The 57,291-nt window shown below is 41.9% G+C and carries 58 protein-coding genes (1 of these 58 cut by a window edge); 33 read left to right on the forward strand and 25 right to left on the reverse strand.

The genetic code is table 11. The features are described from left to right. Positions 1-150: 150 nt before the first annotated feature. The 3 genes from EES38_RS14090 to EES38_RS14100 all read left to right on the forward strand — a co-directional run bounded on the left by EES38_RS14090 (position 151) and on the right by EES38_RS14100 (position 2,747). On the forward strand, positions 151-1,098 hold the full coding sequence (locus tag EES38_RS14090) for an O-methyltransferase (protein WP_124937853.1): 948 nt from the start codon (positions 151-153) through the stop codon (positions 1,096-1,098). A gap of 296 nt (positions 1,099-1,394) precedes the next feature. After that, entirely contained in the window at positions 1,395-1,985 is a 591-nt protein-coding gene (locus EES38_RS14095) for an acetate uptake transporter (RefSeq protein WP_124937854.1), read from the forward strand. A gap of 171 nt (positions 1,986-2,156) precedes the next feature. Then, entirely contained in the window at positions 2,157-2,747 is a 591-nt protein-coding gene (locus EES38_RS14100) for an acetate uptake transporter (protein WP_124937855.1), read from the forward strand. Between the two features lie 56 nt (positions 2,748-2,803). On the opposite strand, the gene EES38_RS14105 is transcribed toward EES38_RS14100, so the two are convergent. Together EES38_RS14105 and EES38_RS14110 are read right to left on the reverse strand one after the other, a co-directional pair. Beyond that, positions 2,804-4,309 (reverse strand): alanine/glycine:cation symporter family protein, encoded by a 1,506-nt coding sequence (locus EES38_RS14105; RefSeq protein WP_124937856.1) that lies wholly within the window; start codon positions 4,307-4,309, stop codon positions 2,804-2,806. A gap of 315 nt (positions 4,310-4,624) precedes the next feature. After that, entirely contained in the window at positions 4,625-5,878 is a 1,254-nt protein-coding gene (locus EES38_RS14110) for a D-amino acid dehydrogenase (protein ID WP_124937857.1), read from the reverse strand. 130 nt (positions 5,879-6,008) lie between these two features. On the opposite strand from EES38_RS14110, the gene EES38_RS14115 reads away from it, so the two are divergent. Then, a complete protein-coding gene (locus EES38_RS14115) occupies positions 6,009-6,902 on the forward strand; it encodes a LysR substrate-binding domain-containing protein (protein WP_124937858.1) in 894 nt (297 codons plus the stop codon). Between the two features lie 9 nt (positions 6,903-6,911). Here the strand turns inward: EES38_RS14115 and EES38_RS14120 are convergent, their stop codons facing one another. Next, the gene (locus EES38_RS14120) at positions 6,912-7,823 is read right to left on the reverse strand and encodes a LysR family transcriptional regulator (protein ID WP_124937859.1); all 912 of its coding nucleotides are present in this window, start codon (positions 7,821-7,823) and stop codon (positions 6,912-6,914) included. A gap of 95 nt (positions 7,824-7,918) precedes the next feature. On the opposite strand from EES38_RS14120, the gene EES38_RS14125 reads away from it, so the two are divergent. Continuing rightward, on the forward strand, positions 7,919-8,866 hold the full coding sequence (locus EES38_RS14125) for a DMT family transporter (protein ID WP_124937860.1): 948 nt from the start codon (positions 7,919-7,921) through the stop codon (positions 8,864-8,866). 12 nt (positions 8,867-8,878) lie between these two features. Next, positions 8,879-9,661 (forward strand): class II glutamine amidotransferase, encoded by a 783-nt coding sequence (locus EES38_RS14130; protein WP_124937861.1) that lies wholly within the window; start codon positions 8,879-8,881, stop codon positions 9,659-9,661. A gap of 245 nt (positions 9,662-9,906) precedes the next feature. On the opposite strand, the gene EES38_RS14135 is transcribed toward EES38_RS14130, so the two are convergent. Both EES38_RS14135 and EES38_RS14140 read right to left on the reverse strand, forming a co-directional pair. Beyond that, positions 9,907-10,659 (reverse strand): 5'-nucleotidase, lipoprotein e(P4) family, encoded by a 753-nt coding sequence (locus tag EES38_RS14135; protein WP_124937862.1) that lies wholly within the window; start codon positions 10,657-10,659, stop codon positions 9,907-9,909. Positions 10,660-11,045: 386 nt separating this feature from the next. Further along, positions 11,046-11,525 (reverse strand): YbaK/EbsC family protein, encoded by a 480-nt coding sequence (locus EES38_RS14140; protein ID WP_124937863.1) that lies wholly within the window; start codon positions 11,523-11,525, stop codon positions 11,046-11,048. A 291-nt stretch (positions 11,526-11,816) separates the two neighbouring features. Here EES38_RS14140 and EES38_RS14145 point away from each other — a divergent pair, with 291 nt between their 5' ends. Continuing rightward, complete coding sequence (locus EES38_RS14145) at positions 11,817-12,410, forward strand: class I SAM-dependent methyltransferase (RefSeq protein WP_124937864.1); 594 nt, start codon at positions 11,817-11,819, stop codon at positions 12,408-12,410. 263 nt (positions 12,411-12,673) lie between these two features. Continuing rightward, positions 12,674-13,171: a hypothetical protein gene (locus EES38_RS14150; RefSeq protein WP_124937865.1), complete on the forward strand. Its 498-nt coding sequence runs from the start codon at positions 12,674-12,676 to the stop codon at positions 13,169-13,171. Between the two features lie 62 nt (positions 13,172-13,233). Here the strand turns inward: EES38_RS14150 and EES38_RS14155 are convergent, their stop codons facing one another. Beyond that, positions 13,234-14,406: a 5-methyltetrahydropteroyltriglutamate--homocysteine S-methyltransferase gene (locus EES38_RS14155; RefSeq protein ID WP_124937866.1), complete on the reverse strand. Its 1,173-nt coding sequence runs from the start codon at positions 14,404-14,406 to the stop codon at positions 13,234-13,236. Positions 14,407-15,118: 712 nt separating this feature from the next. After that, complete coding sequence (locus tag EES38_RS14160) at positions 15,119-15,487, reverse strand: CoA-binding protein (RefSeq protein WP_124937867.1); 369 nt, start codon at positions 15,485-15,487, stop codon at positions 15,119-15,121. 188 nt (positions 15,488-15,675) lie between these two features. On the opposite strand from EES38_RS14160, the gene EES38_RS14165 reads away from it, so the two are divergent. Continuing rightward, positions 15,676-16,875: a DEAD/DEAH box helicase gene (locus EES38_RS14165; protein WP_124937868.1), complete on the forward strand. Its 1,200-nt coding sequence runs from the start codon at positions 15,676-15,678 to the stop codon at positions 16,873-16,875. 4 nt (positions 16,876-16,879) lie between these two features. Here EES38_RS14165 and EES38_RS14170 read toward each other — a convergent pair whose 3' ends face one another. Further along, positions 16,880-17,986, reverse strand: coding sequence for an aminopeptidase P family N-terminal domain-containing protein (locus EES38_RS14170; protein WP_124937869.1), 1,107 nt, complete (start codon positions 17,984-17,986; stop codon positions 16,880-16,882). 89 nt (positions 17,987-18,075) lie between these two features. Continuing rightward, a complete protein-coding gene (gene gcvA / locus EES38_RS14175) occupies positions 18,076-19,032 on the reverse strand; it encodes a transcriptional regulator GcvA (RefSeq protein WP_124937870.1) in 957 nt (318 codons plus the stop codon). A gap of 258 nt (positions 19,033-19,290) precedes the next feature. On the opposite strand from gcvA, the gene EES38_RS14180 reads away from it, so the two are divergent. From EES38_RS14180 to EES38_RS14230, 11 genes are all read left to right on the forward strand, one after another. Then, complete coding sequence (locus EES38_RS14180; protein WP_124937871.1) at positions 19,291-20,136, forward strand: transporter substrate-binding domain-containing protein; 846 nt, start codon at positions 19,291-19,293, stop codon at positions 20,134-20,136. A gap of 100 nt (positions 20,137-20,236) precedes the next feature. Further along, entirely contained in the window at positions 20,237-21,202 is a 966-nt protein-coding gene (speB, locus tag EES38_RS14185; protein ID WP_124937872.1) for an agmatinase, read from the forward strand. Then, positions 21,199-22,140: an agmatinase gene (gene speB / locus EES38_RS14190; RefSeq protein ID WP_124937873.1), complete on the forward strand. Its 942-nt coding sequence runs from the start codon at positions 21,199-21,201 to the stop codon at positions 22,138-22,140. The genes speB (EES38_RS14185) and speB (EES38_RS14190) overlap by 4 nt, the downstream gene beginning before the upstream one ends. A gap of 9 nt (positions 22,141-22,149) precedes the next feature. Then, the gene (locus EES38_RS14195; protein WP_124937874.1) at positions 22,150-22,797 is read left to right on the forward strand and encodes an amino acid ABC transporter permease; all 648 of its coding nucleotides are present in this window, start codon (positions 22,150-22,152) and stop codon (positions 22,795-22,797) included. A gap of 9 nt (positions 22,798-22,806) precedes the next feature. Beyond that, positions 22,807-23,463 carry an amino acid ABC transporter permease gene (locus EES38_RS14200; protein WP_124937875.1) on the forward strand — a complete coding sequence of 219 codons (657 nt, stop codon included), beginning with the start codon at positions 22,807-22,809 and terminating at the stop codon, positions 23,461-23,463. A 9-nt stretch (positions 23,464-23,472) separates the two neighbouring features. Next, entirely contained in the window at positions 23,473-24,285 is an 813-nt protein-coding gene (locus EES38_RS14205; RefSeq protein WP_124937876.1) for an amino acid ABC transporter ATP-binding protein, read from the forward strand. Positions 24,286-24,624: 339 nt separating this feature from the next. After that, a complete protein-coding gene (locus EES38_RS14210) occupies positions 24,625-25,311 on the forward strand; it encodes an ABC transporter permease (RefSeq protein WP_124937877.1) in 687 nt (228 codons plus the stop codon). After that, on the forward strand, positions 25,308-26,030 hold the full coding sequence (locus tag EES38_RS14215; protein WP_124937878.1) for an ABC transporter permease: 723 nt from the start codon (positions 25,308-25,310) through the stop codon (positions 26,028-26,030). The genes EES38_RS14210 and EES38_RS14215 overlap by 4 nt, the downstream gene beginning before the upstream one ends. Positions 26,031-26,038: 8 nt before the next feature. Further along, positions 26,039-26,812: a histidine ABC transporter ATP-binding protein HisP gene (gene hisP, locus EES38_RS14220; RefSeq protein ID WP_124937879.1), complete on the forward strand. Its 774-nt coding sequence runs from the start codon at positions 26,039-26,041 to the stop codon at positions 26,810-26,812. Between the two features lie 158 nt (positions 26,813-26,970). Continuing rightward, positions 26,971-27,906, forward strand: coding sequence for an L-lactate dehydrogenase (locus EES38_RS14225; protein ID WP_124937880.1), 936 nt, complete (start codon positions 26,971-26,973; stop codon positions 27,904-27,906). Positions 27,907-27,921: 15 nt separating this feature from the next. Continuing rightward, entirely contained in the window at positions 27,922-29,004 is a 1,083-nt protein-coding gene (locus EES38_RS14230) for an iron-containing alcohol dehydrogenase family protein (protein ID WP_124937881.1), read from the forward strand. On the opposite strand, the gene EES38_RS14235 is transcribed toward EES38_RS14230, so the two are convergent. Further along, positions 28,985-29,842, reverse strand: a complete 858-nt coding sequence (locus tag EES38_RS14235) for a LysR substrate-binding domain-containing protein (protein WP_124937882.1) — start codon at positions 29,840-29,842, stop codon at positions 28,985-28,987. The genes EES38_RS14230 and EES38_RS14235 overlap by 20 nt on opposite strands. Before the next feature lie 120 nt (positions 29,843-29,962). Here EES38_RS14235 and EES38_RS14240 point away from each other — a divergent pair, with 120 nt between their 5' ends. From EES38_RS14240 to EES38_RS14250, 3 genes are read left to right on the forward strand one after another with little or no spacing between them, the layout of a single operon-like run. Then, the gene (locus EES38_RS14240) at positions 29,963-31,123 is read left to right on the forward strand and encodes a methionine aminotransferase (RefSeq protein WP_124937883.1); all 1,161 of its coding nucleotides are present in this window, start codon (positions 29,963-29,965) and stop codon (positions 31,121-31,123) included. 15 nt (positions 31,124-31,138) lie between these two features. After that, positions 31,139-31,936, forward strand: coding sequence for a carbon-nitrogen hydrolase family protein (locus tag EES38_RS14245; RefSeq protein WP_124937884.1), 798 nt, complete (start codon positions 31,139-31,141; stop codon positions 31,934-31,936). Between the two features lie 43 nt (positions 31,937-31,979). After that, complete coding sequence (locus tag EES38_RS14250) at positions 31,980-32,756, forward strand: ABC transporter substrate-binding protein (RefSeq protein WP_124937885.1); 777 nt, start codon at positions 31,980-31,982, stop codon at positions 32,754-32,756. 39 nt (positions 32,757-32,795) lie between these two features. On the opposite strand, the gene EES38_RS14255 is transcribed toward EES38_RS14250, so the two are convergent. From EES38_RS14255 to EES38_RS14280, 6 genes are all read right to left on the reverse strand, one after another. Next, a complete protein-coding gene (locus tag EES38_RS14255; RefSeq protein WP_124937886.1) occupies positions 32,796-33,752 on the reverse strand; it encodes a glycoside hydrolase family 43 protein in 957 nt (318 codons plus the stop codon). A gap of 45 nt (positions 33,753-33,797) precedes the next feature. Then, complete coding sequence (locus EES38_RS14260; protein ID WP_124937887.1) at positions 33,798-34,808, reverse strand: LacI family DNA-binding transcriptional regulator; 1,011 nt, start codon at positions 34,806-34,808, stop codon at positions 33,798-33,800. Between the two features lie 84 nt (positions 34,809-34,892). Continuing rightward, the gene (locus EES38_RS14265) at positions 34,893-36,206 is read right to left on the reverse strand and encodes an extracellular solute-binding protein (protein ID WP_124937888.1); all 1,314 of its coding nucleotides are present in this window, start codon (positions 36,204-36,206) and stop codon (positions 34,893-34,895) included. Positions 36,207-36,255: 49 nt separating this feature from the next. Then, on the reverse strand, positions 36,256-37,152 hold the full coding sequence (locus tag EES38_RS14270; RefSeq protein ID WP_243694199.1) for a carbohydrate ABC transporter permease: 897 nt from the start codon (positions 37,150-37,152) through the stop codon (positions 36,256-36,258). A 4-nt stretch (positions 37,153-37,156) separates the two neighbouring features. Then, a complete protein-coding gene (locus tag EES38_RS14275; RefSeq protein WP_124937889.1) occupies positions 37,157-38,029 on the reverse strand; it encodes a carbohydrate ABC transporter permease in 873 nt (290 codons plus the stop codon). Next, entirely contained in the window at positions 38,022-39,125 is a 1,104-nt protein-coding gene (locus tag EES38_RS14280) for an ABC transporter ATP-binding protein (protein WP_124937890.1), read from the reverse strand. The genes EES38_RS14275 and EES38_RS14280 overlap by 8 nt, the downstream gene beginning before the upstream one ends. Before the next feature lie 320 nt (positions 39,126-39,445). On the opposite strand from EES38_RS14280, the gene EES38_RS14285 reads away from it, so the two are divergent. Further along, positions 39,446-39,817, forward strand: coding sequence for a PilZ domain-containing protein (locus tag EES38_RS14285; protein WP_124937891.1), 372 nt, complete (start codon positions 39,446-39,448; stop codon positions 39,815-39,817). A 35-nt stretch (positions 39,818-39,852) separates the two neighbouring features. Here the strand turns inward: EES38_RS14285 and rarD are convergent, their stop codons facing one another. Next, the gene (rarD, locus tag EES38_RS14290; RefSeq protein ID WP_124937892.1) at positions 39,853-40,815 is read right to left on the reverse strand and encodes an EamA family transporter RarD; all 963 of its coding nucleotides are present in this window, start codon (positions 40,813-40,815) and stop codon (positions 39,853-39,855) included. Positions 40,816-41,197: 382 nt separating this feature from the next. On the opposite strand from rarD, the gene EES38_RS22185 reads away from it, so the two are divergent. From EES38_RS22185 to EES38_RS14300, 6 genes are all read left to right on the forward strand, one after another. After that, complete coding sequence (locus EES38_RS22185; protein ID WP_166434277.1) at positions 41,198-41,350, forward strand: hypothetical protein; 153 nt, start codon at positions 41,198-41,200, stop codon at positions 41,348-41,350. 39 nt (positions 41,351-41,389) lie between these two features. After that, on the forward strand, positions 41,390-41,542 hold the full coding sequence (locus tag EES38_RS22190; protein ID WP_166434278.1) for a hypothetical protein: 153 nt from the start codon (positions 41,390-41,392) through the stop codon (positions 41,540-41,542). 39 nt (positions 41,543-41,581) lie between these two features. Then, the gene (locus tag EES38_RS22195) at positions 41,582-41,743 is read left to right on the forward strand and encodes a hypothetical protein (RefSeq protein WP_166434279.1); all 162 of its coding nucleotides are present in this window, start codon (positions 41,582-41,584) and stop codon (positions 41,741-41,743) included. An 841-nt stretch (positions 41,744-42,584) separates the two neighbouring features. Beyond that, on the forward strand, positions 42,585-42,743 hold the full coding sequence (locus EES38_RS22200) for a hypothetical protein (protein WP_166434280.1): 159 nt from the start codon (positions 42,585-42,587) through the stop codon (positions 42,741-42,743). Between the two features lie 405 nt (positions 42,744-43,148). Next, positions 43,149-44,255 (forward strand): hypothetical protein, encoded by a 1,107-nt coding sequence (locus tag EES38_RS14295; RefSeq protein WP_124937893.1) that lies wholly within the window; start codon positions 43,149-43,151, stop codon positions 44,253-44,255. 228 nt (positions 44,256-44,483) lie between these two features. Further along, positions 44,484-46,130, forward strand: a complete 1,647-nt coding sequence (locus tag EES38_RS14300; RefSeq protein WP_124937894.1) for a methyl-accepting chemotaxis protein — start codon at positions 44,484-44,486, stop codon at positions 46,128-46,130. A gap of 20 nt (positions 46,131-46,150) precedes the next feature. Here the strand turns inward: EES38_RS14300 and EES38_RS14305 are convergent, their stop codons facing one another. The 8 genes from EES38_RS14305 to EES38_RS14340 all read right to left on the reverse strand — a co-directional run bounded on the left by EES38_RS14305 (position 46,151) and on the right by EES38_RS14340 (position 54,824). Beyond that, positions 46,151-47,320 carry a pyridoxal phosphate-dependent aminotransferase gene (locus tag EES38_RS14305; protein WP_124937895.1) on the reverse strand — a complete coding sequence of 390 codons (1,170 nt, stop codon included), beginning with the start codon at positions 47,318-47,320 and terminating at the stop codon, positions 46,151-46,153. 91 nt (positions 47,321-47,411) lie between these two features. After that, positions 47,412-47,891: a MarR family winged helix-turn-helix transcriptional regulator gene (locus tag EES38_RS14310; protein WP_124937896.1), complete on the reverse strand. Its 480-nt coding sequence runs from the start codon at positions 47,889-47,891 to the stop codon at positions 47,412-47,414. A 152-nt stretch (positions 47,892-48,043) separates the two neighbouring features. Further along, positions 48,044-48,805 carry a class II aldolase/adducin family protein gene (locus tag EES38_RS14315; protein WP_124937897.1) on the reverse strand — a complete coding sequence of 254 codons (762 nt, stop codon included), beginning with the start codon at positions 48,803-48,805 and terminating at the stop codon, positions 48,044-48,046. Between the two features lie 24 nt (positions 48,806-48,829). Continuing rightward, complete coding sequence (locus EES38_RS14320) at positions 48,830-49,798, reverse strand: ketopantoate reductase family protein (RefSeq protein WP_124937898.1); 969 nt, start codon at positions 49,796-49,798, stop codon at positions 48,830-48,832. Positions 49,799-49,844: 46 nt separating this feature from the next. Then, positions 49,845-50,618: an ABC transporter ATP-binding protein gene (locus tag EES38_RS14325; protein WP_124937899.1), complete on the reverse strand. Its 774-nt coding sequence runs from the start codon at positions 50,616-50,618 to the stop codon at positions 49,845-49,847. After that, a complete protein-coding gene (locus tag EES38_RS14330) occupies positions 50,615-52,414 on the reverse strand; it encodes a branched-chain amino acid ABC transporter ATP-binding protein/permease (protein WP_124937900.1) in 1,800 nt (599 codons plus the stop codon). Before EES38_RS14330 ends, EES38_RS14325 begins: the two co-directional genes overlap by 4 nt. Further along, entirely contained in the window at positions 52,414-53,451 is a 1,038-nt protein-coding gene (locus EES38_RS14335; protein ID WP_124937901.1) for a branched-chain amino acid ABC transporter permease, read from the reverse strand. The genes EES38_RS14330 and EES38_RS14335 overlap by 1 nt, the downstream gene beginning before the upstream one ends. A 104-nt stretch (positions 53,452-53,555) precedes the next feature. Continuing rightward, complete coding sequence (locus EES38_RS14340) at positions 53,556-54,824, reverse strand: ABC transporter substrate-binding protein (protein WP_208020457.1); 1,269 nt, start codon at positions 54,822-54,824, stop codon at positions 53,556-53,558. Between the two features lie 535 nt (positions 54,825-55,359). Between EES38_RS14340 and EES38_RS14345 the strand changes: the two genes are divergently transcribed. The 3 genes in view from EES38_RS14345 to EES38_RS14355 are tightly spaced (at most 55 nt apart) and all read left to right on the forward strand, a layout consistent with a single transcriptional unit that may run on beyond the window. Further along, positions 55,360-56,553 (forward strand): acyl-CoA dehydrogenase family protein, encoded by a 1,194-nt coding sequence (locus EES38_RS14345; protein WP_124937902.1) that lies wholly within the window; start codon positions 55,360-55,362, stop codon positions 56,551-56,553. 55 nt (positions 56,554-56,608) lie between these two features. Further along, positions 56,609-56,971 (forward strand): IacB protein, encoded by a 363-nt coding sequence (locus EES38_RS14350; protein ID WP_124937903.1) that lies wholly within the window; start codon positions 56,609-56,611, stop codon positions 56,969-56,971. A gap of 10 nt (positions 56,972-56,981) precedes the next feature. Further along, a protein-coding gene (locus tag EES38_RS14355; protein ID WP_124937904.1) for a nuclear transport factor 2 family protein crosses the window boundary here: on the forward strand, positions 56,982-57,291 show its 5' portion. Its footprint extends 206 nt past the window's final position; only the first 310 of its 516 coding nucleotides appear in the window; it begins with the start codon at positions 56,982-56,984; its stop codon lies off the right edge, out of view.

Genomic DNA, 57,291 nt, shown 5'->3' on the forward strand with positions numbered 1-57,291 from the left:
TTGGGGAGAATGTTGTCAAATACAGAATGTCATTCTATCTTAAATACTTGAGGTTTGGTGTTTATTTTTTTAAGTGATAAGGTATTTATGTGATTTCGAAAGTTTTATTAATTTTACTTTAATGTCTTGTTGTAAAATGGATTTTAGACTATGGAAAAAAGCTATCGCTCGCTTAAGGGAAAATCAATTACAATTACTAAATACTGGTGGTTAAAGGATTTTTATTGTAGTAATGCATTGTTCAATATTAACTTTATCGCCAAGAAGATTATTAATGATAAATTTTTCAGTAGAGTTGGATTGAAAATAATAAAAAAGGGGGGAGATTGTAGACCTGAAGAGGTAAGTTATATTACAGATGAAAGTTTAATATCACTAAGAAACGAAAAAATAAGTAACTTTCTAGGTGATTATTTTTCTTCCTGTGGGATAGATATAGACTCTAAATTTTGTTTACCATTGATAGAGTATTACGACAGCATTTTTAGAAAAGGAGAAGTTAGTAATCTAAATGGAGGCATGGGATATAATAATGGCCTGATCTTTTTTATCCTTGTATCGTACTTTTCTCCCAAGTCTGTTATAGAAAGCGGTGTATGGCGGGGTTATACAACATTACTGTTAGATGGTTCCACTCCTAGTGATTGTCAGTTATATTGTTTTGATATTAATTTGAGAAATACTGAATACCGATCTACGAAGGCGAAGTATTTTGAATCCGATATTAATAATATCGATAATATTCTATTTGAAAATTTCGACTTTGCTTTTTTTGACGATCATGTTTCTCATTACGATAGACTTTGTTTTTGTTTAAAGAATAATATTAAAGTAGTTATCATGGATGATGATGTTTCAATAGAACAAGTGCATAGTGATGGTTGGCCTCCTATTCCTACCGCTGCAATGGTTTTCGACTATGAACGTATTCCTCATAGGTTTCAATGGCAAACCAATGGTAAATGCGCTGAAGCTGATATTAGAAACCTTGAAGTTAAGAAAATTAAAGATAACTATACCCACGTTCGTTTCCCAAGTTTGTATCAACTAACAGGATACAAAGATACATCATTTACTAGTGTTTTGGTTAAAAAATAAGTTATTGATTATATTAAAGTAATTTGAACGGGTATTGGACCCGAAAACAATCAGTAAAAGGACAGACTCTCGCGAGTGAAGCGAAATAGTTACCCTAAAGCAGATTGTACGGCCTCCTCATATTGGAGGCTTTTTTATTATTGGAACAATGAATATCCATAAATGAAACTTAAATTCCAAAATTATAAATTAATGAAAGATATATTCTATTTTTACTGATTTAAGTCAATTGGGAGCATTTGCATATTGTCTATCATACGCCCAGTTCCCCTAATTTGCTCAAAGGTATAAATGAAATGTCCAACAGCTTAGCTAATCCAGGACCATTAGGTCTTATGGGATTTGGTATGACTACCATCCTGATCAATATCAGTAATGCCGGCTTCTTCCCTATAGATTCAATGATATTGGCTATGGGTATTTTCTACGGAGGTATGGCTCAGCTTATTGCTGGTTTATTATGCTACAAACGCGATGATACATTCGGTATGACCGCTTTCTGCTCTTATGGATTATATTGGATTATCCTTGTTGCTCTGATTGTTATGCCTAATATGGGATTAGAGCCTAGTCCTGCACACTTTATGGCTTGGTTCTTCACTATGTGGGCGATTTTTACTGGTTTAATGTTTATCGGCACACTTCGTCATCCTTTCGCGCTGCAGGTTGTTTTTGGTTCCGCTGCGACATTGTTTGCTCTACTCGCGATTACTAACTTTACAGGTAGTGAAGCGTTTTTACGTATAGCTGGATGGGAAGGTATTTTCTGTGGTGCTAGCGCATTTTACTTTGCAGTGGCACAAGTTCTTAATGGTGAATATGGTCGAACAGTACTTCCTGTTGGCGACAAAACTGAAGCTCAAATTCGCCAAGGCGTTGTTGCTTAAGTTTACCAATCTCATTTACGCTACTTTATTTTGGTTCCTGTTAGAAATAGTTCTAGCAGGAACTATTCAATCTATTTATAATCCCGCCGTTTTTTAACCACAATTTTTGTTTTCTGTTAGTGGCTGTCGTTACTAACGGGCACTCTTTTAGTTAAATCAAAGGTAACGTAAATGTCGAATCAATTAGCCAATCCGGCTCCATTAGGTTTAATGGGGTTTGGTATGACTACTGTTCTGCTTAATATTCACAATGCAGGATTTTTCCCACTGGATTCTATGATTCTAGCAATGGGTATTTTTTATGGTGGTTTAGGCCAAGTCATCGTTGGAATTATGTGTTTCAAACGTGGCGATACTTTTGGTACAACCGCGTTTACTTCCTACGGATTATTCTGGTTAACATTGGTTGGACTGATCGTTCTGCCTAAAATGGGATTTGCTGCTAGCCCTGCATCATTTATGGGTTGGTATCTAGCTCTTTGGGGCATTTTTACTGGCTTTATGTTTATTGGTTCTCTTCGTTATCCTTTTGCAAAGCAGGTTGTCTTTGGTTCACTAACCATTCTATTTGCTTTGTTAGCGATTCGTGACTTTACTGGTAATGAACATATCGGCATGATTGCTGGTTTTGAAGGCATTTTCTGTGGTGCGAGCGCAATTTATTTTGCAATGGCTCAAGTATTAAACGCTGAGTATGGCCGTACAATATTGCCTGTTGGTGCAAAAAAAGTAGCATCTACTTCTGCAAACGCAGCAGCATAAGCGATACGAAACAACAAAAAAGAGGTCATTGAGACCTCTTTTTTTCGTTACTACTTTTATTTGGCTTTTTTAGCCATCTTACGTTCGTAACGTTTTTCCCAATAGGTAGCCCCTTTAATACCGAGCGCTGTTGGGTTGAAGATATAATGCTTAACACCTTTTGCTTGTTGCTCTTCATAATCTTTTAGAGCTGCCATAGCAGGACGATGCATAAAGAATATTAGTAGAATACCAACGATATTTAACCACGCCATTAGACCCACACCTACATCACCCATCGCCCATGCGAGGTTCGCCGTTTTAACTGTACCGTAAAACGTAGCGGACAGAAGGCCAATTTTCAGGATGAAATGTAAACCATCAATTTTCAATGTACGACGGATGTATGCGATGTTGGTTTCGGCAATGTAGTAGTACGCAAGGATCGTTGTGAAAGCGAAGAAGAATAACGCCACAGCAACAAACATCTTACCGACTCCAGGTAAAGCGCTTTCAATTGCCATCTGAGTAAACGCAGGACTACTTGCTGCAACATCAGCAGGAAGGTTTTGTACTATAAATACGCCTTCTGCAGCGCCATGTACGTTGTATGCGCCTGTAATTAGGATCATAAACGCGGTAGCAGAACAAACTAATAGTGTATCTATATAGATAGAGAAGGATTGTACAAGACCTTGTTGTGCTGGGTGTTCAACATGCGCTGCCGCTGCTGCATGAGGTCCAGTACCTTGTCCAGCCTCGTTTGAGTAAACACCACGTTTTACACCCCAACCAATTGCTGCACCAAAGCCTGCCATAGGTGTGAATGCATCACCCAGAATCATAGCAAATACGTGAGGAACTTGGCCGATATTAAGAAGGATGATGACAAAAGCCGTAATAATGTACGCTAACGCCATGAAAGGAACGATGATTTGAGTGAAGCTTGCGATACGTTTTACACCACCAAAGATGATAAAGGCTAAAAGAATCGAAACGACGGTACCAGTTAGAATTTTAGCAAAGCTAAATGTTCCAATGGCTGTTTCAACCATGTCACCCGTTCCAAACGCTTGTTCAATCGCATTACCAATACTATTTGATTGTACACCTGGAAGTAAGAGGCCACATGCTATGATAGTTGCGATAGCAAAAATCCATGCATACCATTTCTGACCCATTGCTTTCTCAATATAGTAGGCTGGACCACCGCGGAACTGACCATCATCTTCTTCTTTATAGATTTGTGCCAGAGTCGATTCTGCATAAGCAGTTGCGGCACCCAAGAATGCAACTACCCACATCCAGAACACGGCACCAGGACCACCAAAACCAATCGCAGCAGCAACACCCGCGATGTTACCTGTACCAACGCGGCCTGAAAGCGATACGGCTAATGCTTGAAATGAAGAAATACCTTTGTCTGAGTTTCGGTTTACAAACAGTAACCTCACCATTTCTTTAAAGTGTCTTACCTGAACAAAACGGGTAAGGATTGAGTAAAATAAACCCGCTCCCAAGCAAAGATAGATCAGTGCTGGGCTCCAGATGATTCCATTCAGAAAATCAACGATAGATTGCATTATAAATTCCTGTATTTAAAAGTAAGTCGAAGAGTGTTTCTTAGTTGTTTTTAATATATTCGTTTTTATGTAGCGCGAATGTTAATATGTTTAACTGATGAATTCTAGGAAATGTTTTTTTGAAGTTAAAGTTTATGATTTGATTTGTGTTTAGATTTTAAGTCCAATTTAAAGTAAAAAAGCAGATTAAATAACTTAATAACTTAATAACTTAATAACTTTAACATTATTAAATTATTAATCTGCTTAAATATTGGATTTTAAGTCGATTAAAGTTCTATAGAACGTTTTTTGAACAGTCTTTTATCCTGTTAATTATGCATATCTGGATACATCAAAGTGTTGATTATCGAAAGGACCGTGTCCTGCGGTAACAATCTCGGATAGGATCTGTGCCGAGCCGCAAGCCATTGTCCAGCCCAAGGTTCCGTGACCTGTATTCGTATATAAGTTGCTATATTTTGTTTTACCGATGATTGGCGTACCATCGGGAGTCATTGGTCGGAAGCCTGTCCAGTATTCTGCTTGTGATATATCTCCGCCTTGACCAAATAGATCGGTCACAACCATACGTATTGTATCTCTGCGTGCTTGTGGGATTGCTGGGTTGAACCCTGCAAGCTCTGCAGTTCCAGCAACACGAATACGATTATCGAAGCGAGTCAGCGCCACTTTATAAGTTTCGTCCATCACTGTTGATTGTGGCGCAAAAGCTTCGTCAACGATTGGCACGGTTAATGAGTAGCCTTTTACAGGATAAACAGGTACATCAATACCTAAAGGTTTTAACATTTGTCTTGAATAGCTGCCCAAGGCAACCACATAGCTATCACCTTTGATTAAACCTTTATCTGTCTGAATCCCTGAGATCACGTTGCCTTCTTTAATGATATCTTTTATTTGGGTATCAAACATGAAGTTAACACCAGCTTCTTTAGCCAGTTCAGTCAGTTGTTGGCAGAATAAATAGCAGTCGCCAGTTTCGTCGTCAGGAAGATAAAGTCCTCCGACTAACTTGTCTTTTACTGGGTCGAGTCCTGGCTCTTGCTTGATACAGCTTTCTACATCCATCAGCTCAAAGCGCGTACCGGCTTGTTCGAGTAACTTCATATCTTTTTCGATAGCGACTAGCTGCTTTGGATCGCGAAATACTTGTAATGTCCCTTTCTGTCTACCTTCATAGTTAATATTGTGATGTTGACGAAGATCGATCAGGCATTGACGGCTGTGGTTGGCTATTGCGAGCATACGCGCTTTGTTTACTTGGTAGCGATCAAGTTGACAGTTGTTCAACATTTTTAGCATCCAACCGATCATTTCTGGATCCATTGATGGTTGAACCTTAAGAGGAGCATGTTTTTCAAATAGCCATTTTACCGCTTTTGATGGAATACCCGGAGCGGCCCAAGGAGAAGAGTAACCATAAGAAATCTGGCCAGCGTTAGCAAAACTAGTCTCTTCAGCAGCTCTTGGCTGTCTATCAACGACTGTGACCTTGTGACCACTTTGCGATAAGTACCATGCAGAGGTCAGACCTACCACACCACTTCCTAATACGATTACTTCCATCTTTCTTTCTCCGAGCTGGCTGAATATAGTCGTTTTTAACGACTTTATCTTTTACATATAGTTTTATTGCTTTACCTTTTATTAACAATCGATAAAATTTATCAGTAGTGTATAGAAAAACTAAAAGCCAATGATTAAAAGCCATCTTGCATCCCAACTTGCCACGTTTGTTCATGTCGCACAGTACTCGAGCTTTAGCCAAGCATCACGAGCTATGCATCTGACAACAGGCGCTATCAGTCAACAGCTTCTTCAATTAGAAGAAACTCTAGGGTTTAGTTTGTTTGAACGCCACTCTAGAGGGGTAAACCTCACACCGCAGGGCCAAGTCCTTGTTAGTGTGGCTGAAAAGAGTTTTGAAGACCTAGAAAAGACGATCGACATGTTGTCTTCTCAAGGTATACGTAAGGAAGTGAAGCTCAAATTAACCCCTTCATTTGCGTTTAAATGGTTAGTTCCTCGGCTGGAGAGTTTTTATCGGGATTACCCTGACATACAGATACAAACGTTTGCTGAAGGGGCTCTGGTGGATAGTGATCGGCGAGATTACGATCTGGCGATCGATTACGGTCCGATTCCATATCGCAGGGCCTATGCTGAATTGCTGTTTGAGGAATATCTTGTACCCGTCATGAGTCCCGGCTATTTGGCTAAGCATACTTGGATGCTAGATTCGAGTCTCGGCTCTGAATGGGATAAAGTCGTATTTTTGCACGATGCAATGCCGTGGGCTAACGCGCCGAGAGATTTTGAATGGTTATATTGGTCTTCTGAAATGAGAATGGATATCCCCGCCCATCAAGGGCATTTCTTTAACCGAACGGATATGGCGATGTCAGCCGCTGAAGCGGGATTAGGAATAGCAATGGCACGAAAAGCGTTAATCGCAAATGAATTGGAGAGCCAACGTTTGGTCGCACCGTTTGGTGAGATAAAAGCGAATGCAGGGTATTATTTATTATCCCAAAACCCGAATGAGGCGACAGAGATTTTTGTACGTTGGCTCAAAAAACAAATTGAATAATAGTTTGAATTACACGGAAAACTTATCCGATATAAAATCGATAAAGGTCCGTAATTTTCTCGGTAAGTTTGTTGTTTGAATAAATTGGATGTACACGCAGCCTTGGTAAGGGCCGCGTATAGACCAGTCATTAAGCACTTCAACCAGAGATCCCGATAAAAGTGGCTCCCGGCAGGTAAAGTCGGGCAGTAATGCGATTCCCATTCCTTTTAATGCGGCATCAAGCCTGAGTTCTGAATGATTAATCGCTAAAGGGCCTGAAACGATAACATCCATTAACACACCATCTTTTGAAAAATACCAATGGTTATCATCGCGGTTTTCACCGAGATATAGACAATTATGCTGGACGAGCTCGTCGGGTGTTTTTGGTAAGCCGTAACGTTGTAAATAGTCAGGAGAGGCGCACAGGATAGAGCGAGCATGACTAATCTTCTTGGCAACTAAATGTTCTTGAGGCGTTGATGTTATCGAGAACACAATATCGACTTGGTCTGAAATGGGCTCACTCGGTTTGTCACGAACCATGACCTGCAATTTGATTTTTGGATACTGCTGAATAAATGCGAGCAGGTGTGGATAGAGTTCATTTTTACAGAATGCTTTTGGAGCAGCGATACGAATAGTACCTTCAAGTTGTTCTGCATCGCGTTGAGCTATGTTGGCGACTTCTCTGGCGCTGTTCAATATTGACAAGGCATGCTGATAAACTTCCATTCCTGATTCTGTCAAAGATTGTTTGCGGGTAGTTCGTTGCAATAGCGTTGTTGCAAGTTCTCTCTCTAAGCGGGTTATCTGTCGACTGATGCCTGAAGGGGTAATACCTAAATGTTCAGCCGCAAGGGTAAATGATCCATTTTCAACGACGGAGACAAATGTCGCTAAATCCGGTAAAAGCGCGATCAGTTTATTCGTGTCCATACGTCATAAGTCCTTTGCCATCGGGCTGATTACTCTCATTAGTAGAATTCATTACTCTTATTCCTCTGAAAAATATAGCAAGTTGGAGATAAGTAGTGAACAGACATCAGAAAATCCTTTCTCTTCTATTACTGACAGGCATTGCCGGTGTATGGGGAACCAGTTACGGAATCACGAAACCTATCGTTGCTATGATTCCTGTTTTTCTTTTTCTATGTGTTCGTTTCGGTCTTACCTGTCTCATTTTATATCCTGCAGTTTGGCGTTCGATGAATCGAGATAGTTGGAAGATCTTCTCTCCATCAGGCTTAATCCTTTTCGCTATCTTTATCTGTGAAACCATTGGTGTCATGTTAACGACTGCGTCTAAGGCCGCATTTCTCATCAGTCTCTTTATCGTTTTTACGCCACTTTCAGATAAGCTATTGAATCGATCAATTATTCCTACGAGCACTTGGTTTTCAGTTCTAATTGCCATCTTTGGTATGTATCTATTGTCACTAGACTCCTCTCAATACACCAACATTAATCTTGGTGATGTCCTAATGATATTGGCCGCAATTTTAAGAGGGATTATGGTCGCGTTTATGAAGCGTATAACTCATCAGCACCGTAGCAGTGCATTAGTGATAACGTTTGTGCAGTCATCGTGGGTATTTGGAGGATGTCTGGTTGTTTTATCATGGCAGATTTTTATGCAACAGAATATTCATTGGCTAAATTTGGCTTCTTTAGATCAAATGTTTTGGATTTATATGGGCTACCTAGTGATATTTTGTACACTTTTTGCATTTTTCGCGCAAAATTACAGCATTAAGCATATATCACCGAGTCTGGCTTCTGTTGTTCTTGGTTTAGAACCTATATTTGGTGCGTTATTTGCTTACCTTTGGTTACACGAAATTTTGACAGCAACCCAGTATCTAGGTGCGGTCTGCATTGTCATAGCCACATTTGTAATGATTATCGCATCGTCATTTGATGGTACTAAAAGAATATCGAGACAAACATTAAGGCAGAATCAACATACTGTTGAGCAGTAAGGAGTATGGAATATGTGTCGTTGGCTTGCCTATCAAGGCCAACCAATCTATTTAGATGAACTGGTTTATGAACCAGAGCATTCGCTCATCCACCAAAGTATGGAAGCTCGTAAATGTGTGACGCGAGTTAACGCGGATGGCTTTGGGCTTGGTTGGTATACCGAGAGGGAAACGCCGGGGCAGTTTCATGAAGTGTTGCCTGCATGGGGAGACGAAAATTTACGCTCTTTAACACATCATATCCGTTCTCATCGTTTTATGGCTCATGTTCGCTCTTCAACCGGAACACAGGTTTCGCGGTCCAATTGCCACCCGTTTATCGTCGATCAGTGGATGTTTATTCATAATGGTCAGATTGGGCAATTTGATAAAGTAAAGTACTCGCTCGAGCGTCGCTTACCTGAAGAACTTTACATTAAAAAACGTGGGACAACCGATAGTGAGTTGATTTTCCTGTTGATGATGAAAAATGAATTGTTCATGAATCCTGAATTAGCCATTTCACAGACTATTTTCGAAATTGAAAGTGTCTGCCGCGAAAAAGGTGTGATTGAGCCTTTTAAAGCATCCATGTGTATTTCTGATGGTCAATCCTTTTGGGCCGTGCGTTACAGTACTGATCGCAATCCACCAACCGTTTTTCTGCGTTGTGATAATGGAAACATGACTCTGGCATCTGAGCCATTGGATACCAAAACGAACTGGCAAACGTTAGAACCTCAAACGGTAACATGTTTAACTGGGTGTCATTATGAAGTGCATTATCTTGAAACAGACGCAGTACTTTGTGGCTAACCTCAAAAATTTAAGGATAAAAAATAGGATATGCCCAAAAAATTGAAGGTGAAGCATGCGCGTGAGTTTAAACGAACTACGATAAATGTATGGTTACTTCGTGACAGATAATGCCTTTAACAGCGGCTAATCTGTTACAGGTAATCTCCAGTGAAAGTACTACTTTGATAGGGTTATTTCCTTGTTCGCTCTCTTGAAGGCTGCACACCCTCAAGAGAGCTCTTTTATCCTATAAATTCAATTATTTATTTTTCTTCCCAAGCATTAAGTTCTGCTTTCTTCCACGCACCGTAGCTCGCATTGGGCAAAACAATCCAATCTTTACCAAAGTGACTTGCCTCTTTTTCAACTAATTCTCTGTTGTATTTCGTGTCTTTCTTATTTTTAAATTCAGCAGCAAAGTCTGGCAGGCTATCACCAAGTAGCATCACGATGTCATGATTGTCGGCTATAGATTGGCGTCGAGCCTCTTTGGGCGTGCCATACAGTAATACATGACTTTCTTCGGCTTGAGGTAGGTCGAGCTCCTCAAGTGTCTTAATGGTGTAAGGTTTATTTTCGCCGAAACGATCAGAAACGTAGTACACATTCAGACCTGATTTATCTGCAAAATCAATGAAGTCTTTTGCTCCTGGTATCAGAGTCGGATGTCCCTTTTTCTCCCAGTCAGACCATGTATCCCAAGTTGTGTAATCGACACAGTTTTCCATATCTCTTACCAAAAGGGGAGAGTTATCAAGTACGGTTTCGTCCAGATCAAGTACAACCGCAAGATCTTTAGGCGACTTTTTCGTTTCTTGGAGAATCTCTTTTAAACGGTATGTGGCAAGAGTATAAGCCTGAATCTGAATCGCTTTTATTTCAGCTGACTGTTGCTGATAGCGGAGTGCCATTTCGTAGGCTTTTGGCTGGCATAAACCTTGTTCTGAGTCGGCCAGAACCGGAGCGGATGCCATGAGTGATAGTAGGCTTAGTGAAAGTAAACTTGACGTTTTCATAATAACTCTTCCTTTGAGGTCTAATTAAATTATATTTTTACCAAGCCTACTTTTATGAAGGATTATTATTAAAAAATCAACCATAACTGTGATTTATAATATGTTTTATGTTAATAGCGACATTTAGAGAACTGTTAGCGTCATGGATAGGAAAGGCAAGCTTTTTAGTGAGTCTGTAGATATGGAACCATACATGTGAATAGTATTTATGGGCATTACCCCACATAAATGCACTCGACGGGAGAGGGGGATTTACACTTAAGTGATTACCGTTTGAAGGCGTAACCTTAGTTAGATGTCAAAATAACAAAACGGTTTGCATTGTTCAAAGGTCGTCAGACTTTTTTGGCTAGTAATCCGCTATGATGAAATCGTTTTTTCAATACTTATTCGACCAGATCGTAGAGCTTGGCGTCAACCAGATCGGTGAGATGAATAATATCTATTTTGACTCCACGTCCTAAGTGACCACTTGACACATAAATTCGTTTGGGTTCGATAGATTGTTGATCGATAAAGATAGGATATTGCTTGGTAAACCAGATACCCAGTGGATTATTTGTACCATGGATATAGCCTGTTGTTTCTTCAAGGCGATCTTCTGGTATTAGCCCGACAGTACGATTGCCTGACACTTTAGCCAGTTTCTTGTAGCTAAGGCGTGTATCTAGAGGAACGACAGCTATGAGAGGTCCGGTAGAGCTGCCTGTCAAAGCCAGCGTTTTGTACACCGTATGTGGATCTATCGATCCATCGTTTATGCGCAATAAACCATCGCCTCTTTCTACTTTAAAAGAGATGGCTTCGAACGGAATTCCGCTTTTTACTAAAAAGGTCTCAACATCAAACAAGACGCTCATACTCATGGTGATACAACCTCGTTGTTCGTTCTATTAGCACTGCGTACAAAATTTGTGATCTCGTTTTGTGCTTTTGTTCTAATTATCATACGCGATCATCGTGGTATTGTAACATTTACTAATATTTTCAAAAGCTGTATTGACCTGGTGGTTAATAAATATGCGTTTTGGATCATGTTTGAGAAAAGACGTAATTAAACTTTTTATTATTTTTTTCTTTTTTATCAACTGGATAATGTTGATGTTAAACAAGTCTGCAATTTGGATGCAACGCGACGCTTTGTCGAGGAGAGAAACATGGTTATGGAATATTACAACATCAATGCACATAAATTTTTTGATGGAACGTTCCAAATCAACATGGATAAGATATATCAGGCGTTCTTAAACCGCATACCTGAAGGTGGCCTCATTATGGACGCAGGATGTGGATCGGGTCGAGATGCCTTAGCGTTTACTGAGCAGGGATATCACGTTTTAGCATTTGATGAGGCTGAAAAATTAGTTGATTTAGCCAAAGAAAAAACAGGGCTCAATATCGAGTGCAGCAGTTTTTTAGATTTTTATACTGAGCCATCGAGTGTTGATGGCATTTGGGCGTGCGCTTCGCTTCTCCATACTCCGGTTGATGAACTTGGCCATACACTTACACATCTTATGCATTTCCTAAAACCGGAAGGGATTATCTACTGCTCATTTAAATATGGAGCGGAAGATACTGAGCTCGAAGATGGACGCTTCTTCACTAACATGAATGAATCTAAGATCGACCGTCTAGCGGCAGAAACCAATGTATCTATTCGCCATCTTTGGATAACAGAAGACCTCAGAGTAGAGCGCAAGGGAGAAAAATGGCTCAATGTATTGTTGATGAAGAAGGCCGAGTCATAGTTCGGTAATAGCAGAGTCATTTATCAATAAAAAGAAGCGTATCCGGGAGAGGATGCGCTTTTGTTTTATTTATGAGACAAAACTATGTGGTATGGTTTTTATAAATAAGAATTTATTGTTCACATCTGTTTTTGCTTCAATTCGTGACAGCAACGGCAGATATCTCAATATAGTCGGTATTCTTATCTGGAGCAGAAACGTATAATCTATGCGTTCCGAAATATATTAAAATGAAATAATTTTTTCAGATAAAGGAAAGTAAAGTGAAACGTGGACTCTATCGTTTAGCCAACCCAAGTGATTATGAATTTAATGAAGAGCTCGGTTTGTGGGAGCTTTCTTTTGATACTCGTCCTATCGCTGGTACTCGTTGTGAAGACCCTGTAGAAGGTGCGATCTTATACAATGAAAAAAGAAAGCGCTTTGTTGAAACATACATGCGAGTACAGAAAGAGCTTAAAAACCGACCAGTACAGGTGTTTGATTTTAATGAAGTGATGGCGTGGGCTTTGACTGATGATGCTGATGCAAAACAATGTTGGTATATTTGCAAGCTACTTGATGCCGATAATATGCAGACGTACTGTCAAACTGCGTTGGATTTTATGCGGGATGAAGAGTCGCCTCTCCCTCATCACATGGAGATTGCTGTCTATTTTAATGGCTTTAAGCAACGTTTATCCGTTGGGAGTGAACTGATTAAAGCGATTGAAAATAAAGCTGGAGTATCAGCTTCAACAGCCAAATCTGCTGCCAAGTAACTACTAATCTTGTTTTAACATGAATAAATCGAGCTGGTTAATTCAGCTCGATTTTTTATTTTCTATTCCCAAATACGTTTTGCTACTTCTTGTACCAGAGCGACTTTAGCCCACTGCTGCTCCTCGGTTAGATTATTGCCTTCTTCTGTTGAAGCAAAGCCGCACTGAGTGCTCAAGTATAATCGCTCAAGAGGGACGTATTGAGACGCTTCTTTGATTCGATTGATTATTTCTTCTGCATCTTCCAATTCAGGAACTTTTGAAGAAACAAGCCCTAATACGACTTTCTTATCGCCAGTTACTTCGGCAAGAGGAGAGAAATCACCTGCACGATCAGTATCAAACTCCAAATAGTAGGCATCGACATTTTCTCGACCAAAGAGAACTTTGGCGATAGGTGCATAACCGCCACTGGCCGCCCAGGTAGAACGATAGTTACCACGACAGACATGGGTATTAATATTCAGATCACTCGGCGCATTTTCAATCGCTTTATTATTGGCCGTCAGATAAGTTTCCGCAATGTCGGCAACATTTCTCTCATGGCTCACTACGTCATGATTACAACCACAGCTTGCGTCAGATAACGGAGTGTCGGCTGCTCCTTTGGCGGCAAATTTCGGGTCAACCAGCATTCCCCATGTACAGTCATCTATTTGTAAGTTACGGCATCCTGCGGCATAAAGTTCTTGGATGAATGCTTGATAGGCTGATGCGATATCCTCGATGAGCTGTTTTTCATCACTGTAAATGGCTTTAGTTGTCTCTTGGTTGTCTGAACGCTGGAGCTCTGCTAGGAATTGAGCTGGTGCAGGTATAGTAAGGCGAGGTAATACGGTATCGTCTCCTAACGATGCAAGAAAACGAAAATCTTCGATAAATGGATGGTTTTCGCCACTGATCTTCCCGGTGAGCCTCACGCTGTCAGCTCTGGTTACCATGTTCACAAACTGGTAGCCCTTTTTTAGTTCATGACGTTCAACACCGTTTAAACCCCACATAAAATCCAGGTGCCAGTATGAACGGCGAAACTCACCATCAGTAATGACTTTCAAGCCGATTGATTTTTGTTTTGCAACTAATTCGGTAATGGCTTTATCTTCGATTGATTTCAATTTATCCGCATCAATAGTTCCCGCTTCATATTGACGGCGTGCATCATGAAGATATTGAGGGCGGAGATAGCTTCCTACAACATCGGCACGAAATGGGGCGGTAAGTTTTTGTTGAGACATGTTTTTTCCTTATTCAGTAGAATCGGTAACTTGAAATTGATACTACTCCTAGCCGTTTAGATGGCCAAATGAAAAGACTTCATAATGTAATGTATGGAAATTTGAGGTAGTGGATAGCTGAAATTGATTGGATAGATTGAGAGAGTGAGTTATCGGGGAGAGGATTAATCTACAATTGACTGTTTGCAGAATGCAATTACGAGCTATAGTGGTTTTTAATTCGCACAGCATCTTGACTCATATACAAGTTTGTCAATTTAATTGGTTGATTTTTAGACAAACCAAAACTGGCACGTAAGTTGATATATAGATAATACTCCTTTAGTTAGGGGTAACCTAGCCAACTGACGTTGTTAGTGAATATTTCTTGTTCACACATTGATCCGCCGATGACTTTCTGTCATTGGCGTTTTTTTTTGTCTGCAGAATGTATCCGAGTCGAACTCAATGATTTATTCAATTTAATTTGATTGCATATTGCGAATAAAAAGCAGGTTTTTGCAAAATAATATGCAATTAGGTTTTTTGTGAATAGGTTGGGTTTTTTAAATTATTGATATTTATTGATTTAATAATTGGCATGAACCTTGATATAGATAATGTGACCCTTTTAAGCCGAGGGTCACCTAGCCAACTGACGTTGTTAGTGAATTGAATATTGTTCACACCTTATATCTGCCAGCCACACTTCTTGTGACTGGCTTTTTTTTACCTAATCATATTGTCCGGTGCGCAGTAAAACTAAAGTGCAAGCTTCTTCCACCTTTATCCCAGCTGAGATAAGTTGTTGTTTAGCAGATTCACTTTCTGTTCCTGGGTTCATTATGACCCTTGTTGGTTTTGCTTGAATGATTTCACTGACTAAGCCAGACAGAATATTGGGGCCTACATAAAGAGTAACGGTATCTAACTTACCTGAATATTCAGCTAATGATGTGAAGCAACTAACACCGTTAATTTCCTTTTCTTTGGGATTAATTGGCACGACAGTATGGCCATGCTCCTGAAGTAATGATTGAGCTAAAAAGGCATAACGATCTGGCTTATTGCTGGCGCCCAAAATAGCGACGGTTTCAGACATAAAAAACTCCATTTAATTGGCTTATGCAAAATAAAGTAACATAAAATACTGACGGACGAACAGTTATACTATCAGTTTGTAAATCGAAATCTTTGCCAAATATCCGCTATTGATAAAATAGCATCGTGCTATACTCCGCCCAAACGTGGATCTTTATCCAGTCATGACCATTTTTATTTGAGGCCGACATGCCATTTGCAAAACTAGGATTATCTCAACCGCTAACGGATGCATTAAAAGACCTGTCATATGACAAGCCAACAAATATTCAGATGAAGGCGATTCCTGTTGTGTTAGAAGGTCGTGATTTGATCGCGGCAGCACAGACAGGAACTGGGAAAACAGCCAGTTTTGTGCTGCCGATCTTGGAAAAACTGAGTAAAGGTAAGACACAAAAGAAAAAACGCATTAGAGCATTAGTGTTAGTACCTACTCGTGAGTTGGCTATTCAGGTGGCGGAAAAAGTCGCTCTTTACGCAAAAAATCTTTCGCTGGCTAATTTTGCTATGTATGGTGGTGTTGACGATAAGAAGCAGAAGGAAAAGCTAATCGAAGGTGTTGACGTGTTAATTTCGACTCCGGGGAGATTGCTTGATATGTATGGTCAGCGTGCAGTGTACTTTGAGGAGCTTGAAGTCATTGTTCTTGATGAAGCAGACCGTATGCTCGATATGGGGTTCATCGATGATATCAATAAGATCTTTGACCGCATTCCGGAAGATATCCAACACTTATTGTTTTCGGCAACCTTATCTCATCGTGTACGAGATTTGGCTAAAACAGTCATTCCCGATCCCTTTGAAATTAGCATTGCTGCGAACCAGGCGTCTAAGAAAAATATTGAGCAATGGCTTGTAACCGTTGACAAGGATAAGAAGTCTGCATTGTTGAGTCATATGATTAATGAAAATCAGTGGGATCAAACGCTTATCTTTATCGAAACGAAGCATGGCGCGGCAAAGCTGGTAGAACAGTTAGCCAAACGTGGTATTACCGCGGAAGCATTTCATAGTGGAAGAAGTCAGGCCATCAGAGCGCAGTTACTGGAAGATTTTAAAAGTGGTAAAGTGCGTTACCTCGTATCAACTGGCGTAGCGGCTCGTGGAATCGATATTGAAAACTTACCACGTGTTGTCAATTATGACCTTCCGTTTCCTGCGGATGAGTATGTTCACCGCATTGGTCGTACTGGCCGTGCTGGAGCAGTCGGTGAGGCAATATCTTTCGTTTCAAAAGATAACTTTAAGAATCTTTGCATGATAGAAAGCCGTCTTGGTCACCTTCTTGAAAGACGTGTAATTGAAGGTTTTGAGCCAAGGAAAGAGGTACCAATTTCTATCCTCAATTATGTGCCCAAAAATAAAAGACCGAAGAACGAATCTAATTAAGTTATTAGGCAATCAGAATCGGTTGGGATAACCGATAAGTATTTAAGTACTGATCGTGTGCCTGTTTTGATATCTCGATCGTAACGTGAACAATCTTATCCTGATCTAATGTCTGTTTGGTCATGGTACTTCTTTCTCGACAGGCGTCCAGACTGCTTATCTGGACGCTGATGTTTTCCTTACAGCCAATACATCGAGTTAACTCATCCGTCATATGTGTTATCAAAATATCCTTATCACACTCTCTGTTTAGACTATTTTTTGCCTTTTCAAAAGCACGCTGAAGACAGGCTGCATATTCTGGCTGCTTGGGACTTCCCAAGAGCACACTGCGAGTTATTGGATAGCGATAATGACCTAATACTGGACACACTGTGATGTTAATTAAATCACCTTGAACCAGAGGACGAGTTGACGCTGGTGCAATAGAGCTGTCTGTATTCAAGCTGGATTGAACCAAGCAATATGAGCGTGATACATCTAACTGTGGAAAGAAGCTGGCTGCTTCTTTTATGAGAAGGTTGCGAATGTTGAGAGCCAGTTCAAGTTCAGAACTTCCTTCGCACATTGCGCTTATGCCTTCATTGAGTCCGCGAAATGCGATGCTCTCTGCCCGAATGTATAGGGACATTTCTTCTTCAGATTTGTTTGCTTTCAGTTCGTGCAAAGCCTGCTCAACACAAAGCGCTCTTTTTAACGCGGGTACTTTTGCTGACAGAAAATTTTTCAGTCCATCCGAAATAGACCAAGATTCAATCCCAATTTTTTTAGCGGATGAGAGATAGTGCTGAACATAATATTGCAAATGCTCACTGCTGGTATAAAGGCGACTCTCACAAAAGCTATTACGATAGCTATGACCACCGGTTTCTTGTGGTGATATTAATAAGGATTTGTCTGGCAGAATAAGCAATAGCGATGGTGAAGATAGTGTTGTATCGATAGTGAAATCACTGAAATAGCTGATGCTCTCAAAGCTGGATAAAATCATTCCATCCAGGCGATGTGATGTCATCAACTTTCGAGCGTTATTGAGCCTTGAAACCATCTCTGAGGTGGTAAATACCGCTCTGGATTTTGCGCCATTGCGAACTTCTAAATTAGTATCCAAAAAACATATCTCCCTTTAGGCTTATCCCATGCTGAGAGAATCCTAAAGAGTAAACAAGCGTTAAATGCTAATGGATGTATAAGGTTTGCTTATGTGACTGGCTCGGCCTTATTGTGTGGAAACACAATTTTATCTGGGGCCATCTCTGACTCAAATTGTTCTGCTTGCGCTTTTAGCCACTGAATAAACGTTTCTACCTGCGGTCGATTGATCAGTTTCTTTAGGCACACAACGTAAACACCATCGTCTTTTTCAACGTCGCCAAACAATGGAACTAGTCGACCTTGCTTCACTTCGTTGGCGACAAGAACATGTCGACCCAGAGCGACACCTCGTCCATCGATTGCGGCTCTTACGATAAAGTCAGCCTGGTTGAAACGATATCCGCTGCCACAGTCAATGTTTCTTATTCCTCTCTCAACAAACCAACGCTGCCATGACGTTGATAGTTTCGCCTGAGGGAGCGAATCGTGGATAAGAACCGTTTGATTCAGTTCTGATAAAGACGTTAATGGTGTCTTTTGCAAAAGGTCTGGACTAGCAACCGGATACACATAGTCCCAGAACAAGAGTTGCTGTTCCATTGTTGGTTGATCACCAATCCCATGACAAATACCGATATCGACGATTTCATTATGGAAATTGGGCTCAGTTAATTCAGCAACGAGGTTGAGGTCAATATGAGGATAACGGGTATGGAAGTCATGTAAGCGCGGTAGTAACCAGCTACTCGCAAACGAAGGCATACAATAAACGGTGAGTTTCCTCATTTGCCCATTGGATTCGATTTTATTTAGAGAATCACGAATTTCAATTAAAGAGGCATGTACAACAGGGAAGAGAGTTGCGCCTTGTTCGGTCAGAACTAGTTGCCTTGTATGACGTTCGAACAACTTGTAGCCAAGTTTGTCTTCGAGTTTGATCACTTTCTGACTCACGGCACTTTGAGAGACGCAAAGTTCATCGGCTGCAAGAGTAAAACTTAGGTGTCTGGCCGCAGCCTCAAAGTAACGTAATGACTCGAGTGGAGGAAGGCGAATAGACATAGTAACTCCATTAATAAGACAGCAAATAATTCCTCTCTGTGAATAAGCAAGGCATATGCCACTCACTAACCCACTGAATTTGTGTGGCTAAATGATTCCACAGAAGCGGGCAGGACTAAGTTGGTGCAACGAAATCTTATTTATCCCCAATCTAACGCATTAGATTTGCTTATAACTTGATATTAGAACTACGAGTTTGTCCAAATCGACAATTCCTTTGAAGATGGAGTGGTGTCCATACGGAATTGGAGAAAAGACATGGAACTGAAAAAGACACTTCGTAATATTTTATGCGTAAGCACGTTGTTTATGGGCGTAACAGCGGCTCAGGCAGATCTGCTTGATGATATCAAGTCAAAAGGGGAGATCGTTATTGCTACAGAGGCTCGGTATGCGCCTTTTGAAATGTTGGAAAATGGAAAAATAGTCGGGTATGGGAAGGACATTCTGGATGCAATTTTACAGGATCTTCCTGGGGTTAAACTCAAACAACTGGACTTACCATTTCAAGGAATATTGGCTGGGCTCAATGCCAAGCGCTACGACTTTGTTGCTACGTCACTCATGATTACGCAAAAAAGAATGGATAACTATGCATTCACTAACCCTATAGCTGATGCGTCTGTTGCTATTTTAAAGCGTAAGAGCGATGACAGTATCAAGGCACCAGAAGACATGGCCGGTAAGGTGATTGGGGTTCAGGCTGGCTCAGCTCAATATACGGCAGTGAAAAAATTTGAGAAAGACGTACTGGCTCCAGAAGGAAAGTCGGTTAAATCCATAACTGAATTTACTGATTACAATGAAGCTTATGCCGCGTTAGCTTCTCGTCGTGTTGATATTGTTCCTCAAGCTATTCCTAACCTAGCCCCAATTGTCAAAAAACGTCCTGATATGTTTTCAATCGTTCAGCCTCCATTTGGGGACAAATCGTATTACGGATGGGCAGCTCGTAAAGACGAAGACTCTCGTTCACTGGTGGACTTTATGAATAAGGGTCTATTGAAGTTACAAAAAAGCGGCAAACTGGCTGAACTACAGATGAAATGGTTCGGATTCACTATGGATGTACCTGAAGGCTCGTTACCTAAACCACTAAGTTAATTGTAACAGCGAACCTTCAGCACTAAAGAAACACCTTTCTTGTTCCCAAGACGTTTGTGCTCCTATGAGCACAAACACCACACGATGTAATGGCAAAAAAATGAGTACAAATGATTATGAAAAAGGCCGATTGAACCTTCCGTTTGTCGGTCACACTACTTTCGCTAAAAGCGAACCGGTCACCAACTGGGATTCGATCTCAGCCGATTTTGCTGTGTTAGGTGTCCCATATGATATGGGGTGTCAATATCGTTCGGGAGCACGTTTTGGTCCACGGGCGATAAGGGCATCTTCTACGTTGTTCAGTTTCGGTCACGGTGGTGCATACGATTATGAAAGTGACACGCTTTATCTGCAGAAGGATAAAGTGAAAATTGTTGATGTTGGTGATGTGGATATGATTCATACCAACACCGAACGCTGTCTTGAAAATACAACCTACGCCGTTCGAAAAATCCTAAAAAGTGGTGCTATTCCTATTATTCTTGGGGGAGATCACGCGATTACGGCGGCAAACGTCGCGGCTTTTAGCGAAGAAGAGCCTATTCACGTTGTACAGTTTGATGCTCACCTCGACTTTGTTAATGAACGTCACGGTGTTCGCTTTGGTCATGGGAACTGTATGCGTAGGGTGTCTGAAATGGATCACGTAACGGGTATTACCCAAATGGGGATTCGCAATGTCTCTTCATCGAATCAATCCGATCACGATGATGCCAGAGCGGCTGGCTCGACTATTTTATCTGTTCGTCAGTTTCGTCGGTTATCGCTTGATGAACTTATAGAACAAATTCCGGCTGGAAAACGCTACTACGTGACGGTTGATATTGATGGCTTCGATCCAAGTATCGCACCGGGAACGGGAACACCTAGTCACGGTGGTTTTCAATATTACGAAGTGCTTGAGGTTATCGAGCAGTTAGCGAAACGAGGTTCCATTGTTGGTGTCGATTTATGCGAGGTAGCGCCCCCTTATGATCCCAATGAAATTACCAGTATTCTCGCGGCCCAACTGCTAATGAACACAATCGGGTATATCGCTCATAATAAGGAATCAGAACAATGAGTTATGAATCTCAACAGATGGCTCGCTATTCAGGGATTCCTACTTTTATGCGTGTACCGATCATTTCAGATTTAAGTTTGTTTGATATTGCATTGATTGGTATTCCGTTTGATGGTGGTGTTACGAATAGAGCTGGAGCTCGACATGGACCCAGAGAAGTTCGTAATCAATCGACACTGATGAGAACGATCAATCAAGCAACCGGAATTGCGCCATTTGACCTGACCCGAGTGGGGGATTTTGGCGATGCTCTACCTGATAGTCCTTTTGAGCTCACGGGGGCTCATAAAGCTATAGAAAACTATTATCAACAGGTTAAAGATGCGGGTGTTATTCCGTTATCCGTTGGTGGTGATCACTCGGTAACTCTCCCTGTTTTGAGAGCGATGGCGAAAGATGGTCCGGTTGCTTTAGTGCATTTTGATGCCCACTGCGATACTGGTGATTTTTATCTGGGCTCAAAATTTCATCACGGATCTCCATTTAAAGTTGCTGCAGATGAAGGGTTAATCGACCCGAAGAAAACGATTCAGATTGGTATTCGTGGCGGCGTGACAGATAAGGATATCTGGAAGTTCAGTTATGACAGTGGCATGCGTGTTATCCATATTGAAGAGTTTTATCAGATGGGATTAGAGCGAGTAATTGAAGAGATAAAGACAGTGGTTGGCGACAGTAAAGTCTATGTCACTTTTGATGTTGATGTTTTGGATCCTTGTTTCGCACCAGGTACTGGAACACCAGAGGTAGGGGGCATTACAACGTTTGAAGCTCAGCAGATGATTCGCTCTCTTAGTAGTTTGAATATCATTGGGGCTGATGTGGTAGAGGTTGCACCACCATTTGATCAATCTGGAATGACGGCTCTTACCGGAGCAACAATGATGTTCGAGCTATTGTGTGTTTGCGCAGCCTCTTTTTCTCGACGCCATACATAAGGAGATGCGATGTTTGATTTTACCGTTATTTGGGAATATCGCATGGCGCTACTTCAGGGACTCTGGACGACATTCTGGGTCTCTTTAGTGGCTATTGGCTGTGGTTTTATTATCGGAGCACTAACTTACCTAGCTCGCTCATCTAAAAATCGACTATTACGTTCTATTTCAACATTCTATGTAAGTGCTTTTCGTGGTACACCATTGTTGGTTCAATTAAGCATCGTGTTTTTTTTCCTTCCCCTAGCGGGAATCACTGTACCTTCTCTTGTGGCTGCTATTTTGACTCTGGGGATGAATAGTGGCGCGATACAATCAGAAATTTTACGCGGTGGTTTCACGGCATTACCTAAAGGGCAAGTCGAGGCCGCTTGGGTCAATGGACTATCACGTTATCAATCGTTTATCTATGTGGAATTACCTCAGGTCATTCGAGTGACGTTACCAGCGTTGGTTAGTGAGGTTATCGATATCATTAAAAATTCATCGCTTATTTCAACGATTGCTGTCACTGAGCTTATGCGAGTTGCGCAGCAGTATTCATCAACAACGTACCGTCCAATTGAGTTCTTTCTAGCCGCTGGAGCCTTATATCTTGTGTTGACCATGAGTGTAAGTGAAATTGGCCGATTGCTCGAAAGACGACTTAAGCATTAGGGAGAAGAAATGGATTTTCATCTATACCTAGAATACGGACCGTTACTGCTTAAAGGGATTGGCTATACACTATATGTTTGTCTCGGAGCTCTGGTCATCGGTCTTATTGGTGGATTGGTGTTTAGTCTGATTTATCAGATAGACAATGTCCTTGTAAAAATCATTTACCGTGTTTACATCACCATCTTTCGTGGAACACCGCTGCTGGTTCAGCTATTTCTCGTTTTTTATGGCGGTCCGTTTATTGGTATTAATGCTTCGGCGATGGAAGTGGGGATATGGGGATTGGGTTTATATGGTTGTGCCTATTTTGCTGAGATTTATCGTGCCGGTTTTGAAAGCATTCCCAAGGGGCATATAGAGGCTGCATTTGACTTAGGATTCTCTCCAGCCCAGGTCTTCTGGCATATCCGGTTACCACAGATGTTTGGTTTAATCATGCCGCCTATGTTGAACCAAACCATGCTGCTAGTAAAAGAGTCTGCGGTATTGTCGGTGATTACAGTACCTGAAATGACAACATCGGCAGTAAAAATGTCGACCGAAACGTTCTCTGTGATTGAACCTTATTTATTCTTAGCTGTGTGTTATTGGATTATCACGTTTCTTATATCCAAAGCTTCAATGGCTTTTGAGCGTTACTCAACTCGTTATCTGACAAATTAAGGAACAGCAATGAAGCATAATGATAAGCCAGTGATTGAAGTGAAAGGGCTCAAGAAGAGATTTGGTGAAAACACGGTTTTGAAAGGGATTGATCTCAATGTATATCGAGGCGAGGTCGTTTCTATCATCGGTGGTTCGGGTTCGGGAAAGAGTACCATGTTGCGGTGTCTGAACTTCTTAGAGCAGTATGATGATGGAGAGGTGTATATTGACGGCAATATGGTCGGATATGGAATTACCGGGGCCGGTGATTTACAGCTTAAACCTAGCCACTTAACCCAGAAAGATTTGCACAATGTCGGAATGGTATTCCAGCAATTTAATCTGTGGCCTCATAAGACTGTGATGGAGAACGTAATGATGCCTCTGGTTATTGTTGATAAGTGGGCAAGAGATAAAGCACAGCTAAAAGCTATCGATGTATTAACCAAAGTGGGCATGGATCATAAAAAAGATGCTTACCCAACGTCGTTATCTGGAGGCCAGCAACAAAGGGTTGCTATCGCAAGAGCGTTAGCCAGAGAGCCAGACGTGATGTTGTTTGATGAACCAACCTCTGCATTGGATCCTGAATTAGTTGGTGAGGTTCTTAAAGTAATGAAATCTCTTGCTGATGAGGGTATGACGATGATGATCGTAACGCATGAGATGGGATTTGCGGCTCAGGTATCAGATAAAGTGCTATTTCTGGCTAATGGTCGTATAGAAGAAAGTGGTCACCCCAATACTCTGTTCAACCAACCCAAATCGGATAAATTGAAAAGCTTTCTCGCAACGTGGTCAGAAAGAAACGGTGGACTGAGTTCGGTTGCGAATGGCTAATATATTGTCAGGGTTCTTTTCTTTAGAGAGTAATACCCTGACTTTTATATGAAATTGGTCTTTGAATAAAATTAGATAGTGAAACGATAATTCATTCATATTGACTCAATTAACTTTGAATGCATACTTATTCAGAATATTCTTCGGCTAAAAATTGACTAAACCGTCAATATTACTATCACGCTATCAAAATAACTGTGGTAGACTTCTCCGCCATCAGACTGCCAATGTTTAAATTTGCAGTTTTCATAGATTTTTAGTGATTCACGTCTCAATGTGAATAACAACAAAAGCCTGTTTATTATGAATAGACATGCTCAAAGGTTGAGGTTATTCCGTATGTTTTATGATTATGGCGAGCTGATTTGGAAAGGCTGTGTCGTAACTCTTGAGTTAGCAGTGCTGTCGGTTATCGTCGCTGTTTTACTCGGATTACTTGCTGCGACAGCGAAGTTGTTCGCGTCAAAACCCCTTGCGTTGATTTCAGATGCTTATACCACTTTAATTCGTGGCGTCCCCGATTTGGTCTTGATGTTAATGATTTTCTACGGACTACAAATGGGGGTGAACTCTATTACAGAAGCCGTGGGTATCGATCAAATTAATATCGATCCTTTCACTGCGGGTGTGTTAACCATTGGGTTTATCTACGGCGCGTATTTTACAGAAACGTTCCGTGGTGCCTTTATGACGGTATCTAAAGGTCAAATTGAAGCGGGTGTTGCTTATGGTTTCTCGCCATGGCAGGTCTTTAGTATGATCATATTCCCGCAGATGATGCGATTTGCTCTGCCTGGATTGTCGAATAACTGGCTTATCACACTAAAAGCAACGGCACTGGTATCGATCATTGGACTTGCTGATTTGGTCAAAGCCACTCAACAAGCTGGTAAGGGTACTTACGAATTCTTTTATTTTACCATCGTAGCTGCTGCTCTTTATCTGGTGTTTACCACATTGTCCAATCTGGTTTTTTACTGGCTGAATAAACGTTACTCCACTGGTAAAAGGAACGCAGAGCTATGATTGATCTTATTAGAGAATACGGCATATCTTATCTTTGGACGGATGGTTATCGCTGGACTGGTGTTGCAGTGACACTGTGGTTGTTGATCATTTCCGTCACTATTGGCTTCTGTTTGTCAGTTCCGTTAGCAGTCGCTCGTGTTTCAAGTAAGAAACGTTTCTGGCTTCCTGTGTGGACTTTCTCTTACGTTTTTCGCGGAACACCTTTGTATGTACAATTATTGGTGTTTTACACCGGTGTGTACACGCTGCAGTTTGTTCGAGATACTGAGTTCTTAAATTGGTTTTTCCGCAGTGGATACAATTGTGTCCTGATCGCATTGGTACTCAATACGTGTGCGTACACGACAGAAATTTTTGCCGGAGCCATGCGTGAAACTAAGTATGGGGAAGTTGAAGCAGCAAAGGCTTACGGTTTCTCATCCTGGAAAATGTACACTAAGATCATTATTCCATCGGCATTGCGTCGTGCTTTACCCGCTTATAGTAATGAAGTCATAATGATGCTTCATTCTACATCACTTGCGTTTGCTGCTACGGTACCTGACTTGCTTAAAATCGCCCGTGATGTTAACTCTGCAACCTACATGTCATTTCAGGCATTCGGTATAGCAGCAGTATTATATTTAATTATTTCGTTTATTTTGATTGGTTTATTTAAGCGTGCAGAAAAGCATTGGCTTAAACATTTAAAACCAGTTACGCAACAAGCTCACTAGGATTTGCCATGAAAGATACAAAACTAGCCGTTAAAGATTTACACAAAAAATATGGCGAGCATGAGGTGATTAAGGGCATTTCACTTCAGGCAAATCCAGGTGATGTAATCAGTATCATTGGGTCTTCTGGTTCAGGTAAGAGTACCTTTCTGCGCTGCCTTAACTTTTTAGAAAAGCCTTGCCAGGGGGAAATCTTCGTCAACGGTAAGTCTATTTCGATGCAGGCAGATAAAGATGGACAGCTCAACGTTATTGATAAAAAAGAGCTCCAACTACTGCGCACTAAGTTGACCATGGTATTCCAGCACTTCAACCTGTGGGAACATATGACCGTGCTTGAAAATGTTATGGCGGCTCCGGTTAATGTTTTGGGTATGAGTAAAGAAGAAGCCCAAGCAAAAGCCGAACACTACTTGGATAAAGTGGGAATCGATCAGAGTAATCGTACTAAATACCCATCGCATTTGTCTGGTGGACAGCAACAGCGTGTTTCGATTGCCCGAGCTCTGGCGATGGAACCTGAAGTACTTTTGTTTGATGAACCAACGTCAGCTCTTGACCCAGAGCTGGTGGGTGAGGTGCTTAAAATCATGCAAAAGCTAGCGGAAGAAGGGAAAACTATGATTGTTGTGACCCATGAAATGGGGTTTGCAAGAAATGTATCCAATCATGTGGTTTTCTTGCATCAGGGTGTTATTGAAGAACAGGGACATCCAGACCAGGTTCTGACCAACCCTAAAAGTGAACGCCTACAGCAGTTCCTATCTGGTGCTCTAAAATAAGCGTTTAATTTTATTATTAAAACCTGCCACCGATGGCAGGTTTTTTTTCATCTCAATATAGAAATGAGTTTTACTCATATCTTCCATGACGACAAATCGCTACTCATTTTATGTCATCTGATTACTGTATCATTCCAGATAGTTGCGTGAGGTGAGAGATGAGTATCCAAAGAAGAAAGGTCGCTATTATTGGTGTTGGACGAGTTGGTTCCCATGTTGCCAGTTGTCTGGTAACGCGCTCATTGGTAGATGACTTAGTTCTTATTGATACGGATACCCAAAAGGTTCAAAGTCACTGTCAGGATCTCGCTGACGCAACGGCTTTTCTTGACCATAATATGCAGCTGGAATGTGGCAGTTATGACGACATTTCTGATGCTGACATTGTTGTTCTTGCTGCAAGCGGCCCAATTTTTAAAGAAAACCGACTTGAAGAACTTGATAGTAATATCGAGGTTGTTGATGAAATAGCAAGCCAATTAAGTCGAGTTGGATTTAACGGTGTCATTATTTCTATAACCAATCCTTGTGATGTCGTGGCTCAGTATTTATCGACTAAAGTCAGTGCTCCGGTGATTGGTACTGGAACACTACTTGATTCTGCTCGTTTTCGTAGCGCTTTATCTCGTGAGTTACACATGTCTCCCAAGGATATCCAAGCCTACTCTTTGGGGGAGCATGGTGACAGTCAGGTACTGGCTTTCAGCGCTATATCCATCATGGGTAAACCATTAACCGAATGGCAACAGGAATGCGTTGGTCATTTCGAACATGTTGATTTTGTTAAAATCGAGAAAGAGGTCATTGGTGCCGGGTGGGATATTGTTATGGGAAAAGGGGCTACTGAGTTTGGTATTGGTAGCGTGACTGCTGAATTAATCGATGCCATTTACCGTGATAGCGGACGAATCTTACCTTGCTCAACCTTACTCAAAGGTGAGTATGGACAAGAGGGCGTGTACGCCAGCATTCCTTGTGTTATTGGTCACATGGGTGTCAGAGACACGATGCCTATTACCTTATCGGCACATGAGCAGAACCAGTTTGTTAAGAGCTGCGATATTATGCGCCATTACTTTCAACAAATTTCTTAATCAACGGATAACGTTATGTCTTCAGTATTGTCTTTTCCGGCTCATATTCTTCGTGGCAACGGATGTGTCCGTGATTTGTTTTCTGTTATCACGGCCAAGCGTATATGCGTTTTTGGTGGTCATCGAGCACTTGCTGCGATCGAGCCGGTATTAGCTGATGTCTTAACAGCAACTAACGCTGAAGTACACGTCAGTTACCACTGGTTTGGCGGAGAAGTCTCTCCGGTCAATATTGCGAATATGGTGAGCGAAGCTCAAAACCAGTCTGCGGATATGATTTTTGCTGTCGGTGGTGGTAAAGCGATTGATGCCGCCAAAGCTGCAGCTGATCGTCTTTCGTTGCCAGTAGTCGCCATACCGACTATCGCTGCGACGTGTGCTGCCGTTTCTGCAGTGTCTATTATGTACGATGAAGATGGGCATTACGACAACATGGCGCATCTAAAAAAAGCGCCTAATGTAGTGGTCATAGACGGTGAAATTATTGCACGCAGTCCTGTGCGTTGGTTGGCTGCCGGCCTTGGCGATACTTTAGCGAAGCTGTATGAATATCGCGTTATATGCGGTGGAGCACCTGATTACAGTATGAATATGGCTGCCTTCGCCAATGGGAAAGTATGCTTTGAAATTATCGAGCGGTTTGGTAAAGCTGCAGTAGATGAAGTTGAATCGGGTCAGCCAGGTAGTGCTCTTGAGCAAGTTATGGATGCCATCTTTACCTTTGCTGGATTTACTTCAATTATGGGCGTAGGCGAACACGTAGCAGCTGCTCACGCTTTGTTTGAAGGCTTTACAGTACTGGATAAAACGCGTGATTATGGTCATGGTCTACTAGTTGGCTTTGGGAATTTATGTCTGCTTGTACTGGAAGGTCGCTCTGACGCAGAAGTGTTGGAGGCAATTCAATTGGCAAAAGAGTGTCAGGTGCCAGTGACATTGGAGGAGATTGCCGACTTATCTGATGAAGAGCTAATGGCCATTGCTACGAAAGCAGTTGAAACTGCCGATATGGATAACATGCCAGAGAAAGTATCACCAGAGCTGTTGATTGCATCCATGCGTCATATATCGGCTCTCGCTAAGAAAACCATTCAATAAATTCGTTTAGGGACGGGCGCGTTTTTGTGCCCGTTCGATGCATCAGATAGTAACTTGCGCCTGTTTTTATGGTTTGCTCAAACGGCTTGGATAGGCGGTTCATGTGAATATCTTCTTCCACCAGTGTCGCATCTGCCATCGCGATACCAAAGCCTTGGATGGCCGCGCTGATCGCTAAGTCCATGGTGTCGAAATACTGATTCTTTCGCATCCCAATTTGCTGGTTTCCCGTCTCTTTTAACCATAAATGCCAATCGGTTTGTTGTTTTGATGGGTGAAGAAATGTCCACTTAGACCAATCAAATTGGCTCGGCTTGTTATAGAGGTGGCTGGCCAGGACCGGGGTTATTGCTTCATCAAATAATTTGATGCAGTTTTCTCCCTCAGGTAGAGCGTGAGTCGAGAAAATAATGGCTGCGTCATAGTCTTCTTTATTGAAATCAACGTTATGATCCGTTGTTGTGGTAAGAGACACATTGATGTTGGGGTGCGTGTCCTGCAAATGCATTAAGTTAGGGACTAGCCAACGCATTGAACAAGTCGGGGCTTTTAGCTTGATTTCTCCGTGTGTTTCGTCGAAAGGCTGGGCTGCCTCGATCAACTCGGCGAATGATCTCGTCACCTGAGGTAGCAGTTTCTCACCATCTGGCGTGAGCGCAAGACCGCGAGCATGACGCTGAAACACTTTATATCCAAGATACTCTTCTAATGTGGCTATTTGACGGCTCACCGCACCCTGCGTAACAAAAAGCTCTTTGGCTGCATGGGTCAGATTAAGGTGTTTTGCCGTAATAGCAAAAGTGTAAAGAGCATTAAAAGGTGGCGTTCTTCGCGACATAATTCGTTGGCTCAGGTATGCGTTTTTATCATGCCTATTATGACAACAATTCGCTGGTGGTCACAATACTAATTTCGTTAAATGAATCTAACATACTCAAAGAATTTCGGAGCGTTATTCATGATTAAAACCCCGGTACAGCCACGTTCAAAACTGGCGGATGTGGGCACGACTATTTTTTCTGTTATTGGGCAGTTATCTTCTGAATATAACGCAATTAATCTTTCTCAGGGGGCGCCTAGTTTTCCTTGTGATCCTGACCTTATCGATGAAGTAACAAAAGCGATGCAAGCCGGTCACAATCAGTATGCATCCATGACAGGATATGAGCCACTTAAGGAGCGAATTGCTGAAAAGATAGCAAGCTTGTATGGACGTCATTACGATACGCAGAGTGAAGTGACAGTGACAGCCAGTGCCAGTGAAGCTCTCTATTCCTCTATTTCAGCGTTGGTGCATCCTGGTGATGAAGTGATTTTCTTTGAGCCCTCTTTTGACAGTTATGCGCCCATAGTGCGACTACAGGGCGCGAAACCTATCGGGATTAAGTTATCTGTACCCGAGTTTTCGATTAACTGGGACGAAGTCCGAGCGGCAATTACGAGCAACACTAAGATGATCATTTTGAATACACCACATAACCCATCTGGGCAGGTGATGAGTCAGGATGATTTAGAACAGTTAGCGAGTGTTTGTCGGGATACCGATATTGTTATCCTTTCTGATGAAGTGTACGAGCACATGGTATTTGATGGTCGTGCGCATCATGGTATGGCTACCCATTCTGAGCTTGCCTCTCGCAGTGTTATTGTCTCTTCATTTGGTAAAACCTTTCATGTAACTGGATGGCGTGTAGGGTACTGTGTTGCTCCTGCAGAGATTATGAAAGAGATACTTAAAGTACACCAGTTTATGATGTTTTCTGCTGATACTCCGATGCAATATGCGTTTGCTAAGTATATGGAAAACCCACAGACCTACCTTCATCTGTCGCAGTTTTATCAGGCTAAACGCGATCTACTACTGAACGAGCTTAAAGATGGTCCATTTACGTTATTACCTTCTAATGGATCTTTTTTCGTATTGGCTAATTTCCGTCACCTTACTGATGAAAGCGACGCACAGGTCGTTACTCGACTGATCAAAGAATTTGGCGTCGCAACGATTCCTTTATCTGCGTTTTATAGCGATGGTACGGATAACGGCTTCATTCGACTCTCTTTTGCAAAAGATGACGATACAATTATTGCTGGTGCAAAAGCGCTAAGACAGTTTGCATAAGGAAAAACGAATCCCATGAAAATCGCAGCAATTCAAATGAACAGTGGTTCAGTAGTTGAGGACAATATCGAGTTAGCCGAATCATTGGTAAATGATGCGGTGAAGCTTGGTGCTGAGATTATTCTTTTGCCGGAGTACTTTTGCCTGATGGGAGAAAAGGATCAGGACCGTGTTGAGATTGGCGAAGAGTACCTTAATGGACCGATTCAGGATTCGATGTCTGCGTTAGCAAAACAACATAAGATTTTCCTTATCGCAGGAACGATACCGCTACTGTCTCCAGAAAAAGAGAAAGTCTTTAATAGTCAGTTGTTATTTTCTCCTGAAGGAGAATGTCTCGGTCGTTACGATAAAGTGCATCTGTTTGGCTTCGATAATGGGAAGGAAGCGTATCGAGAAGCCGATATTCTCTCTGCGGGGAATGCTATTAAAACGTTTCGTATCGATGAAATAGATGTCCGGCCATCGGTTTGTTATGACCTGCGCTTTCCTGAATTTTACCGTCAGAATAGTGGTTATGAATTGATTACAGCACCTGCTGCCTTTACCTACACAACCGGTCAGGCGCATTGGGAGCTATTATTACGCACTCGGGCAATTGAAAACCAGTGCTATGTTATTGCTGCTGCGCAGACAGGGATTCACCCGAATGGCAGTCGCACTTATGGTCACTCGATGATTATCGACCCATGGGGAAAGGTTCTTGCACAACAAGAAGAGGGTAACGGTGTGGTGATCGCAGAGATGGATATCTCGGAACTACAGAAAGTACGACAACAGTTACCAGCACTAAAAAATCGCGTTTTTTACTAATTACTTTAACAAATTAGGTTTTATAAGATTTAAGGAAATCCGGATGAAAAAATCACATTTATTATTGGCATCTTTAGGCCTGCTTGCTTCAGCATCATCATGGGCTATCAGTGAAGTTCGTTATGGACTCGAAGCTGAATATCCTCCATTCGAAAGTAAAAATGCTGCAGGTGAATTGGTGGGTTTTGATGTTGAACTAGGTAAAGCGATTTGTGAAAAGGCTGAGGCTAAATGTTCATGGACGGAAGGCAGTTTTGACACTCTAATTCCAGCTCTACAGTCTAAGAAATTTGATGTCATAAACTCAGCGATGAATATTACTGAAAAACGCATGAAAGCAATTGACTTCACCAACCCAATTTATCGTATTCCAACTCAACTTATCGCTCGTGAAGGTCAAGGATTAGCGCCAACTGCTGAGGCGTTGAAAGGCAAAAATATCGGTGTTCTTCAAGGGTCTATCCAGGAAGTTTACGCAAAAGCACATTGGGAACCAAAAGGTGTCACAATCACGTCGTATAAAGATCAAAACATGGTTTACTCTGATATGGTGTTGGGGCGTATCGATGGAACGCTAGTCATGTCTGCTGCTGGTCAGTCGGGCTTCTTAAGCACACCTGCAGGTAAAGGGTATGCTTTTGTTGGTAAGCCAGTTGAAGACAAAAAGATTCTCGGTAGTGGTATCGGTTTTGGGCTTCGTAAAGGAGACACTGAGCTTAAAGATGCTCTGAATAAGGCAATTGCTGAAGTGAAAGCTGATGGTACGGTTGAGCGTTTGGCGAAACAGTACTTTACAGGTTTTGACGTTACTGTTGATTAATCTATTTAGCCCAGCGTAAACGTTATGCTGGGCTTTTCTCTAGAATTCTACCTGATTATCTAACCGCCCCCAGAGTGGGTTTCCGTTCTCATCCCATTCAATCTTATGCACTCTCGTATGACGATTAGGATCCCACAGTGGATCACCTTCAATTCCTTTATAGTTTCGAGCATGATAAATCATATAGTCCTGAGTACCATCTGGGCTGGTGGTAAAGCTGTTGTGCCCCGGACCAAAGATGTGCTTATCTTCCACTGTGGTGTAAATGGGTAATGGGTTCTTTATCCAGTTTTCAGCATTAAGAAGGTCTGCGTTATCATCAATGGTTAATAGTCCCATACAATAGCGTTCATCAGTCGCACTGGCTGAATACGTCACGTATATTTTTCCATTACGCTTTAATACGGCAGGCCCCTCATTCACCAAAAATCCCTGCACTTCCCATTCCAATTCAGGCTTACTAAGTAAGACTGGATGAGTTTGTAATGAGATAGGAGAACTCAGTTTCGCGATGTATAAGCAAGAGTTACCAGGGATAACAGCGTCTTTCTGAGCCCACAAGTAATACCATTCACTTTTATGTTCAAAACAAGTCGCGTCAAGACAGAAAGAAGCTAGGCCACTATCGACTTGTACCGGATCAGACCAAACCGCTGTGAGTGGATTTGCGTCACGAGTGACTATCGCATACATCCTATGCTGAAAGGCATTATCTTTTATTTCTCTGTTAGGCGCCGCAGCAAAATAGATTGTCCAAACCCCATTTATGTAGTGTATTTCAGGGGCCCAGATCAAATCACTGCAGGGCCCTGTATCGGGTTTATTCCAAACTGTGACGATTTCTGTCGTTGTATTCAGCCCCGCCAGCGATGATGCTCGCCTAAGTTCGAGTCGATCGTATTCAGGCACTGATGCAGTAAAATAGTAATAGCCATCGCTATGAAGATAGACGAATGGATCGGCTCGTTGCTCTATTATTGGATTATTAAAACGCATGCTTGCTCCATACTTTCAGTAGTACAGTAAAGTTTGTTGTTTTTGTTATTCAGCGTAGGATTGAGTCGATTCTCTAATAAAGAGTTCTCCTTCCACTTTGATTAGTTTTAAGTCTGATGTTTGCTGCGACAGAAGAACCTCTACGGCGATTCGGCCCATCTCATCATAGGGTAAATCAATGGTAGATAGACCCGGAGTAACTTCATTGGCAAGTAATTGATTGTCGTAACCCATGACAGACAGTTGATTTGGAATTGACAGTTCGAGTTTGGCGGCAGCCTGATATACACCTAATGCCATTAAGTCACTGGCGCAAAAAATGGCGCTGGGGCGAGGATGGTGTTCCAGTAAAGTCAATGCTTGGTGATACGCTTGCTTTAACGACCAGTTCCCTTCCAAAATCCAGCTGTCATTAATGATGTTATCTGCATTAGTCATTGCCTGACGAAATCCACGAACTCTTTGAATAGATGACTCTGCCCAGTCTTCACCACAGATCATGGCAATATCTTTGTGACCATTCTCGATGAGATGTTGGGTCGCTTTGTATCCGCCAATGAAATCTGAGGTGGTAATAGATGCCACGTCTTGTTTGTAAACATCGTTAGTGCAGTTGAGAAAGACCATAGGTAGAGTGGTCGGAATGGCTTCATCGATGTGACTTGGAGTATTGAGGGCGTAGATCAGACCATCGAAACCACCGGAGTTAATGTCTTCCAGCATCGTAGTTCTTAGATCATCGTTGTCCTCAAAGTCGAATACGGTTAGAACCGTATCGAGTTCCCATGCCTTAACCTTGGCCGCACTCAAAGCATTAATAAAAGGGTCGTGCATATTCATGCTATTAATCATGAGAGCAATACGACGATGTGCAGATGAGTGAGGTACATTAGTTTTGAACTTATACCCCAGCTCATGTGCCTTTCTGATGACTTTATCTCGCGTTTCTGGCGAAATTTTAATGCTATCAGAACCATTTAAAATAACAGAAACTGTAGGCTGTGAGACACCAACGGCTGTTGCAATATCCAACATGGTGACTTTTTTCTTACGCATGGGCATTCTTCTTCTATTTATCTAAATGTGCTTACGATCCATCGGTTTGACCACCCGATATTTAGGTGGTCACCATGAACAAATCTATAAATTGCTTAACATGTCATTGACTCGTTGTTGTGCATCACTCAGTGCATCATCAACAGATTTATCTCCAATGACGGCCGCAGCGAGTTCTTCCCCGATAATATCTTGAATAGCAAATTGCCGTTTCACGCCAGAGGGTAAACCCTTCCCAGTCTGCGTAATAGACAGAATTTCTGAACGATGCGGTAAGGCTAAAAATTTAGGATCATCTAAAACCGAGCTGACACTGGGTAAATGACCGGTTCTGGACCACTGGTAATCATTATCGGCAAAAAATTTAAAGAACTTACCGATGGCTGCGTCTAACTCTGCTGAGCGACGTTTATTGGGCACTACCCAAGAATGGCCGTCAACATAGTGTGCTTTTTCTTGATGATAAAGAAAAGGGTAGGGTGCGACATCGTAGTTATTGTATAGAGGACTTGATTGGTCATGAGACTGTTTATTGTAATTACTGATCAACCAGTTACCGTTTAATAAAACACCGCCATCACCGTTGCTGAACGATGATACGGTGGCAGGATAATCCATATTTTTCGTGGTGAGATTATCTTTGTAAATTGCTCGCATCAGATTAACGGCATTTTTAGCATCCTGAGTTTGTAAGTTTATATGCTCAGGATCGGCAAAGAACTGGCTACCTTGCTGGAACATGTAAGTATAAAAGAAACGAGCATAAGCCGCTGTTTCGTTGGTCAGTATTTGAATAAAATACGGCTTTCCAGTTAACTTTTTAAACTGATGCGCCTGATCGAGCAGTTCTTGTGGCGATGTCGGAAAAATGGCTTTGCCCTGATCATCTACGAGGTTTGCTTTTTTCATTAGATCCATATTCATATGGAATAGCATCGTCCACGTATCGAGAGGCAGTCCGAAGAAATGGCCATCACGTGTAACACCATTTGATGACGTCGGGGTAAACATAGCCTTATCGATGCCCTGCCGTTTAAGAAAATCATCGATAGGAACGATCAACTGGCGAGATTGATAATCCGAAATAACAGAGTTATGCATCGTTACGACATCGGGTGGCGTTCTTGATGCCATTTGTGCAGTTAACTGATCGTATCCTGGCCATTCAACGGTTGATACTTTGACATCAATGTCGGGGTTTTCCTGATTAAATTTATTAATCAGCGTAGTCATAATGCCGCATTCACCTGTCGCTGCGTCAACATCAACAGATTTACCGTATTCTGCATCGCATGCACCAAAGAAGCGTTGGACATGAAGTTCTGTGTTTGCTTGAGCGATGCCCGCTGTTGATAAACAGCTCATCGCCAGAATTAATGTTTTAATACTAGTTTTCATTATGTAGGCCTTTATTCACGTTGTTGTTTTAGTCTGATTTTTATCGTTATTATTGTTTTACAGCACCTCCAGCGACAGCAGTTACAATATGGCGTTGAAAGAAGAGGTAGACCAGAATAATGGGTATCGCTGAGAAGATAGCCTGAGCACTCAAAAATCCTAAACCTTCACTTTGTGCAAAGTTAGTCTGTGAAGAAGCAATACCAACGGTAATCGTATACATCGACTTATCGGTAGCGGATATTAGAGGCCAGAAATAGTCATTCCACGACGTTAGAAACGTAAGAATTGCTAATGTTGCCTGAGCTGGAATGGTTAAAGGCAGTAGTACTTTCCAAAATATTTGGAATTTTGATGCGTTATCCATAATGGCGGCTTCATCAATTTCCTTGGGGATAGCCTTAAAAAACTGCGTCATCAGAAATACACCAAAAGGAGCGGATAACCCCGGAAGGATTAATCCCCAATACGTGTTATGTAACTGCAGATCACTAAAGATTTGATGACGGGCGATAATGACGGCTTGTTCTGGTACAGCTAATCCCATTAGTACGATGATGAATAGTGATCTTTTCATCGGAAAATCGAGTCGGGCAAAAGCGTACCCAGCGAGAGATGAAAGGGTTAATACACCCAATGTCATGAGCCCTGAAACAACAACGCTGTTCATGAGCCAACGAAATACCATTGAGTTGTGAAAAATATCTAGGTAGTTATCCAGAGTATAGGGAAAGGCAAAAACGGAATTCGTTCCGAGCATTAACTCCTGATTGTCTTTGAGACTTAGTCCAACCATCCACAAAAATGGCGCCAGCATGACTAAAGACAGTACGATAGTTAGTATTAACCATGGTGTCAGGGTTGAATGATTCGTCGGTTGATAGGTTTTGGCTGAATCAGACATAGGTTTGGTTGGAAAATGAGACTGTAACTTTTCAGAGCGCATCGTATCACCCCTTTTTACGACTAAATGCAAACTGGGCCATAGCCGCAGCAAGAATAATCAGGAAGAGTATTTGTGAGGCAGCGGCTGCCATACCGATATCCCAGCGACGAAATCCAGCATCATAAATGAACATGACAATAGAGCGAGATGAGTTATTAGGACCACCGTTGGTCATTAATAATGCTTGGCCAAATAACTGAAACTGCATGATGATCTGAATAATGGTGACCAGCACAATGGTTCTGGTTATCGAGGGCAGAGTGATACTCTTGAATGTGGTCCATTTTCCTGCGTTATCGAGTTGAGCTGCTTCATACAGTTCTCGAGGAATTTGCTGTAAAGCAGCAGTAAACAGAATCATCGGCAGCCCCAGACACCACCAGATCGTAGCAATCGCTATTGAAACTAATGACCAATCCGGACTGGAAAGAAAGGCGATGGGCTCCAGATTTAATCCGTTGAAAACCATCGCCATAAAGCCATCATTAGGAATAAAAATGATGCGCCAAATCAGAGTAACCACCGTCACTGACAAAATCGTCGATGCGAAAAAGATACCGCGTAGGATATTGGCTGTGCGCGATTGTTGGTTGAGTGCCATAGCGAGTAAAAGACCGACGACCACTAGAACAGGTACCGTAAGTAAAACGAAATAACAGGTGTTCCAGACCGTTTGAATGAACACTTTATTGCTAAATAGGCGTTCATAATTTTTCCAGCCAACATAATGGCCGGGGCCAAATAAGTCTACTTTTTCAAAACTTAAATTGATTCCCCAAAACAGTGGAATCACAATCATACCGATAAATACCAGTAAATAAGGCGCAAGAAAAAGCAGATTGCTCCAGCGCTCAGTGTGAGTTCGGGCCTCAATCATACCGACCTCCCTGGTACGCTCTTTCTTTGGAGTCGAATAAATGAATATTGTCGAAATCAAACTTGAGATAAACGCGCTGTTTATTCACGATGGGTTGTTTACTATTGGTCTCTGCAATGATCATTTGCTGATTGTCTAGCAGAATATAGGCAAGGGTTCTGTCTCCTAAGCGCTCTATAAACTGAATTTGCCCGCATGTTTGAGCCTCAGTTTCATTCTCAACAATGTAGATATCTTCAGCTCTAATACCCATTTCAAAGTTATAATCATCGGGTAGTTTTTGTGTTTCGATACGACTTTGAATCGCTTCGATACCATCGATGTTAATCACTGCATGAGCGCCAGAACGATCAAGTTGTTCGACAGAAAGGATATTCATTGCCGGTGAACCAACGAATCCAGCCACAAACTTGCTGGCAGGATAGCGATAGATTTCTATGGGTGTTCCAATCTGTTCAATGTGCGTTTGGTTGAGAACGACAATCCTATCAGCGAGCGTCATAGCTTCAACTTGGTCATGTGTCACGTAGATCATCGTTGCCTGAACTCGCTGATGAAGTTGGGCAATTTCGATTCTGGTTCTGCTGCGTAAAGCCGCATCGAGATTAGAGAGTGGTTCGTCGAAAAGAAATGCGGTTGGTTCACGGACAATAGCTCTGCCTATTGCGACTCTTTGCCGTTGACCCCCAGATAGTTCGGCGGGCTTTCTTTGTAGAAGATGTTCTATCTCCAATATTCGCGCCGCATTTTGAATTCGTTGCTGAATAACGTCGCTGTTCGTTCCGACGTTTCTCAACCCAAATGCCATGTTTCCTTCAACCGTCATATGTGGATACAAAGCGTAATTCTGGAATACCATGGAGATGTCCCGCTTTCCAGGTGCTAAGGTGTCTAGACGGTGTTCATTCATCCAGATTTCACCGTCAGATAAACTTTCTAATCCAGCGATCATCCTCAGTAGCGTCGATTTCCCGCAGCCTGATGGGCCGAGAAAAACAATAAATTCATTCTCTTTTATATCGAAAGAAATATTATCCAGCACTGTCGAACTACCATAGGCCTTGGTAAGATTTTTAATCTCGATAGAAGACGCCATGAGTCCATCCTTATTATTATGTTGTAGGGTTCTTTCACGTTTACGTTGTTTTTGTTTCTTGATTTATAATATTACTCATAATATTAGTTGAGGCAGATTCCTATCTTAGAAAAGTACAGTAGTTCACAAAATGAGCGGCTTAAAATGGTGGAAAGTGGAGTCAAATCACACTGAGACTAAAGTTGTACCAAGGAAAAGTGGTTATTAAGAAGCACAAATAATTCCCTATTGTGTTTAAGTTTTGATAAGCTGTGCCGATATAATGTATTATTCCAATAACTCATTTATCAATTAGTCTAATTTTTGAATTGGAGTCAGTTATGGCAGCTTCGGAAGGCGAACAGAGGCGTCAGTATTTTCGGTTAAGATATCCGAAAAGCGCTCGACCAGTCATTCGCGTAGAAGATAAAACGTTTTCCGTGTGTGAAAGTTCGGAAGGGGGACTGCGTGTTCTCATGGGGCAAGTTGCCAGTTTATATTGCGGCCTACGTATGTCAGCTACAGTCTCTTTGCATGATGAAAACGATGTTGATATCGAAGGATCAATCTTACGATTTGATGATAATGAAGTGGTCATCAAATTAGATAAAGGACTGAGTTTTAAAGATATGGTCTCGGAGCAGCGTTATGTAAAGCAGAAGTTTCCCAACTTCTTATCCGGCCAGAGACAAAACATTCAGTTTGCAGGTTAATAGAAAGGAGAGCATCGCTCTCCTTTTTAATTTTACTAGATGCTCTTTCGGCCCCATTTGGGTTCAATAAAAGCAAACTTGGTTTCTTTCTCTATCGCTTCAGGTAATGATAGAGAGAAGGACTGCAATACAGTAAACCGCGAAATAAACGCTTCAACAATAATAAAAAGCAAACCAATCCAAATCAGACCAAAGCTTACGACTTTCATATCATCGAATACTTCACCAAAAACAAATACGGCTAAAACAAACTGTAATGTTGGCTCCAGATATTGAAGAAATCCGATAGTCGACATTCTTGTCCAACGTATTGCCAGTGAGAAAAATACAAGCGGTGCTAGAGTGACTGGAGCACTGCCAAGATAAAGGAAAAACGTTGTTACCCCAGAGTTGAGAGATTCTGCTCCCACTAGTACGTCTTTACCGAGAATGTAGATCAGCGCAAAGGGCGCCAGAACCAGGCACTCGACAAAAAGGCCAGAACACCAGTCGTAGCTAACTTGCTTTTTACACCAGCTGTAAAGCGTAAAAAAGAAGGCCATTGAAAGAGCAATATAAGGCACCTGTCCAAAACATGCTACTTGGTACAACACACCGATGAGGCCCAGGAACAGTGCAATAACTTTTCCCGATGATAGCTTTTCTTTTAATCCCCAAACTCCCATCGCCGCGATGGTTAATGGACTAATAAAAAAGCCAAGGCTCGCATCTATAACTCTGTCGTTTGTAATGGCCCAAGTAAATGAAGACCAAGACACACACATTAGCAGAGCGGCCAATGTGCTGTATAAAAATGATTTTTTGTCTTTAAATAACGCAGTAATGTTTGGCCATTTCTGACTAACAAAAAACAGAGCAATAGCTGTCACTGGTACTGATGCAATAATCCTTACTGCGAGTAGTTCATCCATGGGCGCACCAGGTAAATACTGGTAATACAATGGAGTAATCCCCCAAAGTAAAAAAGAAAACGTCGCAAGTACGTTGCCCAAATACATAGAAATTGTGGTCCTTTCTTGTGTGGATTTTAAACAGGAGCGCGAATTCTAAACAGTTTATATCCAATGTAAAGCCTTGAATTTTGTTTTATTCTGTAATTTTACTACGAAATTTTGTTGGTTTTATGTGACGAAAGACGCTTTACTTTTGCTATGATGCATTTTCATCACCTTGTTTTTGCTCTATTTTAAAGAACGGTATTCTGTAATAAATGTAATTAAAAACAGTAACTTAAATTAATTAATGCGTTAATAAAAACAGTAAAATGAAATAAAAATTTTATTAGAAAAAAAATTACAAAAAACGTTGCATGTGGTGTGATTTAGATCTAATATTCTCCTCGTTGAAGAAATAAACCTACAAACTTACAGGAGATACATTATGAACTTCGCAATGGGTATGAACATCATTTATGCAGAAGAAGCTAAACGTGAACTAGCAGCCGAAAAAGCTGATCAAGCAGTTGCTTACACATTCAGTAAACCTGCTCATCGTTTTAGTCTAGTTAACATGTTTCGTGCATTGTTCCACTAAGATTTAAACCGAAATAAAGACATATTTGGAGATACAGCTATGAACTTCGCAATGGGTATGAACGTCATTTATGCAGAAGAAGCTAAACGTGAACTAGCTGCTGAGAAAGCAGAGCAAGCTGTTGCTTACACATTCAACAAACCTGCTCATCGTTTTAGTCTAGTTAACATGTTTCGTGCATTGTTCCACTAAGATTTAAACTAAAATCAAGATACATTTGGAGATATAACTATGAACTACGCAATCGCAATGAACGTCATTTATGCAGAAAAAGCTCTTCGTGAAGAAGCTGCAGAAGTTGAAACTAAACGTGAAAACGAAGCTGTTGCTTATACTTTCAGCAAACCAGCTCGCAAAGGTTTCTTCAGTTTTCTAACTCAGTTATTTGCATAATTAAGTTAAGAGACGCAAGGAAAGCTGCTATGAAAAATAGCAAACGCTTTAAAATAACGCCTAAGGATTAGGTCCTATCAATCTGCAAAGAGGGGGATAGAGAAGTAGAGTGACAACGAAGCATTATCAACTTCTCCTCATTTTTCTTATCGACTAGAAGACTTGTTCAAGTCTGACTTCAATTGAATTTGGTGCACTACGATGATTAGCTCAGCAGCACCGGATTATTCCTGTAAATTACCTATCAAAACCTAATTGAAATTAAAATTTCATATTTAAATTGAAATGAAATAAATATATTGAAATAGATCACGTAAGCCGATATTATTGGCTTGTTCGTATTGGTAATAAAATTACTTTATTGTTTTGAGTTTAAATCAGACTTAACGACTAATTCAGTACGTCATAAACTAGACTTAGAATGCGCATTTTTACTTAATTTTTCTATGTTATAGATGCGTAAAACTAGATTGCATGTGTTGATTTTAATCAAAAGAAATACACGTCATGTAAATTAATTGTATTCTGCTAATATCTAGTAATTTAAGTGCTTTAATGAACTGGGTAATGAAAATCTTCTTCTCAATTTTATCGCTTTTTTGGTCGGTTTTGGCTTCTTTATCGCATTACATATCGTAATTGGTGTTGGGAGTATCATAACTCCGTCTTTAGTGAAAAAAACTTCTAATTTAATCCTTTCAAATTCAATGAAATAAATAATCCAAAAGAAATTTAATTACAATATATATTGCATTTAATGTGACAATTGTCTAAAATTTACACCATAAAGTGAAAGTAAATTTCACAAAGAGAGTTTAAAAAAATCTATGAGGAGATACACATGTACTATGCAATGGCAATGAATGTAATGTACGCAGAAGAAGCGAAAAGAGAAATTGAAGCAGAAAAAAATGCATCAATGTCTATCTATGATCGTCGTCGTCATGAGAAAGAAGTGAACGTAAGTATGTGGCAATTTATTGGACTGCTGTTTATCTAATCCGAAAAACCATAATAATTAAGCCTGACAAACGAAAGTTGGCTATTGAATTTTTACCAAAGTACCCCTAAACAGTAACCACGACATAGGATGTTCGTGGACTTATTAAAGTTATAATTTGTCGCCATCTGGCGATAATTCCTCTCTATAATTTGAGTTCCATTCCGTTACTCACCTAAAGTCTTATCTTATCTTACTTTTATTACTCAAAAACTATGTACCCGATCCTCGTGAACATGTAGGATGCAGGTTATTAATTGCATACAAATCATGCAGAAAAGACAATATTATGTGAAATCGCAAAATGTAAACAATTTGCACTTAATATTGGCACGGAATTAGTCTGGGAATTAGTGTATCGTACTCGCAACCAATCAAGTTTAGCGACGAGAACGTGGAGAGATCATGAATAAAGGCGTCATTGGCGGAATTGCAGCCGTAGTTATTGTTGGTGGAGCATTCGCCGCGAATAGCGTAATGAACAGTAAAGCAGAAGAAGCTGTTCAAAATTTGATTGCAGATGCCAATCAAAAGTCGGTAAGTCAGGTAGGGAAATTATCTACAGAGCAAGTGAGTTGTAGTGTGTTGTTTGATGACAGTTGTTCATTGAGCGGAGTCCAATTTAGTAATTACGAGAACCCACAGCAATCGTTCAAAGTCGATATGTTGACCATCTCTGGGATTAAATCTTATCTTGCTGCAGCATCTGAAGGGAGTGACCACGCACTGCCGATGGGTAAGACCAATGTAGGTTTGACACTAAAAGGGATAAGCTCACTTGATGGTAAAACATTAAATGATGTGATCGCGACAGAAAGTCCTAAGTTCTATTCTGCGTTGACTGACGATATTAAAACCGCCTTAGTTGATAATGCGTTTCACATTCAGGCGAATGTTAATAACGATGTTTCAAGTTCTCGTTTTATCTCTGATGATGACGTGACCCTACGTTTTGATAACTTACCACTGTCATTCAAAGCTCAGGTCAAATACACCTATAATGGTGATATGGCGATCTTAAATGACCCGAAAGCAGCAATGAAAAATCAGGCCAATATTATCGGCTTATTGAGTAACTTTACGGTCAACAACCTTTCTGTTGCGGTTGAACAGGGACAATATATGTTCACTGACGTGTTCCACGGATTCTATATCAACTATATTGATCGTTGTAATGATGCTGAACGTTGCACTAAACGCAGCAATCAACCGTTCCCTGAGCCATACAATACATACGAAAAACCTCTGACGTCTGAAGAGTTTGAAGATGCTTTAGTCAAAGTTGTTGATAGTAAGCAGGGCGACATTTATCAGCAGTTTGAGCGTATTGCAAGCCGTTCTATCTTTACTCCTGAAGAGCTACATAAAATTGCTCAGTTTATTGTTAAAGGTGATACCACTATGACGATTAAATTGACCAATAAAAATGACGCACCAGTGATAGGGTTCGCTGATGTGATTGGGCGAGGAATGAAGTCACTGCGTAGCAAAGTGGATGTTGAGATTCAGTAATCGTTAACTACCAATTAGAAAAAGCAACTGGGCGCCAATATGGCGCCTTTTTTATGCGTTTAGTTTACCTTAATTAGCAAATGATAAAAATTTTCATATCCAACTTGATGTAGATCAATTGAGTGCAATCTATCTATTATCAAGGGTGTACTAATATAAAAGCTGGTCGATAAAGAAATACATTCGTAGCGAATAATTGATAATTATTTCAATAAGTAAAGGTGTATCATGAAGAGCATCAGCGTCCGGCTTAAAATTGTATCTATTCTTACTATTCTCGCATTTATCATTCTGGGATATTTCGGTATTTCAGGGATGCGAGAGTCTTCTCATTCAATTGAAAATCTCTATAGCCAAGGGATGCAACATTCGATTCGCTCGGGAAAAATTCTTAATAGCTTAGGGGGGGCAAGAAGTTCTTTGCTGCTCGCGTTCCAACACGATCCCAGCTCTCCATTAGCAAAAATGCATGACCATCCATTATCCAAGCATATTGACGACGTCAAGCATGCTCTAAGTGTTTTGCACTCGATTGTTGATAATGAACTCCTAGCTTCTAAGTTGTCATCATCGGAGAGAACCTTGGTGAATACTCTTGCCAGTAATCTGGATAACATTACTAAGCAAGGATTTGAACCAGCTATAGAAGCGTTGCAGAAAGAAGACTATCTTGATGCGAATAAACTATTACTGCAGAAAATTAATCCTATATTCGTCCAAATAGAAAATGAAGCTAACCTCTTTCTCGATGATCAAATCAAAGAGGGAAAAGCGACGTTTATCGAGTCACAGCAAACGTCACAACGATTTGATTGGATTTTTGGTATTACGACAGCAATTTCTTTGGTCATTATTATGACCATCTCAGCTCGGGTCAGTCGTCGGGTTATCAATGCATCGCATATACTTGAAAATACAGCGACCGCTATTGCGAACGGGGATTTGACGCAGCACATCAAAATTACCAGTACGGACGAGTTCTCGCACATCGCGCAAAATGTAAACCGAATTACAGAGAAGTTTCGGCATGTCGTTGACACCAATCGGATCTCTATCGAACAAATAGCGAGTTCTGCTGAAGAAAGCTCAGCCGTCGCGATTCAAACGCAGAAAAATGTCTCTGAGCAACAGGGGCAAACTCAGCAAATAGCCGCGGCGATTCATGAGTTTAATGCGACAGTACACGAGGTTGCTCAAAGTGCAGCCGCTGCAGCAGAAGCGTCCGATAATGCGGATAAAGCCGCTGAACGGGGACAAGGTGTTGTTCAAGATAGCATGATGATGATTGAGAGTCTTTCTGCGGAAATGCAGGAAGCGGTTAAAGCAATGCATCAACTGGCGGCTCATTCAGAAGAAATTGGTGGTGTAGTTGATGTCATTCAGGGGATATCAGAACAAACCAATCTGCTGGCATTGAATGCTGCAATTGAGGCTGCAAGAGCGGGGGAATTTGGGCGTGGGTTCGCTGTGGTTGCGGATGAAGTGAGAACTCTTGCGAGTCGTACACAAAATTCGACTCAGGAAATTCTGCAGATGGTACAGCGCCTCCAAGATGGCAGTCGAACAACAACGGACAAATTGGAAAAAGGTGCAGAAAATGCGCATGCAACCGTAGAAAAAGCTCGGGTTGCTGCCGAGGCGTTGGTTGAAATTGCGCGAAGTGTGGATCTGATTAATTCAATGAATACCCAAATCGCGACAGCGGCAGAAGAGCAAACGTCGGTAACTGAAGAGATAAATCAAAACATCACTGCCATCAGTGACATTTCTAATGAGACTGCGGCTGGAGCTGAACAAAGTACTCGAGCCACAGAAGAATTAGCCTCACTATCTGAGACGCTACGCAATGAAATTTCAACCTATAAACTGGCGTGATAACGTCTTATGTGGATAATTTACCTTAGTAAAAACGCTCTCAACCGTTCTAAAGCAATGGCGAGTTTGTCATGACTCGCCCCATAACAAAGACGCAGATGACCACTTCCTGCTTGCCCAAATGCTTCTCCTGGTGCGACGCCAACTTTGGCCTGCTTGATCATATCGAGAATAAAGGGCTCACTGTTTTCAGGAAGACCTTCGACTTTGAGAAAAGCATAAAAGGTGGCAGGCATATCGTATAGGGTGACACCATCAATTCCACTGAGTGATGTTTTGACCATGTCCCGAGATTGTCTGAATCTTTCCAGTGTCAAATGTAGAAACTGATCACCCTGAGTTATGGCGGCATACCCAGCAGCCTGTACAAATGCTGGAGCACAAGAGACATTGAATTCAATTAACTTGGTTATGGTCGGACGCAGAGCATGCGGAAGCGTTAGCCATCCCAAGCGCCAGCCTGTCATACACCAAGCTTTAGAGAAACTGTTACAGATAATAATGCGATCCGATTCTTCAAGGTACTCGGCAAAGGAAGGTGCAGCCAAACCTTCATAAACATGGCGACTGTATACTTCGTCAGAAAGTATCCATAATCCCGTTTTGCGTGACAGTTTTACTAAGTCGCGTATTTGCTGATCATCAGCCATCCATCCGGTTGGATTATTTGGAGAGTTTATAATCAATGCTCTGGCGTCTTTCGCTGCTATCTTAAGTTGCTCGATATCCAGTTCAAATCGACCATCTTTTTGTGTCAGCGGGAATTCGATGACCTCGGCATTTAACAGTCTTGGTATTGCCATCAGTGTTGGAAACGCAGGCGTAATGACGACCACTTTGTCTTTGGGTTTGAGTACTGTTTGTGCTGCGAGCATGACTGCATTGGTTCCTGACACCGTGACGACGATATTGTCTTCATCAAAGGTATTATTAAAAAGGTGACTTTGATAATCGGCCAGAGCCCTTCTTAGTGCAGGCATACCGTTATTGGGAGTATAGAGAGTTTGTCCCTGATTAAGACTATCGAACGCAGCCTGACGAATAAATTCTGGGGTAACAATGTCCGATTCACCAAACCAAAGAGGAATAACATCTTGTTGCGTCATACCAAAATTAGCGATGGTTCGAATAGACGATTCGGAGAGGGTTTGAGCGATAGGGCTTATATCATCATGAGCTGACAGCATCATAGAACTCCTTGTTACTATGCCGCTAAATAATAGAGTGAGTGTACACTCTACTATCCACAATCAACTCGTTGATGACAATGGTTTTTCAGTCTTACTCGGGCAAATTGGCAAATAACTGTTCGAGTAATTTGTTAAGGCGTTTGATCTGTGCTTCGGTAATGCCTTTAAAGCTCTGTTTAAAAAGCGGTTCAGTGATATGTTGAATATCACTCAGCGCACTCAGACCTTTTTCTGTTATCAACACCAGTGTCACTCGACCATCTTCCACACTCACTTGTGTTTCAACAAGACCGTCATCTTTCATTCTTTGGATGATTTTGGTCACTGTCGGTAACTTAGCGATAGAGTGCTGAGCAATTTCAGAAACGCTGCATAATCCTTCTTGCTTGAGTGTGGCCAGAATACGCCAGCGAGGAACGTCGAGATTAACCTTTTTCAGGTATTTTTCCATTGCCTGAATATAGCGACCGTGAACTTGAGCTAACCAGTAAAAAGGGAAATCCTCTTTCTGAAAATCATCACTGGAAGGATTGTATCTGTGATTTCTCGATACTTTGGTTTTCTGTGTCATTAGTTAGCCTTGTACGAATTACAACTGGAAACAGGTCGATATAATAGATTCGAAACAAATAATATACAATTCAAGGCGAAATGACGACTTAAACGAGCAGCACCAGAGCAAATTCTGGTGCTGAATTGGGGGAGAGTTAAAGGGAGTATTACTTACCAGCAGGAGCCTTTCTCTGCTTCCATTTTTCTCACCATGGCATTAAAGAACTTGTCAGCAAAGCCGCCATCTTTAATCAACATTTGAGTGAGGTCTGCGCATTTTTGACTGATCTCTTCTTGAAGAGGGACGTCTTTCCCACCCATAGCGCCAGCTGCAAGCTGAATTTCGGCTGCGCGCTGAACTGTCCATAACAGGAAGAAAGTGCGTTCAATATCGAACTCACCTACCGCAATACCGTGGTTCCGCAACACCAAGATATGTTTGTCGCCAAGGCTGGCTAACATGCGAACCTTTTCTTCCTGAAATAGCGTAATGCCCTCAAAACTATGATAGCCAACGCGATTGAATAATTGCGCTCCATAGAAATTATCGTGCGCGAATCCAGCTTCTTTCATCGCGACAGCTGAGACCTCATTCGTATGAGTGTGAATAACACAATGAATGTCACTTCTTGCAGCATGAATAGCCCCATGAAGAGCAAACCCTGCTGGGTTACCATCATAAGGTGAATCATCCAGTTTGTTGCCATCAACGTCCACTTTAATCAAATTTAGCGGGGTAATTTCGGTGTAATTTAAACCAAAAGGATTAACGAGATATTCACCATCCACGTCCGGTAAACGGGCTGAAATATGGTTAAAAATCGTTTCTGTCCAACCAAAAAAATCGATGAGGTGGTAACAGTGTGCTAATTTGACTCTTAGCTCCCACTCTTGTTCGCTGATGTGAGAAGGGCGTGACATTGTTGTGCTCATAAAATCATCCTTTTTTATGTGTTTTTATCCATTTAGTACCTGACGTTGCTCAGCAATAAAGTGAGTTAGATCGAGTACTTGCTTTGTTTTTGGCATTGAGATTCCCACTCGATTTGCCAGTTCTACGACAGCGTAGCCAATAGCGTTGAGCTCGAGTGGCGATCCGGCGTTGTAATCTTGGAGCATCGAAGTTCGGATATCGCCCATACCTTCACCCATTTGCATGATGGTTGGAGGATCGAAACGAATTCTTGCTCCATAGGCGACAGCGGTGAGTAGTACTTCATCGAGCATTTCTCGGACCAGCGGTTTGAGTCGAGGATCACCATACACTTGTGCTAGCGTTGCTTGAGTGACAACCGATAGTGGATTGGAGGTTAAGTTAGCACACACCTTTGTCCAAATTTGGTCGCGAATGTTGTCGACACCTCGCGATTCGATATGAGCTTCCTCCAACAGTTTACGCAGTCTTTCTAGACGTTCACTGAGTTGGTTATTCGGTTCGCCCAATATCATCAAATGAGGATTTTTCGCACTCACTTTACCCGGAGCCATTCGATACGCTGTCATAAACGTTACGCAGCCAATAATTTGCTCCGCAGGCAGCAAGGTTGCTAACACCTTATTAGGGTCGAGTGTCTCAATCGTTTCCTCATTTAAGCCCTGGAAATACCACCATGGTAGGCCATTGATCATAGGAACAATGATGGTCTTAGGCCCGATCATCGGTTGTATTTTTTCTGCAATTGCTTCTAACGCTGTCGTTTTTGTACAAAGGAAAACCACATCCTGAATACCAAATTCATTTGGGTCGTGTTTGGCATTAACACTGACGGTATGTTCACCCTCGAGATCTTCGAGAAAAATACCGTTTGTTTGAATTGCATCCAATGTCTCACCGCGAGCAAGTACATTGACATTTAAGCCAGATTCAGCCAAAAGCGCGGCTAGGGTGCAGCCGATAGCGCCTGCACCTGCAATACAAATTTGCATATAAAAGAATTTCCTTTGTTGGTTTACTAATCTGTTTTTTGTGATGTCAGCCTGTGAGTCTCTCCTGATGTTTACTCGCCAGACCAAGATACACCTCTATAACTCGGGGATCGTTAGACAGCTCTGCGGCTGGACCTTGCATCGAAATACTGCCACCTTCGAGAACGTAGGCGTAATCCGCTACTTTCAATGCTGCTCGGGCATTTTGCTCTACAAGAAGTATCGAGACACCTTGATTTCTTAGGTCGCTAAAGATTTTGAAAATCTCGCGAGTAATTAGAGGTGCAAGACCGAGACTGGGTTCATCAAGCATGAGTAGTTTGGGTTTGCTCATCATAGCGCGACCAATAGCGAGCATCTGACGCTCGCCACCAGAGAGGGTTCCGGCTTGCTGGTGACGACGCTCCCAAAGGCGAGGGAAAAGACTGTAAATTTCCCGAAGCGTAATTTCGTAAGTTTTATCGCCCTTACGATATCGTTGAAAAGCACCAAGTTGTAAGTTGTCTAACACCGACATACTAGCGAACAGCTCTCTTTTTTCTGGAACCAGTCCCAGTCCTTCGCTCACTAAGGCTTCTACCTGAGGGCTGTGGTAAGTTTGCCCATCAAAAATGATATCGCCGTTGGAAGGTAGTAATCCCATAATCGCAGAAAGCAGCGTTGTTTTTCCTGCCCCGTTTGGACCGATAACGGTAACGAGTTGTCCTTCTTTGAGCGTGAAATCGATGCCTGTCAATGCTTCAACCTGACCATAAGAAACACGCAGATTTTTTACCTCTAGTAGGGATTGTTTGGTTTTCAATTGGGTCACCGAACTCATTCTGCGCCTCCTAAATAGGCTTCCATTACGGCTGGGTTTGTCTGTATTTGCTCTGGCAGTCCTTCAGCGATTTTTTCGCCAAATTCCATAACAACAATACGGTCAACCAGGTTCATGACAAAGTCCATGTCATGTTCGACTAGTAAGATTGCCATACCTTGCTCGCGAAGTTTCTTAAGTAGCTCGGCTAGAGCTTGCTTCTCTTTATGACGCAGACCAGCTGCAGGTTCGTCTAAAAGAAGAACCGACGGGTCACTACACAGAGCGCGAGCGATCTCAAGAATACGTTGCTGACCCAAGGCCAGACTGCCGGCTTCATGGCTAAGGTAGTCACCAAGCCCAACACGTTCTAATTGAAATTTTGCTTCCTGAAGAATGCGTTGCTCCTCTTCTCTTTCAATATGAAGAGCGGCACTTAGGACCCCTTGTTGACCACGCATATGAGCGCCTAATGCAACGTTTTCTAAAACGGTCATTGAAGGAAGCAGTTTCACATGCTGGAAGGTACGACTCATCCCCATTTGTGCGACCTGACGAGCTGTTTTTCCTTTAATGCTTTCACCAAGAAAATACACTTCACCGTCGGATGGTGTATCAACAGCAGATAACTGGTTGAACATGGTACTTTTACCGGCGCCATTCGGTCCGATAAGCGCCAATATTTCACCCGCATGCAACTGGAAGCTCACCTGATTGTTGGCAACCAGACCACCAAAACGTCTGGTGACGTCTTTGGCTTCGAGTAATAGCGTGCCTGGTTTTGGCTGTTCGCGACTCTCTAACGATGCTTGACCTGATTTGAAACTAAAGGTTTTCTTTCTTCTCCAGCGAGTAGGAATAAATCGCATTAGTACTGGCCATAAACCTTGAGGGCTTTTCTGCATCATAAAAATAATCAGTAAGCCGAGAATAATGGTTTCGTATTGGCCGTCACTGCCTAAAATTGCGGGTAACCAGTCTTGTAGCCACTGTTTGAGCATCGTTAAGACACCTGCACCCAAAATAGCACCCCAGACATGACCGACACCACCGACTAATGCCATAAATAAGTAGTCAATACCCATGCTTAGGCCAAAAGGTGTCGGGTTCACAAAGCGCTGCATATGTGCGTACAACCAGCCAGAGATGGCGGCGAAGATCGCTGAAATTAAAAAGATAACCATCTTGGAGCGGAACGTATTCACACCCATGGCTTCCGCCATCAATTGACCACCTTTGAGGGCACGAATTGCTCTGCCTTCACGGGAGTTTAAGAGGTTGGCGGTAATAATAACGGCCACAATCAAAATCGCCCAAATCAGATAGAAGATGTGCTCACTTTTCTCTAGGTCAAAGCCAAGCAGGCTCAGTGATGGAAGCCCACTCATACCTGTGTGCCCACCCATAGCGGGTAACGTACCAAACAGATAGTAGATGGAAATACCCCAGGCAATTGTACCTAAAGGCAGGTAATGCCCTGACAGCTTAAGCGTAATTGCGCCAAGAAAAAGAGCGATAGCTGCAGTCAGAACCAGTCCTATCACCAAAGCAAGCCACGGTGAGCCTCCGGCCCATGCCAACCAGGATGGTAGCTGAGCTGTCGTAGTTAAATAGGCTGTGGTGTAAGCGCCCAGACCAACGAATGCGGCTTGACCAAAACTGGTCATCCCAGCAACGCCTGTCAGCAATACCAGTCCTAATACTACTAAGCTATATAAGCCAATGTAATTGAGTAGCGTGACCTGATAACTGGGCAATGCAAACGGAGCGATAACTCCAACAATAAGTAAAATACCGACTAAAACAGGGAGTTTCATTAATCATTCTCCTCTAAAGCATTACTGTTCATCGAACGCCAGATCAGGAATGGAATAATCAGAGTAAATACGATGATTTCTTTATAGTTACTAGCCCAGAACATAGATAGGGCTTCAACTAATCCCACGGCAATTGCGCCGATAGCTGCAAGTGGATAGCTAATCAAGCCGCCGATAATGGCGCCAACGAAGCCTTTTAAACTGATGACAAAACCAGAATCGTAATAGAGCGTTGTAATTGGGGCGATTAAAATCCCCGATGCAGCGCCAATAAAAGTGGCTAACGCGAACGTTATCTTTCCAGCAAAGTCAGGAGAGATACCGATCAGTCGAGCGCCGGTTCGGTTGATAGCGGTTGCTTTAAGTGCTTTGCCATACAATGAGCGTTCAAACGTCAGAAAGAGCAGAACGATCAAGCAAAGTGATACCGCAATAACCCAAAGTGTTTGGCTTTTTAACATGACGTGTCCCAATCGAAACGTCGTGTCTGAAAATGGTTGAGTTCTAGCGCCTTCAGGTCCAAACATCAGCAGGCCAATACCAACCATTGCGACGTGCAGTGCGATAGCGACGATCAGTAAAACTAAAGAAGGTGAATCGGCCAGAGGTTGGAAAAATAAACGATAGATCATGGGTCCCAGAGGTACGATCAAGCCAAGCGTTAACAAGCATTGGAAGAACATTGGCAGCGTATCAAGAGGTAACGTATGTACTAAAGCGACCATCACACCAGAGTAGATGAGCTTGAGTACCATCATTTTTAATTGAGAGGCGCTGAGTCTTGATTTACGTGCCTGATATAAGTCGAAGGCACACGTTGCAATAGTCAGTGCTAATAATAGCCATTCGACAGAGGGGGTTTTCCCTGCCTGAATCATCGCCATTGATAGCGCGCCGAAAGTCACAAACTCACCTAGTGGGATGAGTAAAACTCGAGTGACGGTAAAAACCAGTAAAATAGACATTGCCAGCAATGCGTATATTGCTCCGTTGGTAATTCCATCTTGTCCGAGCAGAACAGCAATTTGAAAATTCATTTCTGATTCCCCGGTATCTTCCTTGAAGTCATCAATAACCGTTTACTCTTTTTCTCATTAAACGGTCGAATAGGGGCTGAGAGCGTCAGCCCCATTTATAGTTGTTATTTTAAAAGAGCCCAATTTCCGTTTTTTACTTCAATGAGTACACGGCCACGCTCGTCAAATCCACTGTGATCTTCTGGCGTCATGTTGTAAACGCCTTGAGTACCAGCCAGCTCTTTGGTTTGTTCAAGTGCTGAGCGAAGTGCACTACGGAATTCTTCTGTTCCGGGTTTACCTGCTTTTAAAGCGGAAGGAATTGCGCTTTCAAGCAATAAGCCTGCGTCATATACGTTGCTACCGAAAGTGGCTGGTGCTTCGTTGTATTTCGCTTTGTAGGCGTCAATGTATTTGGTTGCCATCTCTTTCACTGGGCTATCAGGTACTTCATCCAGCACGAGCATTGAGCTTGCTGCGAGGATTGTACCGTTGACTTCTTTTCCGCCTAATTTAAGGAAAGAGTCCAACGCCGCACCATGAGTTTGATACACCGTTCCTGCATAGCCCTGTTCTTTTAGTGTTGTTTCGGGCATTACTGAAGAACTGCCTGGTGCTGCAATAAGTACCGCATCGGGGTTATTCATTAAGACTTTAAGTGCCTGACCTGTAATAGATGTGTCTTGGCGCTGAAAGTGTTCATCGGCAACAATTTCGATACCCGCTTTGCTGGTCAGTTCTTTCATGACTTTCGACCAGTTCTCACCATAGGGATCAGCGGTTCCGATAAGTCCAATTGTCTTCACACCGGTTTTTTTCATATTTTCAACCAGAGCCGCTGCAATCAGATCATCGTTTTGTGTGGTTTTAAATACCCACTTTTTCTGTTCTGTCATAGGCAACACCACGGCAGCTGTACCGACCGGGGCAAGCATCGGTGTCTTAGATTCAGCTGCAAATTGGATAACGCCCATTGCATTACCAGAGCCACTTGGACCGATAATGGCATCAACTTTGTCGTCGTTGATAAGCTTTTTAAACGCTTTAACGGTTGCAGTTGGATCGCTACCGTCATCGATAGGAATATAAGTAACACTTTCACCATCAATTGTTTTGGGTAACAGAGCTACTGTGTTTTTTTGTGGAATACCCACTAGGGCAACGGGACCAGTACTTGAGGTAACCACACCGATTTTAATATCAGCGTAAGCATTTGGGATTAGCATGGAAGCAGCGATTGATGCTGCGAGTAGCAGTTTCTTCCTTGGCATAAGACTCTCCATATCCATTTGTCTTTTTATGTTGTCGTTATGTGCCTGTTGCACCATGAGTGTGGACATCGTCCACAGAATGTTGAGCATTTCATCTTTGGTGCAGCTCGACCCATCCTGCATGTAATGTGCCACTTTTCACATATTATCCCCTTTTACCCCATGCACGGACATTGTATTTGGATACTTTTCTATGCGTTATTTGTGCAAACAAAACTTGCAAAAATCGAGAGATATCAATGCATCAACAATACTTAATTGTTAAATAAAAAGTTAAATAAATTTACAAAAATAAATGATTAAATTTTATTGATTTAATATTTTTCATCGAATGATGAAAATGACCATTTACAAAATGTTTAAAATTAACTAGTTAATTTAAATAGTTATATAATTCAATTAATTAAGTTTTAATTTTGTTGTTTCTAGTAGAGATTTTCGTAAGGTTTTGTGCCATTTTTTGGTGCAAATTTGAATCAAAATTGTGCAAAAAATCGATTGAAAAATATTTGAAAAATTAATTGACAAATCAACTAAAAAGGCCCCATTTTAAAATAAAGGAAACATATTTATAACAAATGAGTTTCAACGGAACTGAAGCATTAGCCAGACATGATTTGATTCGACTACTGCTCGCTCATTGATTGAGGACCTAACTATGATTCAACAAAGCGCGGTGCCTAAAGCACCGGAGTTAACAAAAACACCAAACGTATATGAACAGATAAATAGCAGTGATTTCGCCGCATTTCTCGACGAGATACGCACACGTTCACGCACTGGTGAATTCGATGAACAACAATTTATTAGTCAGGATGTGATAGAGAAACTACGTGGATTTGGCCTGTATCGCTCTCTGGTTCCTAAACACCTTGGCGGCGACGAAATCACCGCATCGCAGTTTTGTGAAGTGATAGAAACAATAGCAAAAGCGGATGGTTCTACAGGTTGGGTAGCGAGTTTTGCAATGGGTGTGGTTTATCTTTCAGCACTTCCAGAAGAAACACTCACAACACTTTACGTTCAGTCACCTGATCTCGTTTTTGCGGGTGGTATTTTCCCTCCTCATCCAGCGGATTTGACACCAGAGGGCTACAACGTTTCTGGTCGTTGGAAGTTTTCCAGTGGCTGTATGGGCGCAGACGTTATCGGCGTTGGTATTGCTCCCAAAGAAGGCGATAAGTTGGGATTACCAAGAATGGCGGTGATGCCAGCGAAAAAAGCGACGATAGAAAAGACATGGGATGTGACTGGTCTTGCTGGGACGGGTAGCCATGACTTAGTCGTTGAAAATGTCGAAGTGAAAGCCGAATGGACTTTTGTTCGTGGCGGTAAATCGACTCTGCGAGAAACCATGTTCCGTTATCCATCATTGTCTTTTGCGACTCAAGTACTCACGGTTGTCGGTCTTGGTGTAGCGCGGGCAGCTTTAGATGAACTACGAGATATTGCCGCAGGTCGCGCGTCCGTAACGGGAGCCCCGAATCTGGGAGAACGGCCTTTAACTCAGGCAGAAGTGGCAAAAGCCGATGCCGAATTACGTGCTGCTCGCTGCTTCTTCTACAAAGCAATGGACGATGCTTGGGCCATTTTAGAACAGGGCGAAGAGTTGACCGATGAACAAATCAGCCATCTTCGCTTGTCATCAACACATGCCGCTCGAGTCTCAGCCGAAGTCGCCCGTAAAGTTCAGATGCTGTCGGGTATGACAGGTGTTTACCGTAATCATCCTCTATCTCGATTTGTTAATGATGCTCAGGTGGTGACTCAACACGCCTTCATGGGCGATATCACGTGGCAAAACGCTGGGGCCGTCTTTTTCGGGCATAAACCGTTACCAGGTTATCTATAACGAATTCAAATTAATTACTCATTCAATTTATAGCGAAAAGAATTAGGAGAAAGTCATGAGCGATAAGAAACCATTACGAGTACTTTTTTGCATGGGAATCAACCAAAACTTTTTTGATGCACCACGTGAAGAACAGCTAGAAGTTTGGGCTGCTTTCGGCGCGATGTGGAATGGTATTCATGATACCGCGGGCGTGGAAGTGATCGGCAATATGGATGATGACCAAACGATGGTTGGACCTTCTGATCAAGCACCGTGGACAACTTACCTACTGGCGGATGTGGTTGATTATGAAACTGTTACTGCATGCTGCAACTTGTTGAGAACAACAGCGGTAGGGGAAACACCTTACAAGCTATGGCGTTATGTGAAGATCGAAGCTCGCATCGGTCGTGAACTGATCGTTCAACGCGCTTAAGGTGTTCAGTATGCAAGAACTAGAGAGATTACAGAGAAGAATTGATGCGCTGGAGAGCGAGCAAAGCATTCGCTACTGCATTAATCGCTATATGGATTTATGTGATCGACTAAGTCTTGAAACCCCGTTTGATGAACTCGGTGAACTGTTTACCCAAGATGCCATTTGGCAAGGTAAAGGCGCACGGTATGCGAAAAGCTTTGGTGGTTATGCTGGTCGGGAAGAGATAGTCAATATGCTCAAGACATACGCGACTAACCCTCCGCATTTTGCACTTAATGTTCATTATCTGTCCTCGGAAGTCATTAGGGTCGATGGTG

The sequence above is a fragment of the Vibrio viridaestus genome, from assembly GCF_003856525.1.
Taxonomy (GTDB): Bacteria; Pseudomonadota; Gammaproteobacteria; order Enterobacterales; family Vibrionaceae; genus Vibrio; species Vibrio viridaestus.

What these genes read in the sequence shown, in the direction of transcription:
- EES38_RS14205 (WP_124937876.1), top strand. Translation starts at nt 23,473, where the DNA reads ATGAAGCATAATGATAAGCCAGTGATTGAAGTGAAAGGGCTCAAGAAG.
- EES38_RS14225 (WP_124937880.1), top strand. Translation starts at nt 26,971, where the DNA reads ATGAGTATCCAAAGAAGAAAGGTCGCTATTATTGGTGTTGGACGAGTT.
- rarD (WP_124937892.1), bottom strand. Translation starts at nt 40,815, where the DNA reads ATGTATTTGGGCAACGTACTTGCGACGTTTTCTTTTTTACTTTGGGGG.
- EES38_RS14335 (WP_124937901.1), bottom strand. Translation starts at nt 53,451, where the DNA reads ATGAATTTTCAAATTGCTGTTCTGCTCGGACAAGATGGAATTACCAAC.
- EES38_RS14340 (WP_208020457.1), bottom strand. Translation starts at nt 54,824, where the DNA reads ATGCAGGATGGGTCGAGCTGCACCAAAGATGAAATGCTCAACATTCTG.
- EES38_RS14255 (WP_124937886.1), bottom strand. Translation starts at nt 33,752, where the DNA reads ATGCGTTTTAATAATCCAATAATAGAGCAACGAGCCGATCCATTCGTC.
- EES38_RS14245 (WP_124937884.1), top strand. Translation starts at nt 31,139, where the DNA reads ATGAAAATCGCAGCAATTCAAATGAACAGTGGTTCAGTAGTTGAGGAC.
- EES38_RS14275 (WP_124937889.1), bottom strand. Translation starts at nt 38,029, where the DNA reads ATGATTGAGGCCCGAACTCACACTGAGCGCTGGAGCAATCTGCTTTTT.
- EES38_RS14140 (WP_124937863.1), bottom strand. Translation starts at nt 11,525, where the DNA reads ATGAGTATGAGCGTCTTGTTTGATGTTGAGACCTTTTTAGTAAAAAGC.
- EES38_RS14260 (WP_124937887.1), bottom strand. Translation starts at nt 34,808, where the DNA reads ATGCGTAAGAAAAAAGTCACCATGTTGGATATTGCAACAGCCGTTGGT.
- EES38_RS22190 (WP_166434278.1), top strand. Translation starts at nt 41,390, where the DNA reads ATGAACTTCGCAATGGGTATGAACGTCATTTATGCAGAAGAAGCTAAA.
- EES38_RS14315 (WP_124937897.1), bottom strand. Translation starts at nt 48,805, where the DNA reads ATGAGCACAACAATGTCACGCCCTTCTCACATCAGCGAACAAGAGTGG.
- hisP (WP_124937879.1), top strand. Translation starts at nt 26,039, where the DNA reads ATGAAAGATACAAAACTAGCCGTTAAAGATTTACACAAAAAATATGGC.
- EES38_RS14160 (WP_124937867.1), bottom strand. Translation starts at nt 15,487, where the DNA reads ATGTCTGAAACCGTCGCTATTTTGGGCGCCAGCAATAAGCCAGATCGT.
- EES38_RS14195 (WP_124937874.1), top strand. Translation starts at nt 22,150, where the DNA reads ATGTTTGATTTTACCGTTATTTGGGAATATCGCATGGCGCTACTTCAG.
- EES38_RS14105 (WP_124937856.1), bottom strand. Translation starts at nt 4,309, where the DNA reads ATGCAATCTATCGTTGATTTTCTGAATGGAATCATCTGGAGCCCAGCA.
- EES38_RS14145 (WP_124937864.1), top strand. Translation starts at nt 11,817, where the DNA reads ATGGTTATGGAATATTACAACATCAATGCACATAAATTTTTTGATGGA.
- EES38_RS14200 (WP_124937875.1), top strand. Translation starts at nt 22,807, where the DNA reads ATGGATTTTCATCTATACCTAGAATACGGACCGTTACTGCTTAAAGGG.
- speB (WP_124937872.1), top strand. Translation starts at nt 20,237, where the DNA reads ATGAGTACAAATGATTATGAAAAAGGCCGATTGAACCTTCCGTTTGTC.
- EES38_RS14090 (WP_124937853.1), top strand. Translation starts at nt 151, where the DNA reads ATGGAAAAAAGCTATCGCTCGCTTAAGGGAAAATCAATTACAATTACT.
- EES38_RS14265 (WP_124937888.1), bottom strand. Translation starts at nt 36,206, where the DNA reads ATGAAAACTAGTATTAAAACATTAATTCTGGCGATGAGCTGTTTATCA.
- EES38_RS14270 (WP_243694199.1), bottom strand. Translation starts at nt 37,152, where the DNA reads ATGCGCTCTGAAAAGTTACAGTCTCATTTTCCAACCAAACCTATGTCT.
- EES38_RS14235 (WP_124937882.1), bottom strand. Translation starts at nt 29,842, where the DNA reads ATGTCGCGAAGAACGCCACCTTTTAATGCTCTTTACACTTTTGCTATT.
- EES38_RS14180 (WP_124937871.1), top strand. Translation starts at nt 19,291, where the DNA reads ATGGAACTGAAAAAGACACTTCGTAATATTTTATGCGTAAGCACGTTG.
- EES38_RS22185 (WP_166434277.1), top strand. Translation starts at nt 41,198, where the DNA reads ATGAACTTCGCAATGGGTATGAACATCATTTATGCAGAAGAAGCTAAA.
- EES38_RS22200 (WP_166434280.1), top strand. Translation starts at nt 42,585, where the DNA reads ATGTACTATGCAATGGCAATGAATGTAATGTACGCAGAAGAAGCGAAA.
- EES38_RS14305 (WP_124937895.1), bottom strand. Translation starts at nt 47,320, where the DNA reads ATGATGCTGTCAGCTCATGATGATATAAGCCCTATCGCTCAAACCCTC.
- EES38_RS14350 (WP_124937903.1), top strand. Translation starts at nt 56,609, where the DNA reads ATGAGCGATAAGAAACCATTACGAGTACTTTTTTGCATGGGAATCAAC.
- EES38_RS22195 (WP_166434279.1), top strand. Translation starts at nt 41,582, where the DNA reads ATGAACTACGCAATCGCAATGAACGTCATTTATGCAGAAAAAGCTCTT.
- EES38_RS14250 (WP_124937885.1), top strand. Translation starts at nt 31,980, where the DNA reads ATGAAAAAATCACATTTATTATTGGCATCTTTAGGCCTGCTTGCTTCA.
- EES38_RS14215 (WP_124937878.1), top strand. Translation starts at nt 25,308, where the DNA reads ATGATTGATCTTATTAGAGAATACGGCATATCTTATCTTTGGACGGAT.
- EES38_RS14165 (WP_124937868.1), top strand. Translation starts at nt 15,676, where the DNA reads ATGCCATTTGCAAAACTAGGATTATCTCAACCGCTAACGGATGCATTA.
- EES38_RS14345 (WP_124937902.1), top strand. Translation starts at nt 55,360, where the DNA reads ATGATTCAACAAAGCGCGGTGCCTAAAGCACCGGAGTTAACAAAAACA.
- EES38_RS14280 (WP_124937890.1), bottom strand. Translation starts at nt 39,125, where the DNA reads ATGGCGTCTTCTATCGAGATTAAAAATCTTACCAAGGCCTATGGTAGT.
- EES38_RS14300 (WP_124937894.1), top strand. Translation starts at nt 44,484, where the DNA reads ATGAAGAGCATCAGCGTCCGGCTTAAAATTGTATCTATTCTTACTATT.
- gcvA (WP_124937870.1), bottom strand. Translation starts at nt 19,032, where the DNA reads ATGTCTATTCGCCTTCCTCCACTCGAGTCATTACGTTACTTTGAGGCT.
- speB (WP_124937873.1), top strand. Translation starts at nt 21,199, where the DNA reads ATGAGTTATGAATCTCAACAGATGGCTCGCTATTCAGGGATTCCTACT.
- EES38_RS14230 (WP_124937881.1), top strand. Translation starts at nt 27,922, where the DNA reads ATGTCTTCAGTATTGTCTTTTCCGGCTCATATTCTTCGTGGCAACGGA.
- EES38_RS14210 (WP_124937877.1), top strand. Translation starts at nt 24,625, where the DNA reads ATGTTTTATGATTATGGCGAGCTGATTTGGAAAGGCTGTGTCGTAACT.
- EES38_RS14135 (WP_124937862.1), bottom strand. Translation starts at nt 10,659, where the DNA reads ATGAAAACGTCAAGTTTACTTTCACTAAGCCTACTATCACTCATGGCA.
- EES38_RS14310 (WP_124937896.1), bottom strand. Translation starts at nt 47,891, where the DNA reads ATGACACAGAAAACCAAAGTATCGAGAAATCACAGATACAATCCTTCC.
- EES38_RS14120 (WP_124937859.1), bottom strand. Translation starts at nt 7,823, where the DNA reads ATGGACACGAATAAACTGATCGCGCTTTTACCGGATTTAGCGACATTT.
- EES38_RS14110 (WP_124937857.1), bottom strand. Translation starts at nt 5,878, where the DNA reads ATGGAAGTAATCGTATTAGGAAGTGGTGTGGTAGGTCTGACCTCTGCA.
- EES38_RS14330 (WP_124937900.1), bottom strand. Translation starts at nt 52,414, where the DNA reads ATGAAACTCCCTGTTTTAGTCGGTATTTTACTTATTGTTGGAGTTATC.
- EES38_RS14320 (WP_124937898.1), bottom strand. Translation starts at nt 49,798, where the DNA reads ATGCAAATTTGTATTGCAGGTGCAGGCGCTATCGGCTGCACCCTAGCC.
- EES38_RS14115 (WP_124937858.1), top strand. Translation starts at nt 6,009, where the DNA reads ATGATTAAAAGCCATCTTGCATCCCAACTTGCCACGTTTGTTCATGTC.
- EES38_RS14100 (WP_124937855.1), top strand. Translation starts at nt 2,157, where the DNA reads ATGTCGAATCAATTAGCCAATCCGGCTCCATTAGGTTTAATGGGGTTT.
- EES38_RS14240 (WP_124937883.1), top strand. Translation starts at nt 29,963, where the DNA reads ATGATTAAAACCCCGGTACAGCCACGTTCAAAACTGGCGGATGTGGGC.
- EES38_RS14325 (WP_124937899.1), bottom strand. Translation starts at nt 50,618, where the DNA reads ATGAGTTCGGTGACCCAATTGAAAACCAAACAATCCCTACTAGAGGTA.
- EES38_RS14095 (WP_124937854.1), top strand. Translation starts at nt 1,395, where the DNA reads ATGTCCAACAGCTTAGCTAATCCAGGACCATTAGGTCTTATGGGATTT.
- EES38_RS14130 (WP_124937861.1), top strand. Translation starts at nt 8,879, where the DNA reads ATGTGTCGTTGGCTTGCCTATCAAGGCCAACCAATCTATTTAGATGAA.
- EES38_RS14285 (WP_124937891.1), top strand. Translation starts at nt 39,446, where the DNA reads ATGGCAGCTTCGGAAGGCGAACAGAGGCGTCAGTATTTTCGGTTAAGA.
- EES38_RS14155 (WP_124937866.1), bottom strand. Translation starts at nt 14,406, where the DNA reads ATGTCTCAACAAAAACTTACCGCCCCATTTCGTGCCGATGTTGTAGGA.
- EES38_RS14295 (WP_124937893.1), top strand. Translation starts at nt 43,149, where the DNA reads ATGAATAAAGGCGTCATTGGCGGAATTGCAGCCGTAGTTATTGTTGGT.